Below are 42,317 nucleotides of genomic sequence, written 5' to 3'. Positions count from 1 at the left end.
ACCACGCGCCGGAACGCACGTCGGAGAAGGCCGCCGTATGCTTGTTCTCTGCCGCAGGGAACGCTCTTGTGAGCAGAGCCGCCAGCTCCGCCCGGGTTATGGAGGAGTCGGGACGGAAGCTGCCGTCCTGATAGCCGCTCAGGAGCTTCTGTTCTATTGCGCTTGCAACAACCGGCTCCGACCAGTGGCCGCTGTAATCCTTGCCATGCACATGGCCTTCATGGGCATAAATGGGGCTTCCACCCGCCTGCAGGGCTGCGGCAACCGCCAATACGGCCAGTGGGGCTTTTCTAATCCGTTTTCTTTTCTTCGTGTTCATGTTCATCCGATTTCTTCCTCCCAAAAGTGTGTTTAATCCTATTCCTACTGATCTTATAGGTATTATGTGATTAGTTTCACTATACATCGATTGTTTTTGAGGTACTATAGCCTTTTCTAGCTATTTATGTTGCCAGATTGTGACATGCTAGATCATCCATCAGAAAAAGAGGGGACCGCAAATGACTTACAAGCAAATTAAATGGTTGATTCTTACTATACCAACCATTACGATGGGAATATGGGAATATTCCAGACACAAATTTCTGCTTTCCTATATTTCGATGGATTTGGGCAATTGGCTGGCGCCTGCTGTCGTATTTTTAGCGTCCATTCTGTTCCTCCACCCGTTATTTTCGTTAATGGAGAAAAATCAGGCGGAACTGAACGAGGCCAGGAGCCTGCAAGCCGCTCTTCAGGAGCGTGAAAAGATATCCAGAGAGCTTCATGACGGTATCGCCCAATCCCTGTTCTTGCTGAATGCGCAGGTGCACCAAATCGAAGCTACACAGAATGCGAACGGCATTCCTCTTCAGGCCTTCAGGGAGAACATCCACCGCACAAATACTTACGTCAGAGAAGCCATCGCCAATTTGCGGTATCCCGCCGATCCCGTCGCTATCCCCTGGACGCAGGCAATTCAAGACCTGATCGAAACTATAAAAAAAGAAACCGACCTGTCCTTCTCGGTCAAGTGGACCCTGCCGGAGAATCGGCTCTCTGCCAAAGAAAAAATCGAACTGCTTGCCTCGATCCGTGAAGCGCTGGTCAATATCCGCAAACATGCGGAAGCGCGCAACGTCCGTATCGAAGCGCAGGTTACGAGAAATGGATGGGAGTGCCTGGTGTCGGATGACGGAAAGGGATTTGGCAGCGCGCCCGCCAGGGACAATCGGTATGGCCTCAAAATGATGGAGGATCGCGCAGGCATGATGAACTGGCTTTTTAAGATGGAAAGGATCGGCAATGAAACCATTGTTGCCATTCGAAAGGAGGACATAGTATGAGCACGCCTGCTGTTCGTGTGCTTATTGTCGATGACAGCGATCAGGCCCGGGAGGGAATCCGCACCATCCTCGGCGGCGATCCCGCGTTTGAATTTGTAGCGGAAGGAAAAGACGGCATGGAAGCCCTCGCGTTAACAGAGCTGTGGATGCCCGACTTAATTCTGATGGATATCCGCATGCCTGTGATGGATGGTCTGGAAGCGACTAAGCGAATCAAGGAAAAGTTTCCCTATGTCAAAATCGTCATCCTGACGGTTTCCGACGATATTACCCATTTGTTCGAAGCGCTGAAAAAAGGCGCGCAAGGCTATTTATTGAAGAATTTAAAGCCGGAGTCCTGGCACGAATACTTAAGGGCGATTGCCGTTGATGAGGCGCCTATGACGCGGGAGCTGGCCTTTCTCATTCTTAACGAATTTTCCCAGTTCGAACAACCGGCAGCCAGTACAGACCCGTTGACTTTCCGGGAGCGGGAGATACTTGCTCTGGTCGCCAAGGGATTGTCCAACCGTGACATTTCGCTGCGCCTGATTATTTCCGAGCATACGGTAAAAAATCATTTGAAAAACATCATGCAGAAGCTTCATATGGAAAATCGGGTGCAGCTTGCAAGATACGTCTACGAGCAAAATTGGGGGAGCAAAAAGTGAATCATGAAAGAGAATGGATATGCCGTATTGACAGAGCGCATCATGAAGATATAATAGTTCTATGACTATTGAACAATTTATCTCATCCGACGAATACCGTGTGCGCATCTTCAAGGCTTTGGCCGATCCCACCCGTCTGCAAATCATTCGCACCCTCATGGGCAGCCGAACCGAGCTGAACTGCGGGGAGATTGGAGAACGCTGCGAAGCTTCCAAATCGAACGCTTCTTACCACTTCCGCACTCTGAGGGAGGCGGGGCTGATTCTTGTCCGAAAGGAGGCTCAGACCAAATACATACAGCTTCATCATAAGACATTCGACACTTATTTGCCCGGATTTCTGGATACTCTGTGATCCGGCTTTTTTATCGGCATATTATTCAATAGTTATTTAACTAACGAAATAGGAGGCTTGTATGCAAAAATCAAGTTTGACGCTTTTCTTTCTCGTCATGTTCGCCATCGGCACGGATACCTTTCTGATCAGTCCTCTTCTTCCTGTACTTCGGCATGAATTTCATGTATCCACGGCAAGCTCGGGCTGGATGGTCAGCGCGTATGCTTTGGGATATGCCCTGTTCGCTCTCGTAGCAGGCCCGATATCCGATCGGCTCAACCGCAAGCATGTTATGGTCTGCGGAATGGCGGCATTCTCTATTTCCACCGGCTTATGCGCCGCGGCCGTCGGCTTCTGGAGCATGGTTCTGTTCCGTTTTCTTGCCGGTGTCAGCGCGGCTGTCATCTCTCCGCAAATCTGGGCGTCCATTCCGATCCTGCTTCCACCAGAAAGAATACTTCAGGGAATGGGCATTGCCACCGCCGGACTCTCCATTGCCCAGATGCTGGGCCTGCCTCTTGGCAGCTTTTTCGCCGCCCGCGAATGGTCGCTTCCTTTTATCGTCATCGCCTTGTTCTCTCTCCTGCTGACCCTGCTGCTCCTGTTGCTGCTGCCATCGATTCCGTCCCGCAGTCCATCGGCAGGCCGCCTTTCCCTCCTGAAGCCATACGCCGGGCTGCTCTCATCCCGCACTGCGGTTACGGCCTTTGCCGCTTATTTTATTTTTCAGATCGGGAATTTTGCCGCCTTCTCCTTCCTTGGCTCCTGGCTCTCCGGCGCATTTGGACTGAATATAGCGCAAATCGGACAGGTCATGCTGTTTCTTGGCATCGGCAACATGCTCGGCAGCCTCTTCGGCAGCCGTCTCAGTATGCGCTTTGGCCGCTTTGCAACGCTACTCCTGGGCATGGCGGTCAACAGTGTCATGTTCCCGCTACTCTCGCTCACCCGCAGTCTTTCGGGCATCAAGGCGGAGCTGCTCGTCATCTTTGGCATTGCCGGTATTCTGTTCCCGATTATGATAAGCATCCTGCAGACGTTATCCGACACTGCGCGCGGAACGGTCTCCGCTCTGACAAATGCCCTGATGTATCTGGGAACGACCATTGGCGCCGCTGCCGCCGGCGGGATGTATCAGGCTTCCGGCATGTTTGTGAGTGTGACCCTGTTGACATCACTCTGTTTTATCATCTCTATCTTCCTGTTCCACAGAAGCAACGCCCCCGGCATGGCAGATGGACTCCATTTTTCAAAATGAAAAAAGCTGCCGGGATCAAATCCCTGCAGCTCTTTTGGCATAGCCGGTTCAATTGGTCACCGTTGTTCCCCGATTCGCGGCTCTTCCCCGATAATCTTGACTTCCGTTTCCAGCTCAACGCCGAATTTATCCTTGACGGTCGCTCTTACATGCTGAATTAGCCCGATATAGTCGCTCGCCGTCGCGTTATCCGCATTGATGATGAATCCCGCATGCTTTTTCGATACTTCGGCTCCGCCGATTCTTGTTCCCTGAAGTCCGCTTTCCTGAATCAGTTGACCCGCATACCTGCCCGGAGGACGTTTGAAGACACTGCCGCAGGAGGGGTATTCCAGGGGCTGCTTCGATTCCCGCATTTCGGTCAGCTTATCCATGGACGCTTTGATTTCATCGTAGTTTCCGGAATTCAAGGCAAACCGCGCTTCCAAAATGAGATAATCCCCGCTTGAGAACACGCTGCTCCGGTAGCCCCATTTCAGCTCATCGCCTTCGAGTACAGCCACCGCCCCGCGTTTGTCGACGACAAGCGCGCTTTGCAGCACATCCGCGACTTCCCCGCCGTATGCCCCGGCATTCATATAGAGCGCTCCACCGACCGTTCCGGGAATGCCGCAGGCAAATTCCAGACCGGTCAGCCTGTGCTCCAGGGCAAAGCGGGAGGTCTCGATAAGCTGTGCCCCGCACTGGGCGATGACGACATGGCCCTCGGCACGGATTCCGCTTAGTCCCGAGGTGTGCAGAACGATGCCGCGCACGCCTCCGTCCCTGATAATCACGTTTGAACCATTTCCTAATATGGTAAGCGCAATGCCGTGTTCGGCCGCGTATGTAACGATCGCTTGAATTTCTTCGTAAGTCGAGGGTGATGCCAGAATGTCGGCTCTCCCGCCCATTTGAGTGAAGACATGCGGTTTGAGCGATTCATGACTCGTAACCTTCCCGGACGGAACAAGCCTCTCCAGTTCCTCTTGAATTTTCGCGATATCCATGAGTCTGCTCCTTATCTGCTTCTGCATATGTGTCAGGCATCCCCAACTTTAACAACGAACAGGCTCCCTTGTCAATGACGGGAGCCCTTTAAACAACGATAAAGTTTGAGGGAAAGTTGGACAAGGCTTCAGTCAGGCTCGGCCTTCCCGGGTCAATTGCCGGTCAGACCGCCTTGCGCTCGGCCAGGCTGTGAGGAAGACACAGCGGCAGTCCCGTCCGCGGATCTTCGACAATATCCGCCTCGATGCCGAATACCTCGCGAAGCACCTCCGGCGTCATGACGTCGACCGGCGCGCCCTCGCTGATTACAGTCCCTGATTTGATCGCCACCATATGCTGCGCATAGCGTGAGGCGTGATTTAAATCGTGGACAACCATAATAATCGTCCGGCCCTCCCGTTCGTTCAGCACCTGCAAGAGCTGGAGCACCTCAAGCTGATGCGCCATATCGAGATACGTCGTCGGCTCATCCAGGAATAAGATATCCGTCTGCTGGGCCAGCGCCATAGCAATCCATGCGCGCTGCCGCTGGCCTCCCGACAAGCGTTCGATCGGGCGGTCGCTGAAAGCCTTCATCCCGGTCACTTCAATGGCCGTGGAAATAATGTTCCGGTCCTCATGGGTCAGCGTGCCGAAGCCCTTCTGATGCGGGTAGCGCCCGTAGCCTACCAGCTCGGACACGGTCAGCCCGTCCGGAGCGGTCGGGTTCTGGGGCAGGATGGCAAGCTGGCGGGCGACATCCTTGGTCGGCTGGGTATGGATCGATTTGCCGTCAAGAAGCACGTTGCCGCTGGCCGGCTTCATCAGCCTCGCCATCGTTTTGAGGATCGTGGATTTGCCCGAGCCGTTGGCGCCGACCAGAGCCGTGATTTTTCCGGTAGGAATGGACAGATTGAGATCCTTGACAATAATCGACTCCGCATAACCGATACTTAATTGTGCTGCATTCAAACGCTCCAGCATCTAAGCTTCACTCCTTCATTCTTTTTACGCGTAATCCGCTATTTTCATTATTGAACCGGGCAGTTATCTTGTTTTATTAAATGATATTGATTATCATTATCCTTGTCAACTTGAATATCAAAATTTGCGATTTTTGTCGCTTTTTCAAAGAAAAAGCCGCCACCGGAGTCATTCTCCAGCAGCAGCTTTTCGGGTATTGAAGCGCCCAGGCTATTTGTTTAAATGATACGGCACCGTCGCAACGACGATATCCTTGGTATTCATCAGGTAGGTCCGGATAAGGACACTCGTCTGATTATGCAAGACAGCCTGCCACCAATGCTTGGTAATAAACTGCGGAATCAGAATGGTAATATGGTCCGTCGCAGCCGTCTTCCATTCTACCGTATCGATAAATTTGACCAGAGGACGGATGACACTGCGGTAACGTGAACGAAGCACGATCAGGCGCACCCCGGGGTCCCACTCCTCCCATTTCTGTTCCATCTTGCGAACCTCTTCCTCGTCAAAGCCGATGTATACCGCAACCACATTATCCGTCAGCGACTTCGCATAGCTGATTGAATTCAGCACCGCCCGGGTTACGGCAGATACGGGAATGACAATCGTGCTTCCCTTGATCACCGGCTTATCCTTATCGAGCTGAATCCGAAGCTGATCGGCCGTGTTCTGATAATGACGATGAATGCGGAAGAAGATGAGCATGACGATCGGAAGGAAGATGAAGGCTACCCATACGTTCGAGAACTTCGTAATGATAAATATAAGCGTAATCGTTAGCGTCGTCAGCATGCCCACGGTATTTACGGCAAATTTCGTTTGCCAGCCTGCCGGTTTCAGCTTGAACCAGCGGATCATCATGCCCAGCTGGGATAAGGTGAAAGGAATAAATACGCCGACCGCGTAGAGCGGAATCAGATTTCCGGTTTCACCGTGGAATGCCGCCACGAGCAGCGACGAAGCCACTCCGAGAAAAATGATGCCGTTGGAGAAGCCGAGACGGTCGCCGCGAACCATAAAGGCATGCGGCAGGTACTTATCCTTCGCCAGCATAAAGGACAGTAGCGGAAACGCCGAGTAAGCCGTGTTGGCGGCCAGGAACAGGATTACCGCCGTGATCGCCTGAATGCCATAATATATAACCCCCCGCCCGAAGGTCGATTCGGCAATTTGCGAAACGACGGTCTCCTTGGCATTCGGGGTAATGCCGTACCAGTAAGCCAGCAGCGTAATGCCGGTGAACATGAATCCCAGAATAAGCCCCATCATCATCAATGTCTTGGCGGCATTCTTCTCTGCGGGAGCCTTGAAGTTCGGTATCGCATTGGATACCGCCTCGACGCCGGTCAGGGCCGAGCAACCGGAGCTGAATGCCTTAAGCAGCAGGAACAGGCTGACACTGGATACGGCCGAGCCGATTTCCGGAACAGCGGCATGGCCGCCCCCTGCCGCGTATTTCACCAGACCGGATATGATCAGCACGACGATGGACAGGACGAACAGATATACCGGTATGGCAATGAAGGACGCCGACTCGGTTACACCTCTTAGATTGATGATCGTCAGTATGATAATCACTGTGACCGCTATGGCCACCGCATGATCGTGAAGGCTCGGAAAGGCCGAAGTGATCGCATCCGTTCCGGCCGAGGCGCTTACGGCAACCGTCAGAATGTAGTCCACAAGCAGGGAACCTCCGGCCAGCAGTCCGGTGGAGACACCAAGATTTTCCTTGGCTACAATATAGGCTCCTCCCCCTTGAGGATAAGAAAAAATCGTCTGCCGGTAAGATAAAATCAGAATCGCCAGTAGTCCCAGCACCGCGAGCGCAATCGGCAGCGAGTACCAGATGGCTGTGAAACCGGCAGCTATCAGCACGATCAAAATCTGCTCCGTTCCGTAAGCGACGGATGAAAGGGCATCCGATGAAAGAACGGCGAGGGCCTTCATCTTGGACAGCTTTTCCTGCTCAAGCTCGGTTGATTTTCTGGGACGACCGATCAATAGTCGTTTTACTCTGCTTACCATATTGGATACAGTTCCTCTCTTTGGTGAGTTGAAACGGTAGTACCGCGCGCCGCTTTCAGTAGTGGATTTTCAAAAATAAGGGCACAAAAATAAGCATGCGGAAATGACCGCATGCTTATACATGATCATTATCCCACTATTTGCTTACGAGGTTAGCTGGCGGATTCGGACTGTGGAAGCCCTACGGACCGGATCATTTGAACCGGCACCGATTCACCCCGTCGACCTTAAGCGGTCGGGTTGGTTCCCCCGTTTTTCCAGACTGGAAAATTCAGCGCATATTCAACTTCTCACAAGGTCTAATATTAGTCTATAAAGCCATAGCCGTAAACAGTGAAAATAATGAAAAAGGATTGAAAAATCGACTAATTCACGCGATTTTCCATCATGAGAACTTCATGTCGTTTATTCTCTTGTATTATCCCTTCAGCGCGGGTTTTTATGTCAATTATGAAGCAAACGGCTCCTTCACTTAACGGTCCGGTCCCCGATTTCTTCTGTTTTCTCACCCATGCTCCCTCTTCCGTTCCATAGCAGCAGGAATATAAGCGTAAAAGCCGTAAGCGCCAGCAGCGGAATGGTGATAAAGCCGAAAAAATTCAAATAATCCTTCGAGCAAGGGACGCCAACCGTACAGGGAATCACACTGCCGAGCGCCGGAATTTTCTGCTCCGCGTAATGATACAACGATATGCTTCCACCCGCTGCACACAGCGGCAGCACATACGGAATGACCCGCCTGTCGCCGCGATAGGTTGCTATTCCCAGGAGAAAGACCTGCGGGTACATAAAAATCCGCTGGAACCAGCACAGCTTGCAGGGCTCGTACTTTAATACCTCGCTGAGATACAGACTGCCTGCCGTGGCCACCAGAGCCACAAGCCAGGCCAGATAGAGACAATGCCGTCTTAAGAAAATGGAGAACGCGCTCATTCGGTTCCAGCCGCCTTCGCCGCGGACTCGATTTGGGCGGAAACTGCCGAAAGATTGAAAATATTATCGGCCTTGATCCCGTTAATATACAGCGTTGGCGTGCTTCTGACATCATTCGTTTTTGCAATCGCATTGTCCCTGTTCAGCTCGCCCGCGTAGGTGCGGTTCTGAATATCCTTGCGCAGCAGATCGTAATCGATGGGGAGATTGGCTGATTGGGCAAGCTCTACCAGGAAATCCTCGGTCGCCCACACGGTATCCTCATTCCCCTGGTTCGCGTAAAGAGCATCGTAATAGGTCCAGAACGCCTCGTTATTCTGATGATAGACGGACAGCGCCGCCAGGGAAGCCGTCTTCGAGTCGGGTCCGAGAAAGGACATATTGACAAAATAAAGCGCCGCCTTGCCGGTCTCGATATACTCTTGCACAAGCAGCGGCTTCATAACGATGGAGAACCGGGCGCAAGCCGGACATTTATAATCGCCGAACTCGACCAGCTTGACCGGAGCGTCCGCCTTCCCAAGTCTGGGAAGCTCATCGTAATTAAAGGATACCGGATTGGCGGCGCCTCCCGGGTTGTCCGTATTCTTGGTAGCCAATACAAACAACGCGGCAAAAATAACGACTACGAGCAGCGTACTTCCGATTAACAGCAGGCGTGTCCTCTTCTTCTGCAGCGCCAGCTCGGCCCGCCGCTGTTCTTGCTTGATTCTGGATGGGGAAGTTGTCCGGTTTTTCTTCGGTTTGTTCAAGGTGTGATTTCCTTTCTGTCGCGGGTGGACCGAAAATAGTGTAAGAACCAAAAAAGCTTAAAAGAGGGTACCCCTACAGCTGACGCCAGAGGTACCCTTCATGTTATGCCAGTAACGATTATTCCTGCTCTCAGGCTCCCGCTTCTTCAGCGAGCGGCTCCATTTTCAGAAGCTTGATTCGGGAGATGCGCTTGTTATCGGTCTCCTCGACGATGAACAAATGACTGCCGTACTCGACAAATTGCCCTTTGTGCGGGGGATTCGCTTCCAGTCTGGAATACAGCCAGCCGCCAATCGTGTCATAATCCTCCGTTTCCAGATGCATATCGAATCGGCTGTTCACCTCTTCAATAAGCAGCAAGCCGTCGAGGGAATACTCCTCCTCGCCAAGCTTCTCGACTTCCGGACGTTCCTGATCGAATTCATCCTGGATTTCTCCTACAATTTCTTCCATAATATCCTCAAGGGTGACCAGTCCCGAGGTTCCTCCGTACTCATCGATCAGAATCGCGATTTGCGTCTTTGCCTTTTGCATCGTTTTCAGCAGGGCGCTGATCTGAATTGACTCGGGCACTGTCAGAACCGGCCGAATCAACTCGCTCAGGTTAAGCGCATTTTCCCTGATCAGGTCCTTCATATGAATAAATCCGATGATATGGTCCTTATCGCTCTCGCATACCGGATAACGCGTCCGCATGCCTTCAACAGCGATTTGTAAATTCTCGTGGACGGAGGAATGAAGGTTAAGACAAATCATTTCCGTCCTTGGAATCATGATTTCCCTGGCCGTGGTGTCCGCAAAGCCGAAAATATTGTCCACCAGGGTCATTTCGGTATTATCGATCAGTCCGCTCTTGTTGCTCTCCTGCATAATAATCCGGATTTCTTCTTCTGTATGCGCGGTCCCCATCTCGGAAACGGGCGCCAGCTTGAACATTCGCAGCATTCCCTGCGCAAGTCCGTTCACCACCCAAATAAAGGGATACATGGCCTTGTAAAAGACGCCGATCATGCGCGCTGTCATCAGCAGCACCGTTTCGGCCTTGTTCACCGCGATGGTCTTGGGAGCCATTTCGCCAAGCACGATATGAAGAACGGTTATGAAGCAAAAGGCAAGGATAACCGAACATACATGCACCGCCGCACCGCCCAGTCCAATTCCGGACAGAAGCGGCGACAGCAGCGCCGCGATGACAGGCTCTCCCAGCCAGCCCAGAGCCAGCGAAGCGAGCGTGACGCCGAGCTGGCAGGCCGAGAGATAAGCGTCCATGTTGCGGATGACGCCCTGAGCCGACAGCGCTCTTCGGCTGCCTTCTTCAGCCAGGGCATCGACCCGGCCTCCGCGCGCCTTGACCATCGCATACTCCACAGAGACGAAAAACCCGTTTAACAGCACCAAAAGAATAATCAGACCAACTCTCAATAAACCGGGTAAAGGGTCGCTCAAATTTTACTCCTACCCGTCGTTGCATCAGGCCGGCGGGTAGGCCCACCTCCTTCGTTTTATGCAAATATTGACGTCCAGCATGGCAACCGTTCCTTTCGCTACATATTTCCCAATAGACTCAGCTCCTTAACTTATTCCGGGTATAAAGATATTCATTATTATATAAATATATCCGCCATTCCCGCAAGCATGCCTGTTCGTTACAAAAATAGGCGTCTTTGAAGATGCGTGTCAGAACCGGTCGCAAGGCATTAAAAAGGCCCCGCGCCGCCTGGCCGGGACCGATTTTTCGATTTAGCGTTGATTCCGGGTAACCGGAGGAGCGCCGATGACGCCCGGGTACTGGTAAACAAGCGGCTGGTCAAAGGTTGCATAATCCAGATTGACCATCAGAAGGACAATACGCTGGCCGGTCGAAGGATCGCTGATGATGATATGATCGCGTCCTGCGGCCTCCAGCACGCCTTTGAAGACTTTGGCGTTCCATTCGCTGTTATTCTCGTAGGTCATATAAAATGTGCCGATCTTGCCCAGGTTAAGCCGCAGAATATTCTCGATATAAGATTGCTCGTATGCGGGCTGCGCAGTCGAGACCACAGCGCCTGTCGGCGTCATTGGGCTTCCGCTCGTTACCTGGGGGGGAGTGCTTCCGGCCATCGGCGTTCCCGAAGAAATACTTCCGTACGAATACGTAACGGGACGGTAAGGCTGCATAATCATGGATCAAAACCTCCTAATCAAATTTGATTCTTCAGTAAACGGCTGGACAGTCCCCTTGGGTGGGCCTAAAGAAGCAATGCGCCTTGAAGCGTCCGGTATTCTGCTGGTTATACCAGTTAGCCGGACAATTGCCGGCGGGACGGAAGAACCAGAGGGCGTTCGAAGCGGGGTGAGTTCTCTCGCCGCCGATGACGCGTCTGGCCAGGCGGATGTCCCTTTCCCTTGCGCGCTGATAGAAATAGCCTTTGGTCGTTGCTTCAAATCCGCCCGGACTCTGAAATACCATGTCGTTGACAGAACGGATATTTCTAAAGTCCAGACAATTGCCCAGTATCCGGTTGACTCCGACATTGCCCACCATGAGCATGCCGAGATCCCCGTCCTCCTCCGCTTCCGCCCGCATCAGCCGGGCCAAAACCTTCTCGCCTTCCGAATTCGTCTTAATGACGGCCACACGCTTTCCTCCTTCAATCGCCGATAAGAGGCAGTCGTTCTTTATTGCACGATGTATTGTATGTGCGAACGCCCAAGTGGTGACTTGTAGCGGCCATTTTTTTGGAGAGCTGCGGGCAGCCTTCAAATGTAATATATCCCCTGAGTCCGCATAGCGGAAACAGAGGATATGGATAACAGCCGCGCTTCTTTTGTAAAACCGTTTGATCTAGCGGTCTTCCATAAAAGAATAATGCGGTTCCCGCTTGAAGCCATGATACCGGGTGCCTTGAAAGGTTAGACGTCCCCGGTCCCGTTCCACGCTGACGCCGTATTCGCTCCCGTTCACTTTGAACTCCACCCGTTCCCCATCTTCAAGTTCAAAGGTCAGGTAGTAGATCATCGTCGTTCGGGCGACGCTTCCCTCATCCGGAGGCTTCTGCCTGATCTCGCTGCGCCTCGCGACAATGCGGGCAGGGACGGTAAGGACGGGCAGCCGGTTGTTCCTGAACCATCCAAGCAGTCCTCTCCCGGCTGACAGGGCGATTATGCCTGCCATCACGGCAACAAAGATCGGCAATACCGTTCCGGCAAAATCAAACATCCATGATGGGTCCGGCCCCAAATTCATAGCGATTCCCCCTCGCCTCCCGTATTCCGCCCGCAAGACAACCGGTAACCCGGGCTACCCTACAGTATATGCCCATCCTTTGGCGGCATACTTACTGCCTGGGGCATATGCATATGCAGCCATGACGCCAATACAAGCCAAAAAGACCGCAGGTTCTCCGGAATGCCCGGTAAACTTGCGGTCTTAAACCTTGGAACCTATGATGATTCTATGCATGTACCAGATTCAAGAAGCGCTGCGTTTCATCTTCTTGCTCCGGAATCATGCCGCTCTCTGCCCAGCAGGCTCTGCATTGTTCTTCGGTTTGGCATTGGTGAGCATCTTCGCAGGTATAGCACAATTGCAGAAGGTTTCGGGTTACAAAATCCGTTTCAAATGTTTTCATTATAATCTCTCCTGTCGATGATTAGTTTGTGAAAAAATGAACTTGCTTTCCATGTGTTAAATATATCACAGAGGATTTCATGATAATGTGATTTTTTTCACATTCAATAGAAAATTTTAAATAATTTTTTCATTGTTCAATATTTATGTTCAGAAAAAGCGCGCCGGCTCCATCGCTTTGCAGATCAGGAACGCGCGCTTGCCTTATTTGACGCGCCAATTGACGCCGCCATTCGTCGTTTGCAGCAGTATCGACCGCCTGTCTTCGCTTTTTTCAATCAAGAGCCACCCGACTTCTTTGGATATGAACTGGAGCTTGACGATCTCCGGATACTCGGCAAGCTTCGACCCAAGCACCTCGCTCAGCGGAAGCTCCTCCCAGGTCTTTCCCTGATTGGACGTGCGGTACAGGAGATTTCCGTTCAGCATCCAGCCATGGTCCGCATCCAGAAAGGTCGGAGGCACATCCTCATTCGTTCCGGTTCGGACGCCAAGATGAAGCGGATGATAGACCCACGTCTTCCCTCCATCCGTCGTGAACAAGCCGTCGTAGAACGTCCCTTCGACGTCCTTCTTCTTGCCGGCTGCCGGTATCCAGCCGCTATCGCTGCTGAAAAACTCGGGCTTTCCCAGCTTGACGGAATCGTATTGGTCAAATACAGCGGCTGAGGCCAAGGCGTCGTCCTCATACCAGCTGGCTCCGCCGTCGTGGGAATGATACAGCTCGGGGGTTTTGGAGGTATTCAGTGTAACCAGACCATGCTCGCCGTCCCGGAACACCATACCTCCGGTAACGCCAACCACAGGGATCGCCGGATGGAGGGATTTTGGAGAATACTGGTCATTTTGCATTACGGTCTTGAAGGTTGCCCCTCCGTCTTCCGTCAGGTACAGCGCCTTGCTCTCCCGGCTTTCCTTGGAGTCCCAGGCAGCCATCAGCCAGCCCCGCAGCGGAGAAGAAAAATAGATGGATGAAATACTGCCGCCTTGACTGAGAGGAGAAATCTTCCAGCTCTTCCCCCCGTCCCTGGTCCGCAGCACAATGGTCTCCATCATGCCGAAGGCCTGCCGTATAATCCAGCCGTTGCCGGAGTCCGTAAAAAAGATATCCTGCCCATAGACAGGATTGGATGTGAACTGGACAGTGGAGGCGGGAGAAATATTGGTCCATGTCTTTCCGCTATCCCGGGTCAAGTACAGCCGCAGCGCATTTTTGGTAACGCCCCAGGCCAATCCTTCCGTGTCGCTGAGCAGTTGAAAATCGGTCAGACGGGTCTGGATCTGGTATTTCGACTTTTGCGCAGAGCTGATGTTGCCCGCATCCGGCGTAATCAGGGTAATCGTCTGCCCCTCTTCAGGCGTCTCCGTTGGCTGCGGCTGCGGCGTCGTTTCCGGCGGGGGAGGCGAACAGGATGCCACAGCCAGCGCAGCCAGCAGCGTGATGAGAAGCTTTTTATTATGCTTCGGGCGTACAACCGGAAAAGGCAATGCTCTCTCTCCTTTCGGTGTTCTTGCCCTGATTATACGCCGCAGGCAACACGAACGGCAAATGTGCCCCAGCGGGCGCGGCTCTCGTTAGTCGACCTAAAGCACTAAGGAGAGGTGGTCAGCAGCTTGATGCCAAGCAGGGCAAAAATGCCGCCTGCTGCTATATTTGCATATTCCTGCACCTTCGGCTTCTCCAGCAGCCGTCTGCTGAATACGCCCGCGAAATAGGCCAGAAGTCCAAAAATGACAGCGGTCAGCACGATAAAAATAAGCCCCAGGATAATCATCTGCAAGGATGCATAGCCATAATCATAATTTACGAACTGGGGCAGGAACGTCAGGAAGAAAATGGCGACTTTGGGATTGAGCACGTTCATGGCCAGCCCGCGGACAAGCAGGGCGCGCTCATTCTTTTTCTCCCCGGACTCAAGCAAGATCGCGGCCTTGCGGAATTTCAGCGATTTACGGGCCAGGTTGAACAGGTAGATAGCGCCGATGACTTTAAACAGGATGAACAGAAGCGGCGACGTCTTGATGATAATCGACAATCCGAGCGCCGCCGCTAAAGTATGGATGATGTTGCCCATAGCCAGTCCTGCGGCTGTGTAAACGCCCGCTTTTCTGCCGTTCGTGACGCCCTGGGTTACGGCAAAGATGAGATCGGGGCCGGGAATGAGAATAAGTAATACCGCTGCCCCTATATACATGGCAAGCATAGAGATTGTAAACAAAAAATATGACACTCCTTCCCGAATTTCCGTTGTTGCTGTCGGTTATTATTGGGTAATGGATTAAAAAGAAGGTTCTTGAAAAGACTAACGAATGAAGCTATGATGGATAAGATTGGACACAAAAAATTCACACTACACGAAGGAGATGGAACTATGCCCCCTTTCAAGCCTAATCGAGTCGTTGTTATCGGTACTGGAGCCGTAGGTACAACGACTGCTTATACCCTGCTGCTGCGCCGCCGCATGCCTGAACTTGTACTTATTGACGTTAATCATCAAAAGGCGCTTGGAGAAGCGCTCGATATGAACCACGGCATGCCTTTTGCGGGCGGCGTAAAATTATGGGCCGGAACCTACGAAGACTGCCGGGATGCCGATATAATCATCGTGACCGCAGGCGCTTCACAGAAGCCGGGCGAGACACGGATCGATCTGCTGCGCAAGAACATTTCAATCTTCCGGGACATTATTCAAAAAATTACGAAGCATAATTCGCACGCCATTTTGCTGATCGCCACCAATCCGGTCGATATTCTTTCCTACGCTACCCTCGAAATCAGCGGCTTTGACCGCAGGCGCGTTATCGGTTCCGGCACGGTGCTGGACAGCGCCCGTTTCCGTTACCTGATCGGGAAGCATAAAGAGATCGACCCGCGCAGCATCCACGGCTCCATCATCGGCGAGCACGGAGACTCCGAGGTTCCCGTATGGAGCCTGGCTAACGTCAGCGGCGGCATCGAGCTTGGCTTTGACGATGAGACCCGCGAAGAGATTTACCAAAATACGAAGAACGCCGCCTATGAAATCATCAACGCCAAAGGAGCGACCTCCTACGCCATCGCGCTCGCGCTCGACCGGATCGTGGAAGCCATCCTCAGCAATGAAGGCGCCGTGCTGAACGTGTCTACGCTGCTTAACAACTATAACGGCGTATCGGATGTGTTCCTTGGCGCTCCATGCGTTGTAGACCGTTCCGGTGTCCGCGAGGTGCTGAAGATGCCGCTGAGCGACGAAGAACGGACATTGTTCCAGCAGTCCGCGGAGAAGCTCAAGGCCGAAATCGAGAAGCTAGAGTTTTAAGCCTGCCTAAAGTGAAAGCAAGACCTGTGAAAAAGGGAAGAAGCCGCCAAGCGCTGATGGCCAGGGGCTTCTTTTTTTACGTTCGGCTAAAGGCCAGGAATCCCCTCAGTCTTCGCCGGGTCCTTCCTCATCCGCCGTCCATTTCTTCTCCAGCAGGCGGTCCGCCAACTGGCCGAACGGCTCCGGCTGAAGCAGCTCCACAGGCGAGAAGCCCTTGTCAAAGGTAAAAGAAGACCCCTCGATGACAAGCGCGTAGCGGTCGCCGAACGTTGCGATATGAATTTTGTCTCCGTAATCCGCCAGAAACCCTTTGACATAGGTATCGCCGATCTTGAACTTCAATTCGATTTCCGGCTTGATGTCGATGATCCGCGACGCCGCCTCAATCACTTCCCCAGGCTCCCACTTGTGCTGAATGTCGCGCTTCTCGCTGGCCGCCCACAGCTCCAGGTCACGCTCGGTCTGCTGGCGCTCCTCATGGGTCTCGTCCGGCCATTTGGTCTCCACGTAGCTCTGCACATACTCCATCACCTGATCGTTCACGATTTCGGGGATGGACTGCTCATAGGTCACGAACTTCAGAAAATCCTCGAAATAGCGGGCATGCGAGGACTGATGGATCTTTAGCTCCCATTCCTCTAGCATGCCTTCCTCCGGCATATAAGGATACTGGATCGACTTCATGTTCCGGGCGCTGATCGCCATCTCCACCTCGCTGATCAGGCTGCGCTCATCGGAAACACGGGCGATCTTCGACTCGAAATCGCATTTCATGATGAACACGAACGGATCATCGCCATGGGTGCGCAGCACAGCCTGGGACAGAATAAGCGCTCCTCCGCGAACGGCGCTCGTATCCAGATAGCTTCGCACCAGATCGTCCCCGAAGTTGTGGAAGGATTCCGCGTCATCCGCCGCGCGCAGCCGCGTAAGGCTATTGAAGTTAGGGTTGCTGTCCAGGTCATATCCCGGCTCCACAAGAAAACGCCCGATCTTGGTCGGCGCCTGCTCGGAGTTCGGATTCTTCTCCACCCTGCGTTTCGCTATCCGTGTGAACTCGCCGTCCAGAAACTTCTTGATGTCGCTGTGCTCATACTCTTCTTCATCCAGGGTCTGGTAATGCTTGTACGATTTCGCCCCCTGCCCTTCATTGCCTTCGACCTGAATCACATAAAAGGACAGAAACTGGACATTGAATTTCATCTATGCAACCTCATTTCCTGTTGACCGGTTATTCATGTTATAAGGTTAGAGCTGGAGCTGAAGGCGCGACATGGCTTCTTCTTTTTCCCTGTCCGTAATATGGGTGTATACCGTGGTCGTCTGGATGGAGGAATGTCCGAGCAGCTCCTGCACCGTCCGCAAATCGGCGCCCTTCCTCAGCAGCATCGTGGCAAAGGAATGCCGCAGCTTGTGGCTCGACAAGGAACCCCGGCGAGCAGCCAGAATCCCGCTCTGAAAGCGCTGAAAGGTCTCGGACGCAATGCCCTGAATAGCGCGGATCGAGAGCCTGCGGCCCTTTTGCGAGATGAACATCGCCTCTTCCCTGCTTCCGCGCCAAGGCGTCAGCCTCTCCTCCAGCGCATGGTCCAGGTAGGGGGCGACATCCCCGGGTACGGGAACATTCCGCCATTTCCGGCCTTTGCCGAAGACCCGAAGCGTGCGCCGCTCCGGATGATAATCTCCCAAATTCAGTGTATGTACTTCTCCGACGCGCAGGCCCATATAGGCCATCAGCAGGAAGACCGCCAGATTGCGCTGCTTGTATTTCCCGTCCACCTGGGCCAGAAAGAGCCGAATGTCGTCCTCGTCCAAATAGACCGGCTCCCGGTTCTTCTCGGTCCTGGACTTTTTGATCCCCGCAGCGGGATTGCCGCTTAAGAACTCAAGCTCGATCAGCGATTTGAAGAAGCAGTTGACGGACGCATGCTTGCGGTTCCTTGTCGTGTCGCTGACTCCGCGTTCGCGCATGGAGGTGAGGAAGGAGATCACATGCAGTTTTTTGACCGTATGCAGCTCTTTGCCGTTCAGACTGCTTAAGAACTGCCGAACATCGGACAGATACGATTTCCGGGTATAGGGCGTGTAGCCCGCATCCTTCATCCAGACGGTAAAAGCTTCGAGTTCTTCTTCATAGTCCGGCAGCATTTCGTTCATAACCATGGCTCCTTCCCCAAGTATCGGTCCTTCATTATAGCATAAAATAGAAACCGGGATCGAAAGTTAATCCAGAGTTTTCTTAAATCTCATTGAGGCAATCAGGAGCATGGCCAGGGTAAATGCGCACAGTATAGCGACTTGCGTTGACAAAAAATCAAGTCCCACCCCTTTCACCATCACACCGCGGGTTATTTCTATAAAATAGGTCAAGGGAATTACATAGCTTACGATCTCTATCCCGAAAGGCATCGCTTCCCTTGGAAATATGAATCCGGACAATAGAACGCTCGGAAGCAAAATTAGCGAGGTATAGTTCATTGCCTGGACCTGGGTTTTAGCGATTGTTGAAATAAGGATACCTATGGACAGCGTACATAGCACAAAAAGAAGACCGAGCAGCAGCAGCAGCGGCAAACTGCCGGCAATATGGACTCCGAACAGCAGGATACATATTGTCAACGAAAACAAAAATCCAATATAACCGATGATAATATAAGGAATCAATTTGCCAAAAATCAGCTCTGGCGCTTTAATTGGCGTAACCATCAATTGCTCGATTGTTCCCTTTTCACGTTCCCGGACCAGTGTGAATGCCGACAGCATAATCGTAATATTCTGTACAATTAAGGCGATCAGTCCCGGAATGCTGAATACCGAGCTCTCCATTCCCGGATTGTACCTGATGGATGTTGTCATAGACGGCTCGCTGCGGTCTGCAATTTGTCCATTCCCATTAGCATGTTCCTGCGCCTGAACGCTGATATAATCCTTCCAGATTTGCGCGGCGCTGTTTAATGCAGCATTCGCTACTGTCGGATCGGTGCCGTCAACCAGAAATTTTACGCTTGATGCATCTCCTGATTGAATGGCCTGTACATAGTCGGGAGGAATAATAATCCCTGCGCGTATCTTGTTCGAGTCAAATAAATGAGACATATCCGGCAGCCCGGAAACCCCATAAGCATTCACAAAGAAGCCGGAATTCGCAAACCTGCTTACCAATTCCCTGCTTTCATGAGACTTGCTCTGATCAAAAACAGCCATCTTGATATGATCCACATTACTTTGCACGGAATATCCGAACAGCACAATCCAAACAATCGGAATGACAATAGGAACCTTTATGCTCACGGGATCTCTAATAATCTGAAAGAATTCTTTTTTTACTATAGACCAGAACCTTTGAAAGCTAAAGCGATTGTTCATTATTCTCCTCCTCTCCCGTGCCCTCACCGTCCCCATTCATGCGGTTGACATAACGAACGAAGACATCTTCAATTCCCTTGACCTGTTCCTGCACTAAAAGCTGCTGCGGCGATACCACTTCACCAATCATTCTCCCATTATAGATAAACCCTACCAAGTCACAGCTTTCCGCTTCATCCATGTAATGTGTCGTAATCAGAAACGAGGTTCCCTGACCTGCAAGCTCCCGGATGATTGCCCAAAACTCTCTGCGTGATAAAGGGTCCACACCGGCTGTCGGTTCGTCCAGTATCATGAGCTGCGGCCGATGAATCATCGCGCATCCAAGCGCCAGCCGCTGCTTCCATCCACCCGATAATTGCCCCGCCAGCCTTTTCTCCTTACCCTCAAGTTTGGCCATCTGCAATAGCTCCTGCTTTCTTGCGTCACGGGCTGACTTGTTCAAGCCATAAATACCGGCATAAAAGTCTAAATTTTTCTCCACGCTCAAATCCTCGTACAGACTGAATTTTTGCGACATGTAGCCAATATTTTGACGGATATAATCCATATTGGTATGCACTTCTTTATCCAGCACCCGCACACTTCCTTTCGTCGGAGCCAGTACCCCGCACAGCATACGGATCGTCGTTGATTTACCGGACCCGTTCGGGCCCAGGAAACCAAAAATCTGATTTCTGGGAACACTGAAGCTGATATTATCGACCGCGATATAGTTATCAAAATGCTTACTCAATCCTTCTACCTGGATCGCATATTCCATAGCTGCCTCCTACTTCAATTCAATGACTGTGTCCACAGTCATTCCGGATTTTAAGTCCTTCTGTTTCCCATCAACCTGCACCTCGAACTTAAAGGCCGAGTTGTCATCCTCGTCCGAGGCTTGAATAAATTCGGATGAAAAATCGGCTTTCCCGGCAATAAAAGTAATGGTTCCGGACAGCTCCTTGGCGGATATGACTTTGGGATTGAGGCTCAACTTTTGATTTAATTGGATGCGGTTTACATATTTTTGCGGAATATAAAAGGTTACATTCATGTTTTCCGGATCAGTCACTGCGGCAACAGCTGTTCCACTGTTAATTAAGTCTCCAACCTGTACCAGCCGATTGGTGTAAATCCCGTTAACCGGCGAAGTGATTTTATGTTTATTAAGGACAAGCTTAGCTTGTTCCAACTGGGCTTTAGCCGCATCTGCTTCCGCTGTCAATTGAGTGATAACACTATCGGAAGTATTTTCGTTATCCTTAGCCTCATTCAATTTCGCAACTGTTCCACGAACGACCGCTTCCTGTTCCTTAACCACCAGTTGCTGCAGAGCTGAATCAGTGACAAATAGAATATCGCCCTTTTTTACATAATCGCCTTCATTTTTTAGCTGTTCGGTAACTCTACCCGCAACTTCGCTCCTGACCGTATAATCTTCGCCCTCTACTATGCCGCTTAACGTAACCCTATCAGGTGAAGATGAACAGCTTGCTTCAAGTAATGAGCAGAAGACAAGCACAACAGTCAGTACCCAATTATTTCTTTTTTTCATGTTCAAGATAACTGCATCTTTCATTCCGTAATCCTCCTCATTAGGTTTTCTGCCCGTCATTGACGGCTGACAAAATCTCTATGGTTCCATTCATTCCGTTTATTCTAACTCTCTGACCTGTCTGCAATCGAACAGTGGCATTATGAACTCCGACAATTGCAGGTACTCCATACTCCCTGGCAACGACCGAACCGTGAGTCATCATTCCTCCCACTTCCATGATAAGTCCTCCCGCAATAAGAAAGAGCGGTGTCCATGCCGGGTCCGTAGCGGGACATACCAGGATATCTCCGGGAGTCAGCTGGTTATCATACGGATGATGCATCACGCAAATTCTGCCTTCGGCGATTCCTGGAGATACAGGATTCCCCGATATGAAAGAATGATGTTGCTCATCCATGGCGGGATGCTCGTCATAAAAGGCGGTTCCATCACTTAGCAGCACACGGGGAATCCGTTTGCGCCTCGTTTCTGAAGCATATTTTTCTTTACGTTCGGAGATGGTCCGCTTCCAAATATTCGACTTCTTCAACTCGGAATCCTCAATTATTTCTCCTACTTCCTCAAGTCGCAAGTAAAAAATATCTTCTGCGGCAGTAAGAACTCCCTCCATTTTCCATACTTCTCCTATACTCAATAGCGCTCTTCGCATCTTATTAAGCAAACAGACAATTGCAAATTTCGGGGTTTCTCGCAGCCCGCCCAGAAGCCGAAGTCGTTGAGCGGCTATTGCAGCCATCCTGCTTTTTAGATTGTTTACAAAGCCTTTGCCAAAAACGGACTTCAACCTTTGCTGTGCGTCTGTTGCCCTCGCCTCACCATCACGGTAGAGTTCAAAAGAAGAATCGCTCTGTCCTTTTACTTCCAAATAACTTTTCAGTACCAGAAATATAGGAGTCGGATCGTCAACCCACCTGTTCCGGCCGATGTCAATCTCTGCCACTCCTCTCATGCCGTAATTTTTCAAGAACTCGGAAATCAGGTTTTGAACGGCATGCGGGAGTGTTTTCTTCAAATAGCAGGAGGATAGTTCTGCTGCAGTTAATTGGTTTATCCGCTCATAACTTGCCTGATCCTTTTTCAATAGGGAAGATATCTTCCATAATTGAGAATCCATTTCTGAAGTGATATTGTTGGGAAGGCTTCTTGTAAGCTCCAAAGAAAGTTGTAACCCATGGGGCAAGGGTGCTGTAAGTTTAAATAATATCTGCATTGGAATATGACCGGACAAGGTGCCCGGCAACAATTGGCTGAAAAGGAGCTTCGGTAAAGCTGCGCTAAGCCGTTTAAGCAGAAGATAGTTCGTCACGGGAGTCCCGTTGTTCTCTTCTTCATGCAGGGATAAAGACGAGTCTATCGTTTGCTGCAATTTTGTATGTACATTCTTAGGGAACAATAAATTTCTTGCGGCTCCAGCAAATGTTTGCCCTAAACGATACAAAAGTACCGGTTTTAACAATAGTTTCAATGAATTAACCGGATTGGCCCGGAAATGATTCTCTGCCATAATCCTCTTCAAAATATGATGGATAGTGGGGTCCAGCGAAGACATAATTGCAAGAATGATCTTGCGGCCTATTTTATCTTTCATAAATGGCGTAATATTCACATAAAACCGTTCAGCCGCTGTATAGAAAGCATGTTGATGGGATGTGAACTCCTTAAATCCTAAAAATCCTGCGATGTCACCGATAAATTTTGATAAAACACTTTGTCCCATAGGTGTAATAGGGTCCATAACTCCCTGCCAGGAGGCAAAGGAGAACCAAATGCGGGAGGCTGGTTTCTCATCATTGATCTGATTTTTGAGATGAATTTGCGGTATAGGAAATAAAGAAGTTATTGGGCGTGACTGAACAATATAAAAAGCGCCTTGCTCATCCATCGTCCACTCCACATCCTGTGGATTTTTAAAATAGTTTTGTATTTTTTCGGATATTTTTGCCAATTCCATAATTTGATGTTCATTAAGCACCTGTACACCGGAAGCGTCTGATTCCATAACAACTTCCGTTCCTCCAACGGATTTGCCTCGAATGGTCAAGCCCTTAATACCCAAACGTATGGACACAATTGAAGGAATGGAAGTATCTACAACATAGTGATCCGGTTCCACTTTACCGGAGACTAATGCTTCCCCCAGCCCAAAGGAGGCATCAATTACAATTTCGTTTCTTTTTCCCGTTAAAGGATTAGCTGTGAATAGAACACCGGATGCTTTGCTGGCTGCCATATGCTGGACCACTACGGCTAAGGCTTGACTCTCATGCGGAATATCGTTCCTGTTACGATAACCAATCGCTCTTGCAGTCCATAAACTGCTCCAGCATTGAATAATGTAATGAAGTACCGATTGAATGCCCTGAACTTGTAAAAATGTATCCTGTTGACCGGCAAAGGACATCCCCGGAAGATCCTCGGCTGTTGCTGAAGATCTGACGGCGACAGGACAAGTTTCACCGACTTGTGAATTTAGATGATGATAGGCCTGGCGTATCTCCTCTGCAATCTCAACTGGCATATCCCCTTTATCAAACATTGCCCTGATCTCTGCTTCGACAGTATTTAGATATCCTGTGGAGCTATTAACGCTAGACAGAACCCTGTTTATTCCCGCTTCTAAATTGTTGCTTTTTACAAAATGCCAATAAGCTTTCGTCGTAACACAAAAGCCCTGCGGAACGATGAAGCCGCCTTTGAGCAAAGCACCCAGGTTAGCCGCTTTGCCTCCAGCCAGGATGATGGAATCCGAGTCTATTTCATCCAAGAACTTAATATATTCCAAAATGTCACCACTTTCTATCCCGAACTCCGTCATGTTGTTCCTGCGTAATAATCCCATTTAAAAAAATATCCAACATCGAATCCGTATTACTTCGCAGCAGATCATCCGTAAGTCCGCCTATATAAGAAGCAGCGTATGTTCCATGTATAAGGTTCATTAGAACCACTGCCGCTTCGCGAGAGTTTACCAAGCGGAATTCCCCTGCTTGTATCCCTTGTTCGATAGCCTGGGATAAAAGAAAAAGATATCGTTCGTAGATTGGCATTAAGTCAAGTTTGATTTGACTCCACCGAACCGGGAGTTCCTGACGAACCAACTGGATTACGGAAGAGAATTCATGCAAAAAAGTAATGGTGATTTCTACGGCTACCCTCAGTCTAACCTTCGGCTCGCTTACTTCAGCGATGGTTTGGACTACGGTATGAAATTGGGACACAGCCTGCTCCAGCAGCTGCTGAACAATCGCTTCTTTATCAGGAAAATAATGATAGATAGTCGCTTTTGCCAAGCCGGAATGTTCGGCTATTTCCCTGACCGAAGTTCCTTTATAGCCTTGTTGGCGAAAAAGTTTACTTGCAATCTCCAGTATTTTATGAAACGAATTGTCAATAATAATCCACTCCTATGCAATCATCAACCGACCGTCCGGACGGTCGGTTGCATAATGCTATTTTATTACAATTATTGAATATGTCAAACAAAATTTTATTTTTTTGTTTTGGTGTAAATTTAAATTATTTACATAAATATATGCGTATGTTAATCTACCATTAACAAACACCATAAAATACATAATATAACATCACTCAAACATTCAGGGGGTAGAGGTTTGAATACTAGGAAAATAAAAATATTGGGAACTGGCAAGTACTTGCCTAAAAAGGTAGTGTATTCCTCCGAAATTGATCACAAGCTCGGATTACCTGAGGGATGGACACAGAAAAAATCAGGTGTTTCCCATCGCCACTATGTTGAAACAGAATCCACATCGGAAATGGGAGCCAATGCCGCTAGGGAGGCGGTTAGGGATGCAGGTCTAAAGTTGGAAGATATTGATTGCATAGTATCTGCCAGTGGAACTTCTGAACAACCCATACCTTGTACCGCAGCTCTCATCAAAATCAAACTCGAAATGGGAAATTCCAACATTCCCTGCTTCGACATCAATTCAACATGTCTCAGTTTTGTCACCGCCTTGGATCTAATTTCTTTTCTGGTGCACCAAAGGAAATATAACAAAGTTCTTATCATATCCAGTGAAATAGCTTCTCCAGGTCTAAACTGGAAACAAAAGGAGAGTTGTATCCTTTTTGGTGATGGAGCGGCTGCCGTTGTAGTTGGCAGAAGCGAGGATCATGAACAATCAGAAATTACAAGCTCATTAACGGAGACATATGTAGAAGGAGCTTCGTATACAGAAATACGAGGAGGCGGTACTCGACTACCTGCCACTATGTTCAATGGCACAAATCTGGAAGAATATTTATTTAACATGAACGGACGGGCCATATTCAAGCTATCCTCAAAAGTTATCAATCGTTTTATGGATCGGCTTTTTGAAAGTACGCCTTTTAGCAGACAAGATATACATATGGTAATCCCCCATCAAGCGAGTGGATTGGCTTTGCGTATAATGCGTCAGAAGTTAGGCTACACAGATGAGAAGTTTATGAATATCATCTCCACACATGGAAACGTGATAGCGGCTTCTATACCTATGGCTTTACATGAATCCATTAAACAAAACAAGATTCAAAGAGGTGATAAATTGCTGCTGTTGGGTACCTCCGCCGGTCTTTCGCTTGGAGGAATGGCACTGGTATATTAAGGATATCATCATATTTTCTCACATCTACATCATACGAAACATCTTATAACAACCAATAACGAGATATATAATGAAAAAGCAGCCCTTTCACTTCCGTTTAGGAAGCGAAAGGGCATTATTTGTTCTCCTGCATCAAGTCAAATACTATAGCGCTCGGCTTAAACAAGAATTGCCCTGTCTTCGCCGGGTTCTTCCCCATCTTCTGCCGCACCGTTTCCATGAACGCATCAAGCGCCGGGGACTTCCATTTCTTCTTGTGATAGGCAACCTGGGTCGCCACCCGCTGGGATTCGTCATCCCAGTTCAGCCGCGCCATCGTTCCATCTGCAAGCTCCTTCAGCACCGTAACCAGCGGCAAAAAAGAAATGCCCAGTCCGGACATTACGCACTGCTTGATCGCCTCGATGCTCCAGAATTCCAGCTTCGGGTCCGGGTATATACGCCGTGCCTATTCAAATGCTGCTCGAACAGCAGCCGGTACGAGCAGCCCGTCTCGGTATGCAGAATCGTCTCTTCTTTAAGATCAAGCGGCTCGACCAGGGCGCGGTGGGCCAGGCGGTGATTCACCGGAGCGACCAGCGCCATTTCCTCCTGAACGAGCGTTTCCGCATGCAGCTCCCTGTCCTCCGATTCGGGCTGCAGCAGAAAAGCCAAATCCACCTCGCCCGATCGGATCATTCCTCGCAAATCCCAGCAGAAGCCGGGCTTCAGGATCATCTCCACCTGGGGAAACCTTTCCCGGTATTCACGGATAATGCCGGGCAGGCGAAATGCCGCCAGCGATTCGGGGGCGCCGATCTTGAGCGATCCGCCGATGCCGCTTGGCGAGCGCAGCGCATCTTCGGCCATCGCATGCATTTTGGATATCTCCTGGGCATATGGCAGCAAGCGGCGTCCGGCGTCGGTCAGGGTGATCTTCTTGCCGATCCGGTCAAACAGCGGTTGACCCAGCTCGCTCTCCAAAGCCTGGATTTGCGCCGTAATGCTGGACTGGGCGTAATCCAGTTTCTGGGCGGCCCGCGTGAAACTTCCTGCTTCCACAACAACCAGAAAAGTAAAAAGATGACGGGATTCCATCGGTGAGCCTCCTTCCATCGGAATTTTGAATGGATGGTATCTAAACATTCCGTTTTTCCAATAGAACCATTATCTGATACTCTGTAGCGGAATGCCGCAGGCGATCGCTCTATATATCGGTGCGGTGCTCGGATCGGGGGTTCTTAATTTCTTGACGGCGCTGGCCGTCGTTGGCACCCACAGCTATCTAAAAGGAAGCTCCTCCTCGCTGGTCTGGATGATCAGCAGACCTCTCGGGCACTCGGGCGGACGGGTCGCCGGGTTAACCGGGCTGTTCATCTGCACCGCTACGATTATCGCTTATGTCGGCGCCGCTTCAAGGGTAGCCTTCGCAATGGCGCGCCAGGGCCATGCCCCCAAATGGATGGGCAAGATGTCGGGCCGCTTCCATACGCCGGTCGGAGCGCTTGCCTTCCTGCTGCTGTGCTTCGCCTCGGTGCTCACGCTGTACGCGAGCGGACTTGTGTCTCTGACGACCCTCATCACTTTCCCGAACGCCACCTTCATCCTGACTTACATCGGCGGGTGCGCGGCAGGAATCCGGCTACTTAGGGGCAGCCGGTTCGGGGTGGCCATCAGCTGGATTTCCTTTACCGCGACTGCGGCCGTGTTTCCTTTTACGGGCATGGCCATTGCCTATCCTTGCGTAATCGGAGCCTTTTATTTGATGTTTATCTTTTATAAGAAGCGGAACAACCCGCCAAAGTCCAAAGCAGCTTCGCTGCGTCCGGATCAAGAAGCGGTATAAAAATGAAGAGCAGCGCAGGGATGCCCTGGCTGCTCTTGTTTATGTTAGCGATACAAACGCACTCCATTGATTACCATGGTCCGTCGTCTTCGGGATAATTTTGTATGGCCGCAACTCCATTGTCTGGACTGTAAACATGTAATCTATATGACTTTCCTCCCTCCATGTAGTAATTGGTTGTTACTTTCGGTTTATCACCGTTCGCTACTAATGTAAGAACTGTCTTCCAACTGCCTTGTTCATACGCTTCTATGCTAGCCCATACATTCGAGTAACCGCTGATCCAATATACGCTTAATCTGCCGTATTGATATTGACCATTAATAGAAAGTGATGTTTCTTCACTATTATGTACGCTTTTCGTTTGTTTTTCATTTTCAGCAAAAACCGCGGTTGCAAAAGAAAGCGTTAGGACAACTACCAATAGAAATGAGAACAATCCTTTTTTCATTTTCATCCTCCAATTGTAATTTTATAGTATTATATGAAAGTATATATAGTATTCTATTATATGTCAAACATTTACACAAAAATATAATAAAGCCCCTTCCTCATCGCATATTACGATAAAGAAGAGGCGTCCTTTTACTTCCCGTCCGACTGGCGGGCTTGATAGAACTCCACCGCTTTTTGCAGCAGCTGCTGCATGGAGCCGAAAGAGGTATTTTCCTTCACCTGCGCATCCAACTGATCCCGAGGCACCTCGGCTATCCTTTGCGCGGAATCTGCGGCGGACCCGAGTCCGGCCTTTTGCAGCAGTTCTCCAATGGACTGGAACGGCGTATATTTTTGCATAAATTCCGGGGTCAGCAGACGATCGAGAGGCAGCTTTTCGAGCAGTTGATCCAACGGGAGACTTTTTGCGATTTCCATCAGCCCGCCGGGAGCCTTAGCTTTCTCGATCAGTCCCTTCAAGTCGCCAAATCCGCCCAAGTTGAGTCCCATAGGGATATCCTCCTTCTCAATTGCTTAAAATTTGGATTATCGTTCTCTTCATTCTTACCCGGTTTCGGGTCGTATGATTCGCGATATTGCAATTAAGCGGGTTAGCCCGAGAATCATTTTTCGCATTAGTTTACATAACATTTATTATGTTAACTAATATCGCCTTGCGGATTTATTTTCCATATATAGAAACTTATTAGCCGCTTCAAGAGTCAAATACATAGCAGAACAACAAGGAGATGATTAAGTTGAAAAAACAGACTTTTATTCTGAATACTCTGCTCGCTACAGCCCTGATTGCTGCAAGTGATGGTCTTCACGGACACATCGCCGCCGCGGATACCGCAGACAGAACACCCCCCGTCGTTTCCGCCGCCGCCAACTCCACCGTTCTTGTTCTAAAGCCGCTCTGGCGGGCGCAGACAAACGGAATCGGACTTTATGATACAAAGGCTCCCGTGTCCGGCAATCTTGTGTATTATGCGGCAAGCGGCAAACTCATCGCTGCGGATCTGTCGACAGGCAAGGTGAAATGGTCCATCCCAGGAGGACAGTACCCCGAAGTGATAACCAACAATTCGGTCTTTTACATTACAAGCAGCGGCAATCTGGTCCGGGCGGATGCCCAAAGCGGGAAGATCACTTGGAAAGTGAAAGGCGTCAATCCCTTTTCAGAGCTTGGAGCGCATGCCGAACTTGTAAACGGGACCTTGATTTATTTTAACGAACACGGCGGACTCGCCGCCTACAATCCGGCAAACGGCAAGAAAAAATGGGAGAACAAGTCATTACCCATGTATGCAAGCTCCCTGGTCGGTCAATACGACGGTGTGCTCATCGTATCCAGTACGGTCGACAATTACAGGAAGCAATTTTTCGGCCTTGATCCCGCTACCGGTAGACAGCGCTGGAGAACCGAGGGCGCATACTCCTTCCTCGGCTACCGGAACGGCCAGCTCATCATGCGCCAGCAGCCGGATCTTTCGAAGGTTGCCAGCAGTACGGCAGCTCCCGGTTATTTGGTCACATTGGTTCAACTGAGCTCCCGAACAGGAAAAGTGACCCGGACGGAGAATTACACGCCTCTTGATAATGTAAGCCGACTAGGCAACAGCTTTACCGCCACTACAGGCCCCTATCTCTATACCGCCGACGGCAATCTTGACAGAAATGAGGCCATCCTTCGCCGCTATACTTTGGGTCAAGACAGCAATGCTCAGCCGGTCAGCTATGAACCGTATGGAAATTGGCTGGCCGGTCCGAACAATGGCGTAGCTTTTTTTGCGAAGGGAACCGAACTGATCGGTGTCAAAACAAGCAGCCTTGACGCGATATCCTACGGCAGCTTCCCAAGTCCTGTTTCCCGTGTTCAAACCGCGGGCAAGGGTATATTCGCCAGTTTGGATAACGGAGACTTATATCTGATCGAAGCGGCGACAGGCAAAAGACTCGGATGTATCCTGACAAATGTCACCGAGATCGGCAGCGTCTATACGGTCAAGGGCACCCTGCTCATTCAGACGAACAAGGGATTATTCGCCGCCGCACTTCCGAAATCATTGAAATAGCAAAAAATGGAATAAATCTGCCTGTCCACATCATCATCTGCATAGATAAAAATCGTTTAAATCCAAAACAGCGTATAATTTATGTTATACGCTGTTTTTTTCGGGCGTTTTTGAGGTGCTTTCTGTTCACACCTGTTGCCTTGCGCCCGCATAGAATAAGGCGGAATGAAGGAATATGGGCAAAGGTGGAATCGATATGTCCAAGAACAAACGCGGCAAAGCGCTCTGGCGCATGCCTTCCCGCGGCAGGGGAACGTGCCCCCTGTGCGGCAGCACAAGGATCAAACTGTTATACTTTGCTAAAGGATCTCAAGGTGAAAAGCTGTCGGTATGCAAAAAGTGTCAAGGCAAGCAGGCAGGGTAACTGTTCTCATTGAGCCGCAGCTCGCGGGTTATCCAAGTTTGGCTAAAGACGGGTGATCCGCGTACTGTACTTGAAAGCGGCAATGTGCAGTCCAGCCCGTTCTTTTTTCAATCCGCATACCAACTGCGAAGCTCATGCAGCTTGTCTCTAACAAATGCCCTTAGCTCCTCGGGCGCAACAACTTCGGCGCAGCCGATCAGCTCCAGGACGTCTTGGCAGGCCGCTTCATAGCCATACATATTCACCGTCAGCAGAACAGTGTCCTGCTCCCGGGCAGCGTGCAGAATCTCCAGCTTGCTCCGCAAATTCGCGCTCGGCTCTTTCACCCTGAGAACCACCGGATAGTGCTCCCGCTCTTTCCGCGACCGCTTAAAGGAATCACTCTTCCCTTTCCAATACGGCTCCAGAGAGAAATCCGCCGGAATTTCAAACGCTTCCTTCATTGGTTCAACCGCAGCAATTCGCTCGCATTTGAACGTGCGGACTTCCCCGACTTCTTCGCAGTACGCAGCCAGATACCACTCCCCCTGCTTCACCACCAGTCCGTAGGGCTGCACACTCCGAATGGAGCTGCCGCCTCCCGGCTTGCAGTAATGGATGATAAGCTTATGCGATTTCCAGACTGCGGATCTGATTTGCTCCAGGTAAGGAATGACGGGGCGCTCGCTCCACCAGGGCGTATCGTCAAAATAAAACCGGGACCTGGCCTTAAGCAGATCCGGCTTGTACTCGTCCGGCAGCGTCGTTTCCAGCTTCAGCAGCGCGCTTTGGAGCTTATGGCCGGATTCGGTTCCCGCGCCGGAATAGATGCCAAGTCCCGTCAGATACAGGTGAACGACGTCTTCATGATGCAGACTTTTCAAATCGACGGTATACCCTTCCATCAGCGAAAGTCCTCCCGCCGGACCCGGAGCGCTGACAATCGGAACACCAGCTTCAGCCAGCGCGTCCACATCGCGGTAAATCGAACGGACGGAGGTTTCCAGCGCTTCCGCCAGCTCCTTTGCTTTCAGCTTCCCCCTCGACTCCAGCAGCAATAATATCGCGACCAGCCGATGCAGCCTCATGACTGTAAAGCCCCTTTCACAGTGGACAGAATATTTTACAGAGTGATCTCCAAATCATTGCCACTCTGTTGTCAACAATACAAGTATATCATAGAGGCAGAACGGTTGAAGGAGTGGGAATGGATGAATGTAGGGGTACTCGGCACGGGATTCGGCGCGTATCACGCCCGTCTGCTGAAGACAATAGAGCTGTGCGGACGGGTGGTTGTATTCGGGAGGAATATAGACAGGCTGGAGCATTTGAAGAAGGAGCTAAGCGTAGAGATTACCGGGGATATCGACGAAATTTTGCGCGATCCTGGCATTGATGTCGTCGATCTGTGCCTTCCCTCCTCGCTTCACTGCGAGGCTGCGGTCAAGGCGCTTGAGCATAGAAAGCATGTGTTCTGCGAAACGCCCGTTTGCTGCTCCATGGAAGAAATGGCGGTCATGCTGGAAGCGGAAAGGCGCTCCGGCAAAAGAGTGCTCGTTAACCGGTTTATCCATTTTGACCCGGCCTACGCTTATTTGCGGAAATCCTGCCTGGAGGGTATATACGGCAAGCTGCTGTCTCTCACTTTAAAAAGGGAAACGCCGCCGCTCTGGGGCGACCTTGGCCTGGAAGCCCTCCCTGTCCAGCTCATGATTCACGAGCTGGACTCTATCAGCGGGATCATGAGTTCACCGGAGCTTATATCCGCCTGGGGAGCGGAATATGAGGACAAACGGCAGTCTAACGTTCGGGCGTTCTTCCGGGAGGGTGACGCTTTTGCGGAGATCGCCGCCAGTTCGGGCATGCCTGACGGGTATCCGTTTACCGTCGGTTATGAAGCGTATTTCGAGTCGGCCAAGCTGGTCTTTCATGAAAGCGACTGCGGCACCCGGTCCGATCCGGCTTTGACGGAATATACGGCTTCCGGCGAGCGGCGCCTTGCTCTGGAAGATGCCAATCCCTATGCCGCAAGCCTGGAGCACGCGCTGCGAAGCTTCCGGCAGGGCGCCGAATCATTCCTTTCTTTGGAACGCGCAGCCGGAGCATTGTCAGCGGCATTTGAAATCCGGCGGCGAATCCGGCAAAAATAGCTTGTTCTTTTCCAGCGATTAGGATATTCTGGTATAGACAACTTTATAGACACGGGAGCTCGGAAACAGCCGGGCTGAGAGGATGGCCTTATGCCATCGACCGTAATACCTGATCTGGATAATGCCAGCGGAGGAATCGTCACAGGCTTTGTATGTTCAAAGACCGCTTCTTTCGGATGCGGTCTTTTTTGGCGTACCTGGCCTCCTCTGGCGGTTCATACTAATTGGAGGAGGAAATGAAATGACAAGTCAAAGTCAAAAAGTGTATGTGAAGGGCTCGCGGGAGGATATCCGGGTGCCTATGCGAGAGATTTCGTTAAGCGCCGGAGCTAACGGTGAAGCGGCAGACCCTCCTGTAAGGGTATATGACGCAAGCGGACCTTATACCGATGCGCACATAAGTACGGATATCCGGGAAGGACTGTTCCCGCTCCGCCGGAGCTGGATATTGGAACGCGGCGATGCCGAGGAGTACGAGGGCCGGAACATCAAGCCCGAAGACAATGGATTAAGACGCGAGGAACAGGACTCTTCCATAGAGATATATCCGGGATTGAAGCGGCGGCCTCTGCGCGCAAAGAGCGGCGCCAATGTAACGCAAATGCACTATGCCCGCAAAGGCATCATCACGCCGGAAATGGAGTTTATAGCCATTCGCGAAAATGTCGATCCCGAATTTGTCCGGGACGAAGTCGCCAGCGGCAGAGCGATTATTCCCTGCAACGTCAATCATCCGGAGAGCGAGCCGATGATTATCGGCCGGAACTTCCTGGTCAAGATTAACGCCAATATCGGCAATTCCGCCGTATCGTCTTCCATCGACGAAGAGGTAGAGAAGATGCACTGGGCTACCCGGTGGGGAGCCGATAACATTATGGATCTTTCGACAGGCCGCCATATTCATACGACCCGGGAATGGATCATCCGCAACTCCCCGGTTCCGGTCGGCACGGTGCCGCTCTATCAGGCGCTGGAAAAGGTCGGCGGTCAGGCGCATGAGCTGAGTTGGGAAATTTTCCGCGATACGCTGATTGAACAGGCGGAGCAGGGTGTCGACTATTTCACGATCCATGCGGGCGTGCTGCTGCGCTATGTCCCTTTGACCGCCAAAAGGGTTACGGGCATTGTGTCCCGGGGCGGCTCGATCATGGCCGCCTGGTGCCTCGCCCATCATGAGGAGAACTTCCTCTACACGCATTTCGAGGAAATCTGTGAAATCATGAAGGCTTACGATATCGCATTCTCTCTTGGAGACGGCCTGCGTCCAGGCTCCATCGCCGACGCCAATGACGAAGCGCAGTTCGCCGAGCTGGACACCCTGGGCGAGCTGACCGAGATCGCCTGGAAGCATGATGTCCAGGTCATGATTGAAGGGCCGGGCCATGTCCCGATGCACAAGATCAAGGAAAATGTGGACCGTCAAATGGAAGTGTGCAAGGAGGCTCCTTTTTACACATTGGGGCCGCTCACGACGGACATTGCGCCGGGCTATGACCATATTACCTCCGCCATCGGCGCGGCGATGATCGGCTGGTTCGGCACCGCCATGCTCTGCTATGTGACCCCCAAAGAGCATCTGGGACTTCCGAACAAGGAGGATGTCCGCGAAGGCGTTATCGCTTATAAAATCGCGGCGCACGCGGCCGACCTGGCCAAAGGCCATCCCGGCGCCCAGCAGCGGGATGACGCGTTGTCCAAGGCCCGGTTCGAATTCCGCTGGAAGGATCAGTTCCAGCTGTCGCTCGATCCCGAGCGGGCGATTGAATATCATGACGAGACCTTGCCCGCGGAGGGCGCCAAGACGGCGCATTTCTGCTCCATGTGCGGGCCGAAATTTTGCAGCATGCGAATTACGCAGGACATCCGGGAATATGCCAAGCAGCATAATCTGGAGGACAGCGAAGCGATTGAGCGGGGAATGAAAGAGAAATCCGAGCAGTTCGCAGAGGCGAAGCACGGTTTGTACCTCTAGTTCGCCTCGCCCGGAAAGTTATGGGGCCCCTTCCGCTACTGGCGGGAGGGGCCTTCTTTGTTCAGCCACATGGCCCGATCATGACCTCTGCGGCGCCGGAGGGTCAAGCCTGCCTGTTCTTGTCCGCGCTCTTGACCCACAGCTTGGAAATGTCCAGGAAGCCGAACAGGCCGGTATGCAGCCCGAGCAGGCTCTGGCTGAGCGTCGCCCGTTTGTTGAGATGGCAGCCGTGGAGCAGCCAGAAGTTGTCCCGGGCAAGCTGTTCCGCCCGAAGGAGGCTTGCGGCGCGGTCACACGGGGAGAGCTGAAATACATTCTCCAGTTCTCTGTCCAGCATATCGCTATTCGCGCGGCCAAGCAGCAGGTGCGGATAATTCCGCTCATTTTTGTAGAAATTCATCATTCCCCACTCCCAGTCATCCTCCAGCAGCTCCTCCGAAATAAGCAAATCGGCTTCCCGCATAATTTCCTCCGCTGACCTGCCGAATTGCAGCGGATGCAGCACAAGGTTCAGGCCGACCAAGCGGCTCCGCCTCTGCAGCCATTCGGCCTCCTCGCCTTCTTCCTTCTTGGGCGTGTAGGATAGCCGCAGCGGTTCACCGGCATATCCCGCTAGGCGCAGCAGCTTCGCGGCTTCCTCCAGGCTCCTCTCCTCGATCCGCCGCTCCTTGCTGACCCAGGGCAGGAAGCTGTCCGCAGGCGTATATCGGGTTCCCCCGAGCTCGCGAATCAGGGCGGTCCGGTCATACAGGATGCGCAGAGCCTCGCGGACCTCTTTCCGGTGATGAGCCCCTTGCCGCTGCAAATTGAACGCGATGTACCGGCAGCCAAGCGCCGCATAATCAATGCTGTTGTCATATTGGTTCAAGGGCGGCAGCTCATCGGTATCCGTCCCGGGAAGCTCGTACTGGCGTTCGCTCCCCTTTTGGTCCGGAAGAAACCAGACCTCCACCCTGTCAAGCAGCGGCCGGATGCCGTAATAGGTATCGAAGGCCGTGAGCGTGAGCACATCTTCATTAAGGTTAGCGACACGAAAAGGACCGGTGCCCACCGGGATATCCGAAACTCCCACGTCGCCGGGCAGGATAGACAGATACAGGCTCCCGGCCAGATGCAGGAAGAACAGATTCGGACGGCTGAGGCAAAAACAAATCGTATATTCGCCCTCCGTCTTCACCTCCGCGACGTCCCGGTACTGCCAGAGCGAGGGACTGTTCACCTCAAACAGCCGCTCCAGCGTATATTTCACATCACTGGCCGTCAACGTTCTGCCGTGGTGAAATCGGACACCTTTGCGAAGATAAAACGTCCAACGGGTAAAATCTTCACTATGCTCCCATGTATGGGCAAGCCCCGGAAGGAATTTGCCGTCTGCGTCATTATAGCTAACCAGCGTATCGCAGACTTGTCCAATTATGTATGCTTCAAAAGCTGTAAACACAAAGGCCGGGTCCAGCCTCCCTATTTGACGGTTGCGCATCATGCGCAGCACGTCCTGACCCGACGGTGTTTCCGGTTCGCTGTGGAAGCCCATCTGCCGGTTAAGCTCGGTCCACAGCCTTTCCCTCAAATGATGGCTGCTCGCCTCAAGCGTTCCGATCAGCTCTATCGCTTCCTTCATGTTGCCTTGGGCGAGAAGCTCCCGGAAATGCTCTTCCAGTATTTCCTCCGAACTCCGCAAAAAGCTCAGCGATGAGGCATGTCCTCTTCCCCTGCCCGGCTTCCAGGATATCAGCCCCTTCTCCTCAAGCCGCCGGAGAATGAACTTCACGTTGCGCGGCGTGCAGCAGAGCAGGCCGGACAATTGCTCAATCGTTACGCGAATTGGCTCTTCAGGTCTTCCGGGGGATTCCAAGGCGGCTGCCAACCGCATAAAATGGGCGTCGCTCAGTTCCATCTCCTCGCTCCTTTAAAGGTGAAATCATTCGGTGTAAGATTTCACTTTTCCTTCCCCTTTTTAATATTACAATTATATCTAGATTCCCTACAGGATGACAATACCAAAGCTTCGAAGGAGAACCCCATGAAACAAACATTACGCCATGTTCATCCTCTCGCCTGGACCATCATCGTCGGCACCATGTTCGGCAGGCTCGTAACCTCGATGAGCATCCCCTTTCTGTCCATCTATTTGACCAAAGTGCTGGGCGCATCGCCGGCGCAGACCGGACTCACCATAGCGGTCAGCTCGCTCGCCGGAGTCTCGATATCTTTCTACGGCGGGTACATTTCGGATATTATCGGGCGAAAAAAGGTAATGCTCGTCTCCATTTTCAGCTGGGCCGCAGTGTTCGTCGGCTTCGCCGCCGCTGACCGCCTGTGGATGTTTCTGATTGTGAATATGCTTAACGGGCTGTGCCGCGCTGTCTTCGAGCCGACCTCGCGGGCGCTGCTGTCGGATATTACGCCGGGAGAACATAAGCTGCTCGTCTTCAATCTGCGGTACGCCGCCGTGAATCTGGGTGTCGTCTTCGGGCCGATCATCGGCCTGCAGCTTGGTTCAGCCCGTTCGACCTTTCCGTTTCTGATCGCCGCCGCCGTCTATATCGCATACGGACTGGTGCTCGTCCTCCAGTTCGCCCTGCATGGCAAGAAGCTGCCCTCACGCTCCGCATCCGGCGCCCCCCGGCTAGGCGAAGCGCTCGCCGTAACAAGCCGGGACCGCGTGTTCCTGCCGATCCTGCTCGGCACCATTTTTTGCGTGCTCGGCTACGGTCATTTCGGCTCGACACTGGCGCAGTATCTGGCGCTTAACCCGCAGTTTGCGGATGGCGGCAAAGCCTTCTCCTACATGCTGTCGCTAAATGCGGTCACTGTACTTGCCGTCCAGTATCCCGTTGTCCGGACAGCCCGCCATTTTCCGCCGCTCGTCCCACTGATCCTTGGCAATATCTGCGTTTCGGCGGCTTTGATTCTGTTCGGTCTCGCCGGCGGCCTGCCTCTCCTCATGTTCGGCGTCGTGCTGTTCACCATCGGCGAAGTGCTGCTGTTCACGATGATGGACATGCTGATTGACCGGGTCGCCAAGCCGGAATGGAAAGGCACCTACTTCGGAACTATCGGGTTCAACGGCATAGGCAGCGTCATGGCCCCGATTCTCGGCGGCCTGCTGCTGGGCCGCTTAGGCCCTGAGCACGGATCTGCCCTGTTTACCCCGCTGGCTCTGATGACCGCGCTCGGTCTGCCCTTCCTTCTGACCGCTCACCGCCGTCTGGCGAGAAGAGAACGAGCCTCCGAAATAGATGGGGTGGAATACACCAAACGTATTGTGTGACTCCCTGCGGACGCCTTTCGGCGTCCTTTTTCCGGTTTTGTATGGTGGTTTGTAGGTGCGGTGTATGTTTGGAGTTTGATGGAGTAGCAAGGGAGGTGGTGATGGGTTTATTATTATGAATTTTTCATATAATGAAATAAGGGAATTTATGCTCGTTTTGCTCGTTGCGTGACCAGTTTAGACATTTAAACCTATGTTGGGCTTATATAGATCGTTTTTAGTTAACATAATATATATTTCGTAACCTTATTGGGTTATGCCTGGCTTATCGCAAAAAATAAAGCCGTCCCTTCGGACGGCTGGCTAATGTTGCAGCGGATACGTATCAGTGGACGGGCTCGCTGTAGACTTTTTCCTCGCGCTTGTTCAGAATATTCTCTTCCAGCACCGCAAATTTATCGCCGTATTCTTTGATGATATGTGTCTCTCCCCACGCGCACAGCGAATCCAGAATCGATTTCAGGCTCCAGCCGTATTCGCTCAGCTCGTATTCCACCTTGGGCGGCACTTGATTGTAGCAGATCCGGTTGACGATGCCGTGCTCCTCCAGTTCTCTAAGCTGTTGGGTCAGCATTTTTTGGGTAATCGCGGGCATTAGACGCTTCAGGTCACTCGTCCGCTTCTTGCCGTGCGTAAGATGGCACAGGATGACACATTTCCACTTCCCTCCAATGATTTCAAGGGTCGCTTCCACCGGAATATTATATTTCTTTTGAGTCATGGGATATCTACCTCCATAATTAATTTATAGGTACTAAAAAGTACCTATAGCACTTCAAAGTACGTACTGTTCAATAATGATCATTGGATACATAATAGCACTACCGGCCGGTAATTACCACATAGGAGTGAAACAATGTCAAAAGAGTCCAATCGAAGCAATCTGGCACTGCTTGCTCTGGCCATTAGCGCCTTTGCCATCGGGACCACCGAGTTTATCAGTGTGGGGCTGCTGCCTCTGATTGCTGAAGATTTTAATATTTCGGTTACTTTAACCGGATTAACCGTTACACTCTACGCGCTGGGCGTCACTTTTGGAGCGCCCATCTTAACATCGCTGACTTCCGGAGTACCAAAAAAGACTCTGCTGGCCGGAATTATGCTGGTCTTTATTGCTGGCAATACACTCGCCGCATTCTCGGGAGGCATTACACTGCTTCTCATCGCCCGCGTCGTCTCCTCTCTGTCTCACGGCGTCTTCATGTCCATCGGTTCGACGATCGCGGCGGATCTCGTGCCTGAAGACCAGCGGGCCAGCGCGATTGCCATCATGTTCTCCGGACTGACCGTGGCGACGGTTACCGGCGTGCCGATCGGCACCTTTATCGGACAGCAGCTCGGCTGGCGAGCCGCTTTCATCACGATTGTCATCATCGGGGCGGTTGCATTCATCGCCAATATGATTCTTGTCCCGCCCAACTTGCGGAAAGGCAGTAAGACTCCGCTGCGGGAGCAGGTCAAGCTAGTGACGAACGGACGGCTGCTGCTGGCGTTCCTGATCACCGCGCTCGGTTATGGCGGCACCTTTGTCGTCTTCACCTATCTGTCGCCGCTGCTGCATGACATTATGGGCCTTGCGCAATCGACTGTCGCTCTGGTCCTTCTGCTCTACGGCATCGCGATCGCCATCGGCAACGTTATCGGAGGCAAAGCGGCCAACCGTAACCCGCTCTCGGCCCTGCTGCGCATGTTCATTCTGCAAGCTCTCGTCCTGCTCGTTCTTACCTTTACCGCTCCGTTCAAAATTTTGGGGCTGATAACGATATTCGGCATGGGACTATTGGCATTCATGAATGTGCCCGGTCTTCAGATCTATGTCGTTACACTGGCTGAACGCTATGCGCCCAAAGCCGTGGATGTGGCTTCCGCCGTCAATATTGCCGCATTTAATGCGGGTATTGCCCTCGGGGCTTATCTGGGCGGGATAATTGCGGATACGCTCGGACTGATTCATACGGCATGGATCGGCGCGCTGATGGTGACCGCCGCAGTCGTGCTCACGGCCTGGAGTCTGGTGCTGGAAAGAAACAAGAACGCGTCTCCCGAAACGGAAGCAGCTCTATAATTGCCAAATTAATACTAGGAGGAATTCAAATTGACTACCAATCTGCAAAGCAAAGCAACACTTCAAGGCGGCGTTCAAATGCCCTGGTTCGGTCTGGGCGTATTTCAAGTAGAGGAAGGCTCGGAGCTGATCGCAGCCGTTAAATCGGCAATCAAGCACGGATACCGCAGCATTGACACCGCGGCCATTTACGGCAATGAGAGCGGCGTTGGCCAAGCGATCCGCGAGGCTCTTTCCGAGAATAATCTGCAAAGAGAAGATCTGTTTATCACCTCAAAGGTCTGGAATTCCGATCTCGGCTATGACGAAACGCTCGCAGCTTATGAAGCAAGCCTGAGCAAGCTGGGTCTTGAATATCTCGATCTGTATCTCATTCACTGGCCGGTGGCGGGCAAATATAAAGAGGCCTGGAGAGCGCTGGAGACGTTGTACAAAGCTGGACGCGTCAAGGCGATCGGCGTGAGCAATTTCCAAATCCATCATCTGGAGGACCTGTTCGCGGATGCGGAAATCAAGCCGATGGTGAACCAGGTGGAATTCCATCCCTATCTGACGCAAAAAGAGCTTCTGAGCTTCACCCGGGAACATGGCATTCAACTGGAAGCCTGGGCGCCGCTCATGCAGGGCGGTCTGCTTGGTCAGCCGCTGCTTGAGGAATTGGCGGCCAAATACGGCAAATCCGTCCCTCAGGTCATTTTGCGCTGGGATTTGCAGCACGGCGTCATTACGATCCCGAAATCAACCAAGGAGCACCGGATTATTGAAAATGCTTCGGTCTTCGATTTTGAGCTGACCTCCGAGGAAATGGACCGGATCGACGCTCTGAACCAGGACCGCCGCGTCGGACCCGACCCGGATAACTTCGATTTCTAATATTTTGCCAAAACCCCCGTCTTATGCATGCGAAAAGACGGGGGTTCCTTTTTTTATGTAAAGTCTGATTTTCTGTTATGAATTTTTCATATGATGAATTTAGATAACATAATCCGATCAGGACACCGGTCAGAGGCATGAAATGTGTATTTGGTTTACATAATATATATTATGTTAAACTATTGGTTATTTGGCCTGCCTCTCAGCCTGCCGCTGTCCTTCCGCCTGTACCTGCACCCGGGAGCCAACCCGGAAGAACAGCTTCAACAAGGGCGGAATGGCGAAGAAGATAAAGAACGTCCGGAACAGCTGGTAGCCCGCCACCATTGGCAGATCCGCATTTACTTCATGGGCGATCAGGCCCATTTGATCCATGCCGCCGGGGGCCGTGCTCAGCAGCGCGGTAGCCGGAGAAGCTCCGCTGCTGAGTTCAAGAAGCAAGCTTAAGAGCCAGGCTCCCGTAATCAGCAGCACACTGCTTAGGACAGCCAGCAGAAGCGTCCTCAGTTTATGTTGCAGATTTGCGGGCTTGAGCAGAAGTCCGACATAAACCCCGATCATGAGCTGCGCGGCGGCCAGCAGCGTGGAGGGGAGCGCCGGACCGGATAATCCGGCAATTTGCAGGGCAGCTGTTCCAATAGCGGGGCCAAGCAGATACGGAGTCGGAAAGTTTACCTTGCTGCCTGCAAAAGCGCACACCACACACATAGCGGCAAAAAGAATAATGCCGGGGAACAGACCGCTCCAGTCCGCATGAGCCGAGGCCAAAGCCGGAGCTGCGTCCGGGGCGCCGCCGGGAATGCCGCTTAACGGTCCAAATACAAGCAAAGGCACGGAAATGATGATCATCATCAGACGAATGACCTGGATGACCGTCACAACCGTGATATCGATTCCCTTGGTCTCTTCCGCCAGAATAATCATCTGCGTCAGTCCGCCGGGAATGCTGCCGAGCAGCACCGTTTTGTAGTCAATACCGGTCAGCCTGGCTACGACGGCGGCAATCCCGGCGCATAACGCGATCAGCGCCGAGGTCATCATCAGCATGCTCGGCAGCTCGCTGTAAATCTCCTTGAGCGCCGTCGCGGTCATCGCGAGCCCGATGGTATAGCCGACGGTCATCATCCCCGTATTCCTCACCGCCGCCGGCCAGTTGAAGCGGACTTTTGTCACATTGGAACCGATCAACACCGCCAGCATCGGTCCGAGCAGCCATGGAACGGGCAGGCGCAGCAGCATGAACAAGACTCCCCCGATGACACCGCTTAGCAGGGTAACGGCAAAGCTAACGTTGGCATTATGGCATAATGGTTTCTGCATTTTTCCGATCCTCTACTCCCAAAGATAATGTGCACAGTATAGCACTTCTAACTGCTCGATCACAATCTCATTCATCTCAGGAGCCTGGAGACAAAATTCTCGATCCGGTTCGTATATAGTCCGCCCCTGTCCCCGCTCTTGCCGGTCACCGCCCGGTAGATCAGCCTTTCCGCCAGCGACAGCTTGCTGAATTTGACCCCGTTGCCCAGCACATCCGCAAAGCTGGCCTGTAAATGCAAGCTCTCCGGAAAGGCGCGCAGCAGCTCCTGCCCGGCTTTTTCCTCCGATTCACCCGCACAAATGAACAGGCCGAT

Annotated in this window: 38 protein-coding genes, 3 pseudogenes and 2 riboswitches; of the genes and pseudogenes, 13 read left to right on the top strand and 28 right to left on the bottom strand. The window is 51.6% G+C overall.

Annotated features, from left to right (window positions below; all coding sequences use genetic code 11):
* A partial coding sequence (locus tag L692_RS0100810) for an S-layer homology domain-containing protein (RefSeq protein WP_025696319.1) occupies positions 1 to 325 on the bottom strand: 325 nt, incomplete at its 3' end.
* 175 nt (positions 326 to 500) lie between these two features.
* Between L692_RS0100810 and L692_RS0100805 the strand changes: the two genes are divergently transcribed.
* The 4 genes from L692_RS0100805 to L692_RS0100790 all read left to right on the top strand — a co-directional run bounded on the left by L692_RS0100805 (position 501) and on the right by L692_RS0100790 (position 3,570).
* The gene (locus L692_RS0100805; protein WP_025696316.1) at positions 501 to 1,325 is read left to right on the top strand and encodes a sensor histidine kinase; all 825 of its coding nucleotides are present in this window, start codon (positions 501 to 503) and stop codon (positions 1,323 to 1,325) included.
* Complete coding sequence (locus L692_RS0100800; RefSeq protein ID WP_025696314.1) at positions 1,322 to 1,975, top strand: response regulator; 654 nt, start codon at positions 1,322 to 1,324, stop codon at positions 1,973 to 1,975. Before L692_RS0100805 ends, L692_RS0100800 begins: the two co-directional genes overlap by 4 nt.
* Before the next feature lie 61 nt (positions 1,976 to 2,036).
* Entirely contained in the window at positions 2,037 to 2,330 is a 294-nt protein-coding gene (locus L692_RS0100795) for an ArsR/SmtB family transcription factor (RefSeq protein WP_025696313.1), read from the top strand.
* Between the two features lie 61 nt (positions 2,331 to 2,391).
* Positions 2,392 to 3,570 (top strand): MFS transporter, encoded by a 1,179-nt coding sequence (locus tag L692_RS0100790; RefSeq protein WP_025696311.1) that lies wholly within the window; start codon positions 2,392 to 2,394, stop codon positions 3,568 to 3,570.
* 56 nt (positions 3,571 to 3,626) lie between these two features.
* On the opposite strand, the gene murB is transcribed toward L692_RS0100790, so the two are convergent.
* From murB to L692_RS0100730, 12 genes are all read right to left on the bottom strand, one after another.
* A complete protein-coding gene (gene murB, locus L692_RS0100785) occupies positions 3,627 to 4,559 on the bottom strand; it encodes a UDP-N-acetylmuramate dehydrogenase (RefSeq protein ID WP_025696308.1) in 933 nt (310 codons plus the stop codon).
* 163 nt (positions 4,560 to 4,722) lie between these two features.
* Positions 4,723 to 5,523: an ABC transporter ATP-binding protein gene (locus L692_RS0100780; RefSeq protein ID WP_036721195.1), complete on the bottom strand. Its 801-nt coding sequence runs from the start codon at positions 5,521 to 5,523 to the stop codon at positions 4,723 to 4,725.
* A gap of 210 nt (positions 5,524 to 5,733) precedes the next feature.
* Complete coding sequence (locus tag L692_RS0100775) at positions 5,734 to 7,551, bottom strand: APC family permease (protein WP_025696305.1); 1,818 nt, start codon at positions 7,549 to 7,551, stop codon at positions 5,734 to 5,736.
* A gap of 125 nt (positions 7,552 to 7,676) precedes the next feature.
* Positions 7,677 to 7,838, bottom strand: a riboswitch (cyclic di-AMP (ydaO/yuaA leader).
* Positions 7,839 to 8,019: 181 nt separating this feature from the next.
* Positions 8,020 to 8,484: a disulfide oxidoreductase gene (locus L692_RS0100770; protein ID WP_025696302.1), complete on the bottom strand. Its 465-nt coding sequence runs from the start codon at positions 8,482 to 8,484 to the stop codon at positions 8,020 to 8,022.
* Positions 8,481 to 9,236, bottom strand: a complete 756-nt coding sequence (locus L692_RS0100765; RefSeq protein ID WP_025696300.1) for a DsbA family protein — start codon at positions 9,234 to 9,236, stop codon at positions 8,481 to 8,483. Before L692_RS0100765 ends, L692_RS0100770 begins: the two co-directional genes overlap by 4 nt.
* 130 nt (positions 9,237 to 9,366) lie before the next feature.
* Positions 9,367 to 10,683, bottom strand: a complete 1,317-nt coding sequence (locus tag L692_RS0100760; RefSeq protein WP_025696298.1) for a hemolysin family protein — start codon at positions 10,681 to 10,683, stop codon at positions 9,367 to 9,369.
* Positions 10,684 to 10,977: 294 nt separating this feature from the next.
* Complete coding sequence (gene gerQ, locus L692_RS0100755; protein ID WP_025696296.1) at positions 10,978 to 11,403, bottom strand: spore coat protein GerQ; 426 nt, start codon at positions 11,401 to 11,403, stop codon at positions 10,978 to 10,980.
* Between the two features lie 31 nt (positions 11,404 to 11,434).
* Complete coding sequence (locus L692_RS0100750; RefSeq protein ID WP_025696294.1) at positions 11,435 to 11,857, bottom strand: cell wall hydrolase; 423 nt, start codon at positions 11,855 to 11,857, stop codon at positions 11,435 to 11,437.
* Between the two features lie 207 nt (positions 11,858 to 12,064).
* A complete protein-coding gene (locus tag L692_RS0100745) occupies positions 12,065 to 12,466 on the bottom strand; it encodes a DUF2500 domain-containing protein (protein WP_376717930.1) in 402 nt (133 codons plus the stop codon).
* Positions 12,467 to 12,674: 208 nt separating this feature from the next.
* A complete protein-coding gene (locus L692_RS32270) occupies positions 12,675 to 12,851 on the bottom strand; it encodes a hypothetical protein (RefSeq protein ID WP_198027683.1) in 177 nt (58 codons plus the stop codon).
* Between the two features lie 203 nt (positions 12,852 to 13,054).
* The gene (locus tag L692_RS0100735; protein ID WP_025696290.1) at positions 13,055 to 14,338 is read right to left on the bottom strand and encodes a WD40/YVTN/BNR-like repeat-containing protein; all 1,284 of its coding nucleotides are present in this window, start codon (positions 14,336 to 14,338) and stop codon (positions 13,055 to 13,057) included.
* Between the two features lie 104 nt (positions 14,339 to 14,442).
* The gene (locus tag L692_RS0100730) at positions 14,443 to 15,069 is read right to left on the bottom strand and encodes a LysE family translocator (protein ID WP_025696288.1); all 627 of its coding nucleotides are present in this window, start codon (positions 15,067 to 15,069) and stop codon (positions 14,443 to 14,445) included.
* A 153-nt stretch (positions 15,070 to 15,222) separates the two neighbouring features.
* Here L692_RS0100730 and L692_RS0100725 point away from each other — a divergent pair, with 153 nt between their 5' ends.
* Positions 15,223 to 16,149 carry an L-lactate dehydrogenase gene (locus L692_RS0100725; RefSeq protein WP_025696285.1) on the top strand — a complete coding sequence of 309 codons (927 nt, stop codon included), beginning with the start codon at positions 15,223 to 15,225 and terminating at the stop codon, positions 16,147 to 16,149.
* Positions 16,150 to 16,254: 105 nt separating this feature from the next.
* Here the strand turns inward: L692_RS0100725 and L692_RS0100720 are convergent, their stop codons facing one another.
* From L692_RS0100720 to L692_RS0100690, 7 genes are all read right to left on the bottom strand, one after another.
* Positions 16,255 to 17,352 carry a DUF3900 domain-containing protein gene (locus L692_RS0100720; protein WP_025696283.1) on the bottom strand — a complete coding sequence of 366 codons (1,098 nt, stop codon included), beginning with the start codon at positions 17,350 to 17,352 and terminating at the stop codon, positions 16,255 to 16,257.
* 45 nt (positions 17,353 to 17,397) lie between these two features.
* On the bottom strand, positions 17,398 to 18,306 hold the full coding sequence (locus tag L692_RS27450; protein ID WP_084463026.1) for a tyrosine-type recombinase/integrase: 909 nt from the start codon (positions 18,304 to 18,306) through the stop codon (positions 17,398 to 17,400).
* A 66-nt stretch (positions 18,307 to 18,372) separates the two neighbouring features.
* Positions 18,373 to 19,515: an ABC transporter permease gene (locus tag L692_RS0100710; RefSeq protein WP_025696281.1), complete on the bottom strand. Its 1,143-nt coding sequence runs from the start codon at positions 19,513 to 19,515 to the stop codon at positions 18,373 to 18,375.
* Positions 19,499 to 20,278, bottom strand: a complete 780-nt coding sequence (locus L692_RS0100705) for an ABC transporter ATP-binding protein (RefSeq protein ID WP_025696279.1) — start codon at positions 20,276 to 20,278, stop codon at positions 19,499 to 19,501. Before L692_RS0100705 ends, L692_RS0100710 begins: the two co-directional genes overlap by 17 nt.
* 9 nt (positions 20,279 to 20,287) lie before the next feature.
* The gene (locus L692_RS0100700) at positions 20,288 to 21,079 is read right to left on the bottom strand and encodes an efflux RND transporter periplasmic adaptor subunit (protein ID WP_025696277.1); all 792 of its coding nucleotides are present in this window, start codon (positions 21,077 to 21,079) and stop codon (positions 20,288 to 20,290) included.
* A 16-nt stretch (positions 21,080 to 21,095) separates the two neighbouring features.
* The gene (locus tag L692_RS0100695) at positions 21,096 to 23,873 is read right to left on the bottom strand and encodes a PEP/pyruvate-binding domain-containing protein (RefSeq protein ID WP_025696275.1); all 2,778 of its coding nucleotides are present in this window, start codon (positions 23,871 to 23,873) and stop codon (positions 21,096 to 21,098) included.
* On the bottom strand, positions 23,845 to 24,420 hold the full coding sequence (locus L692_RS0100690) for a TetR/AcrR family transcriptional regulator (protein ID WP_269636706.1): 576 nt from the start codon (positions 24,418 to 24,420) through the stop codon (positions 23,845 to 23,847). The genes L692_RS0100695 and L692_RS0100690 overlap by 29 nt, the downstream gene beginning before the upstream one ends.
* Before the next feature lie 249 nt (positions 24,421 to 24,669).
* On the opposite strand from L692_RS0100690, the gene L692_RS0100685 reads away from it, so the two are divergent.
* Positions 24,670 to 25,668: a beta-ketoacyl-ACP synthase III gene (locus L692_RS0100685; RefSeq protein ID WP_025696271.1), complete on the top strand. Its 999-nt coding sequence runs from the start codon at positions 24,670 to 24,672 to the stop codon at positions 25,666 to 25,668.
* 115 nt (positions 25,669 to 25,783) lie between these two features.
* On the opposite strand, the pseudogene L692_RS27445 reads toward L692_RS0100685, so the two are convergent.
* A pseudogene (locus tag L692_RS27445) lies at positions 25,784 to 26,745 on the bottom strand (LysR family transcriptional regulator).
* Between the two features lie 136 nt (positions 26,746 to 26,881).
* Between L692_RS27445 and L692_RS0100675 the strand changes: the two are divergent.
* Positions 26,882 to 27,493 (top strand): annotated as a pseudogene (locus L692_RS0100675) (APC family permease); the annotation flags it as partial.
* 70 nt (positions 27,494 to 27,563) lie between these two features.
* Here the strand turns inward: L692_RS0100675 and L692_RS0100670 are convergent.
* Positions 27,564 to 27,944, bottom strand: coding sequence for a hypothetical protein (locus L692_RS0100670; protein WP_025696267.1), 381 nt, complete (start codon positions 27,942 to 27,944; stop codon positions 27,564 to 27,566).
* A 134-nt stretch (positions 27,945 to 28,078) separates the two neighbouring features.
* Entirely contained in the window at positions 28,079 to 28,438 is a 360-nt protein-coding gene (locus L692_RS0100665; protein WP_025696265.1) for a hypothetical protein, read from the bottom strand.
* A gap of 248 nt (positions 28,439 to 28,686) precedes the next feature.
* Here L692_RS0100665 and L692_RS0100660 point away from each other — a divergent pair, with 248 nt between their 5' ends.
* The gene (locus tag L692_RS0100660; RefSeq protein ID WP_025696263.1) at positions 28,687 to 30,006 is read left to right on the top strand and encodes an outer membrane protein assembly factor BamB family protein; all 1,320 of its coding nucleotides are present in this window, start codon (positions 28,687 to 28,689) and stop codon (positions 30,004 to 30,006) included.
* 471 nt (positions 30,007 to 30,477) lie between these two features.
* Here the strand turns inward: L692_RS0100660 and L692_RS0100650 are convergent, their stop codons facing one another.
* Complete coding sequence (locus L692_RS0100650; protein WP_025696261.1) at positions 30,478 to 31,437, bottom strand: helix-turn-helix transcriptional regulator; 960 nt, start codon at positions 31,435 to 31,437, stop codon at positions 30,478 to 30,480.
* 123 nt (positions 31,438 to 31,560) lie between these two features.
* Between L692_RS0100650 and L692_RS0100645 the strand changes: the two genes are divergently transcribed.
* Both L692_RS0100645 and thiC read left to right on the top strand, forming a co-directional pair.
* Positions 31,561 to 32,499: a Gfo/Idh/MocA family protein gene (locus L692_RS0100645; protein WP_025696260.1), complete on the top strand. Its 939-nt coding sequence runs from the start codon at positions 31,561 to 31,563 to the stop codon at positions 32,497 to 32,499.
* Between the two features lie 41 nt (positions 32,500 to 32,540).
* A riboswitch (TPP riboswitch) is annotated at positions 32,541 to 32,654 on the top strand.
* An 86-nt stretch (positions 32,655 to 32,740) separates the two neighbouring features.
* Positions 32,741 to 34,471: a phosphomethylpyrimidine synthase ThiC gene (gene thiC, locus L692_RS0100640; protein WP_025696258.1), complete on the top strand. Its 1,731-nt coding sequence runs from the start codon at positions 32,741 to 32,743 to the stop codon at positions 34,469 to 34,471.
* A 103-nt stretch (positions 34,472 to 34,574) separates the two neighbouring features.
* Here the strand turns inward: thiC and L692_RS0100635 are convergent, their stop codons facing one another.
* Positions 34,575 to 36,368: an ABC transporter substrate-binding protein gene (locus L692_RS0100635; RefSeq protein WP_025696256.1), complete on the bottom strand. Its 1,794-nt coding sequence runs from the start codon at positions 36,366 to 36,368 to the stop codon at positions 34,575 to 34,577.
* Between L692_RS0100635 and L692_RS0100630 the strand changes: the two genes are divergently transcribed.
* Positions 36,348 to 37,745, top strand: a complete 1,398-nt coding sequence (locus L692_RS0100630; protein ID WP_332258238.1) for an MDR family MFS transporter — start codon at positions 36,348 to 36,350, stop codon at positions 37,743 to 37,745. The two genes, L692_RS0100635 and L692_RS0100630, sit on opposite strands and share 21 nt — an antisense overlap.
* Positions 37,746 to 38,070: 325 nt before the next feature.
* Here L692_RS0100630 and L692_RS0100625 read toward each other — a convergent pair whose 3' ends face one another.
* On the bottom strand, positions 38,071 to 38,466 hold the full coding sequence (locus L692_RS0100625) for a winged helix-turn-helix transcriptional regulator (RefSeq protein ID WP_025696252.1): 396 nt from the start codon (positions 38,464 to 38,466) through the stop codon (positions 38,071 to 38,073).
* Between the two features lie 135 nt (positions 38,467 to 38,601).
* Here L692_RS0100625 and L692_RS0100620 point away from each other — a divergent pair, with 135 nt between their 5' ends.
* Entirely contained in the window at positions 38,602 to 39,810 is a 1,209-nt protein-coding gene (locus L692_RS0100620; protein WP_025696250.1) for an MFS transporter, read from the top strand.
* Between the two features lie 30 nt (positions 39,811 to 39,840).
* Complete coding sequence (locus L692_RS0100615) at positions 39,841 to 40,683, top strand: aldo/keto reductase (RefSeq protein WP_025696248.1); 843 nt, start codon at positions 39,841 to 39,843, stop codon at positions 40,681 to 40,683.
* Between the two features lie 186 nt (positions 40,684 to 40,869).
* Here L692_RS0100615 and L692_RS0100610 read toward each other — a convergent pair whose 3' ends face one another.
* Together L692_RS0100610 and L692_RS32265 are read right to left on the bottom strand one after the other, a co-directional pair.
* On the bottom strand, positions 40,870 to 42,003 hold the full coding sequence (locus L692_RS0100610) for an AbrB family transcriptional regulator (RefSeq protein ID WP_025696246.1): 1,134 nt from the start codon (positions 42,001 to 42,003) through the stop codon (positions 40,870 to 40,872).
* Between the two features lie 71 nt (positions 42,004 to 42,074).
* Positions 42,075 to 42,317, bottom strand: a pseudogene (locus L692_RS32265) (hypothetical protein); the annotation flags it as partial.

Origin of the sequence: Paenibacillus forsythiae T98 (assembly GCF_000520735.1) — a bacterium.
GTDB classification, from domain to species: domain Bacteria; phylum Bacillota; class Bacilli; order Paenibacillales; family Paenibacillaceae; genus Paenibacillus_AQ; species Paenibacillus_AQ forsythiae.
The sequence above is the reverse complement of the archived record's forward strand: the minus strand, read 5'-3'. Positions and strand labels throughout refer to the sequence as shown.

What these genes read in the sequence shown, in the direction of transcription:
- L692_RS0100805 (WP_025696316.1), top strand. Translation starts at nt 501, where the DNA reads ATGACTTACAAGCAAATTAAATGGTTGATTCTTACTATACCAACCATT.
- L692_RS0100800 (WP_025696314.1), top strand. Translation starts at nt 1,322, where the DNA reads ATGAGCACGCCTGCTGTTCGTGTGCTTATTGTCGATGACAGCGATCAG.
- L692_RS0100795 (WP_025696313.1), top strand. Translation starts at nt 2,037, where the DNA reads ATGACTATTGAACAATTTATCTCATCCGACGAATACCGTGTGCGCATC.
- L692_RS0100790 (WP_025696311.1), top strand. Translation starts at nt 2,392, where the DNA reads ATGCAAAAATCAAGTTTGACGCTTTTCTTTCTCGTCATGTTCGCCATC.
- murB (WP_025696308.1), bottom strand. Translation starts at nt 4,559, where the DNA reads ATGGATATCGCGAAAATTCAAGAGGAACTGGAGAGGCTTGTTCCGTCC.
- L692_RS0100780 (WP_036721195.1), bottom strand. Translation starts at nt 5,523, where the DNA reads ATGCTGGAGCGTTTGAATGCAGCACAATTAAGTATCGGTTATGCGGAG.
- L692_RS0100775 (WP_025696305.1), bottom strand. Translation starts at nt 7,551, where the DNA reads ATGGTAAGCAGAGTAAAACGACTATTGATCGGTCGTCCCAGAAAATCA.
- L692_RS0100770 (WP_025696302.1), bottom strand. Translation starts at nt 8,484, where the DNA reads ATGAGCGCGTTCTCCATTTTCTTAAGACGGCATTGTCTCTATCTGGCC.
- gerQ (WP_025696296.1), bottom strand. Translation starts at nt 11,403, where the DNA reads ATGATTATGCAGCCTTACCGTCCCGTTACGTATTCGTACGGAAGTATT.
- L692_RS0100745 (WP_376717930.1), bottom strand. Translation starts at nt 12,466, where the DNA reads ATGAATTTGGGGCCGGACCCATCATGGATGTTTGATTTTGCCGGAACG.
- L692_RS32270 (WP_198027683.1), bottom strand. Translation starts at nt 12,851, where the DNA reads ATGAAAACATTTGAAACGGATTTTGTAACCCGAAACCTTCTGCAATTG.
- L692_RS0100725 (WP_025696285.1), top strand. Translation starts at nt 15,223, where the DNA reads ATGCCCCCTTTCAAGCCTAATCGAGTCGTTGTTATCGGTACTGGAGCC.
- L692_RS0100720 (WP_025696283.1), bottom strand. Translation starts at nt 17,352, where the DNA reads ATGAAATTCAATGTCCAGTTTCTGTCCTTTTATGTGATTCAGGTCGAA.
- L692_RS27450 (WP_084463026.1), bottom strand. Translation starts at nt 18,306, where the DNA reads ATGAACGAAATGCTGCCGGACTATGAAGAAGAACTCGAAGCTTTTACC.
- L692_RS0100710 (WP_025696281.1), bottom strand. Translation starts at nt 19,515, where the DNA reads ATGAACAATCGCTTTAGCTTTCAAAGGTTCTGGTCTATAGTAAAAAAA.
- L692_RS0100705 (WP_025696279.1), bottom strand. Translation starts at nt 20,278, where the DNA reads ATGGAATATGCGATCCAGGTAGAAGGATTGAGTAAGCATTTTGATAAC.
- L692_RS0100700 (WP_025696277.1), bottom strand. Translation starts at nt 21,079, where the DNA reads ATGAAAGATGCAGTTATCTTGAACATGAAAAAAAGAAATAATTGGGTA.
- L692_RS0100695 (WP_025696275.1), bottom strand. Translation starts at nt 23,873, where the DNA reads ATGACGGAGTTCGGGATAGAAAGTGGTGACATTTTGGAATATATTAAG.
- L692_RS0100670 (WP_025696267.1), bottom strand. Translation starts at nt 27,944, where the DNA reads ATGAAAAAAGGATTGTTCTCATTTCTATTGGTAGTTGTCCTAACGCTT.
- L692_RS0100665 (WP_025696265.1), bottom strand. Translation starts at nt 28,438, where the DNA reads ATGGGACTCAACTTGGGCGGATTTGGCGACTTGAAGGGACTGATCGAG.
- L692_RS0100650 (WP_025696261.1), bottom strand. Translation starts at nt 31,437, where the DNA reads ATGAGGCTGCATCGGCTGGTCGCGATATTATTGCTGCTGGAGTCGAGG.
- L692_RS0100645 (WP_025696260.1), top strand. Translation starts at nt 31,561, where the DNA reads ATGAATGTAGGGGTACTCGGCACGGGATTCGGCGCGTATCACGCCCGT.
- thiC (WP_025696258.1), top strand. Translation starts at nt 32,741, where the DNA reads ATGACAAGTCAAAGTCAAAAAGTGTATGTGAAGGGCTCGCGGGAGGAT.
- L692_RS0100630 (WP_332258238.1), top strand. Translation starts at nt 36,348, where the DNA reads ATGGGCGTCGCTCAGTTCCATCTCCTCGCTCCTTTAAAGGTGAAATCA.
- L692_RS0100635 (WP_025696256.1), bottom strand. Translation starts at nt 36,368, where the DNA reads ATGGAACTGAGCGACGCCCATTTTATGCGGTTGGCAGCCGCCTTGGAA.
- L692_RS0100625 (WP_025696252.1), bottom strand. Translation starts at nt 38,466, where the DNA reads ATGACTCAAAAGAAATATAATATTCCGGTGGAAGCGACCCTTGAAATC.
- L692_RS0100620 (WP_025696250.1), top strand. Translation starts at nt 38,602, where the DNA reads ATGTCAAAAGAGTCCAATCGAAGCAATCTGGCACTGCTTGCTCTGGCC.
- L692_RS0100610 (WP_025696246.1), bottom strand. Translation starts at nt 42,003, where the DNA reads ATGCAGAAACCATTATGCCATAATGCCAACGTTAGCTTTGCCGTTACC.